The organism is Leisingera sp. JC11 (assembly GCF_040704725.1).
Classification (GTDB): domain Bacteria; phylum Pseudomonadota; class Alphaproteobacteria; order Rhodobacterales; family Rhodobacteraceae; genus Leisingera.
In genome coordinates this window covers 106,542-161,456 of sequence record NZ_JBFCVS010000011.1, presented here as the reverse complement: position 1 = coordinate 161,456, position 54,915 = coordinate 106,542, and the positions used below count along the sequence as shown (strand labels likewise).

Genomic DNA, 54,915 nt, shown 5'->3' with positions numbered 1-54,915 from the left:
CTATCACTTGGCCTATTCCAAGGCGATCTCCGCCATTGCTGCCGCTTGCAACAGCGATGACATCCGCAAGAACCCCGGCATTTCGGTCAAGCTGTCTGCGCTGCATCCGCGCTATGAGCTGGCGCATGAGCACAGCGTGATGGAAGCGCTGGTGCCGCGCCTGAAGGCACTGGCGCTGCTGGCGAAAGCTGCCAAGATGGGCCTGAATGTCGATGCCGAGGAAGCCGACCGCCTGTCGCTGTCGCTGGAGGTGATCGAGGCGGTGGTCTCTGACCCAGCGCTGGCCGGCTGGGACGGCTTTGGCGTGGTGGTGCAGGCCTATGGCCCCCGCACCGGCCTGGCGATTGATGCGCTGCATGAGATGGCGGAGAAATACGACCGCCGCTTCATGGTGCGGCTGGTCAAGGGCGCCTATTGGGACACCGAGATCAAACGCGCCCAGGTCGAGGGTGTGGACGGCTTCCCGGTCTTCACCTCCAAGCCGCTGACCGATGTTTCCTACATTTCCAACGCCCGCAAGCTGCTGGGCATGACGGACCGGATCTATCCGCAGTTCGCCACCCACAACGCCCATACCGTCGCCGCCATCCTGCATATGGCCGAAGACGTCGGCAATGAACGCTATGAATTCCAGCGCCTGCACGGCATGGGCGAAACCTTGCACCAGATGGTGCTGGAGCAGAACAAGACCAACTGCCGGATCTACGCGCCCGTCGGCGCCCACCGCGACCTGTTGGCCTATCTGGTGCGCCGGCTGCTGGAAAACGGCGCCAACTCCTCCTTCGTGAACCAGATCGTTGATGAAAACGTGCCGCCGGAAGTGGTGGCCGCGGACCCGTTTGCTGCCATCACGGATGTGACCCGCAAGATCCCGACCGGACCTGAGCTGTATGCGCCGGAGCGCCCGAACTCCAAGGGCTTCGATCTGGGCCACGCGCCGACCCTGGCAAGGATCGAAGAGGCCCGCGCGCCCTGGCGCAATCACCAGTGGCAGGCCGCACCGCTGCTGGCGGGCGACGCCCAGCCGGAGGCCGCCAAGGATGTGACCAGCCCCACCGACCAGAGCGTCGTTGGCACCGTCAGCCAGTGCAGCCCGGAGGATATCGAACTGGCGCTGGCGCTGGCCGATCCCTGGGACGCCCCGGCAGCGGAGCGGGCTGCTGTGCTGAACAAAGCCGCCGACCTCTACGAGGAAAATTTTGGCGAGCTGTTTGTGATCCTCGCCCGCGAGGCCGGCAAGACCATTCCCGACGCAGTGGCCGAACTGCGCGAGGCGGTGGATTTCCTGCGCTACTATGCAGCCCGCATTCCCGATGCGCCGCCCGCAGGCATCTTCTCCTGCATCTCGCCCTGGAACTTCCCGCTGGCGATCTTCACCGGCCAGGTCTCAGCCGCATTGGCCGCGGGCAACGCCGTGCTGGCGAAACCCGCCGACCAGACGCCGCTGATTGCCCACCGCGCCGTGCAGCTGATGCATGAGGCCGGTGTGCCGCGCAGCGCCCTGCAGCTGGTGCCGGGCCGCGGCAGCGTGGTCGGGGCCGCCATTACCTCTGATCCGCGTGTGAACGGCGTCGCCTTCACCGGCTCCACCGCCACCGCCCTGCGCATCCGCAAGGCGATGGCCGAAAACCTGCAGCCGGGCGCGCCGCTGATTGCGGAAACCGGCGGCCTGAACGCGATGATCGTCGACTCCACCGCGCTGCCGGAACAGGCGGTGCAGGCCGTGATCGAAAGCGCCTTCCAGTCGGCCGGCCAGCGCTGCTCGGCGCTGCGCTGCCTCTACCTGCAGGACGACGTTGCCGGCAACGTGCTGAAAATGCTGAAGGGCGCGATGGACTGCCTGCAGCTGGACGACCCCTGGCACCTGTCCACCGACAGCGGCCCGGTGATCGACGAGGGCGCCCGCGCAGGCATCCTCGCGCATATCGACAAGGCCCGCGCCGAGGGCCGGGTGCTGAAGGAGATGCGCGCGCCGCAGGGCGGCACCTTCGTGGCGCCGACGATGATCGAGGTTCCCGGCATCAGTGCGCTGGAAGAGGAAATCTTCGGCCCGGTGCTGCATGTTGCGCGGTTCAAGTCGCAGGATCTCGACAAGGTGATCTCCGACATCAACGCCACCGGCTATGGTCTCACCTTCGGGCTGCACACCCGCATCGACGACCGGGTGCAGCATGTCTGCGACCGGGTGCATGCGGGCAACATCTATGTGAACCGCAACCAGATCGGCGCCATCGTCGGCAGCCAGCCGTTCGGCGGCGAAGGCCTGTCGGGCACCGGCCCCAAGGCAGGCGGCCCGCTTTACCTCAGCCGGTTCTGCGCACCGGACCGCCAGTCCAGCGCCAGCGGCTGGGAGCAGAATATCACTGAGCTGAAAGCGCCCAGCGGCGTGCCCAGCCAGCCGGTCACCACCTCCCTGCCCGGCCCGACCGGTGAATCGAACCGCCTGACCGTCTCTGCCCGCCCGCCGCTGCTGTGCATGGGTCCGGGGGCCGAGGCCGCTGCTGCGCAGGCCAAGGAGGTGATCAGCCTCGGCGGCACAGCGATTGAGGCGCATGGCCTGCTGGACCTCAGCCAGCTGGAGAGCATCCACGGCATCGCAGGCGTCCTGTGGTGGGGCGACGAGGCGACCGGCCGCGAGATCGAACAGAGCCTGGCCAAGCGCGACGGTGCAATCGTGCCGCTGATCCCGGGCAAGCCGGACCGCGCCCGGGTGCTGGCGGAGCGGCACGTCTGCGTCGACACCACCGCCTCCGGCGGCAACGCCCAATTGCTGGGCGGCATGGCCTGAGCTTTCCGCGCTAAGCACTTGACGCTGGGCCGTTTCCGGCCCAGCGTTCCCACATGTTTCCGATCCGCGACCACAACCCGTCCGGCCGCAGGCCCTATGTCGTCTATGCGCTGATTGCCGTAAATGTCCTGGCCTATATCTATTACACGGCCAGCTACGCCTCCCCCCGGGCGCTGGCCTATTTCTATGACGCCTATGCGGTGGTGCCTGCCGAGATCAGCCACGATTACGGGTACGGGACGCTGTTCACCTCCCTGTTCATCCACGGCGGGCTGATGCACCTGGGCGGCAACATGCTGTTCCTGTGGATTTTCGGCGACAACCTGGAGGAGGAGATGGGCCACCTCCTCTTCCTCCTGTTCTACCTCCTCAGCGGATTTGGCGCCGGGCTGATCCATGTGATGTCGGCGCCGGGTTCGATGGTGCCCACCGTCGGTGCCTCCGGCGCCATCGCCGGTGTGATGGGCGGCTACCTGCTGATGTACCCCAAGGCGCGGGTCGATATCCTGCTGGTGCTGATCATCTACTTCCGCATCTTCACCATCCCCGCCTTTGTCATGCTGGGTGTGTGGCTGGCGATGCAGTTCTTCGGCGGGCTTGGCTCTGACCCAAACCAGGGCGGCGTCGCCTATTGGGCCCATGCCGGCGGCTTTGCGGTGGGGCTGATCCTGTGCCTGCCCCTGTGGCTGCGCCGCGGCGGCCCTTCGTTCTGGAACCGCACCCACGGCACCCCGCCGCATCCGGAGAACGAGTATGAGTATTCTGCCAGCCGCATCCCTAAGCTGCCGCGCAAGAAGCGGAATCCGGGGCCTTGGGGGAAGTGAGCGGGCTTGCGGAGGGGTGTTTCGGTTTCAGTTTTGGAGAGCAAAGACGGCCTGCGGAACCATGGGAACAGGCTACTGATTAACACGCAGGCCGCCGCCCCGACGGGCATCGGGGTAAGGGAATGGTAGATCCGCTCCGGAGAAGGTTACGGGGAATTATCGAAGGTTTTACTCAATGTTTGCCAAGCAAGGGGAATAGCCGTGACACTTTTGAAAGCCACCTGCCATTGCGGCGCTGTTGAGATCGAGGCGGAGTTCCCCGAGGGCCTCGCCTCTGCCGCGCGCTGCGACTGTTCCTTCTGCCGCCGCCGCGGGGCGGCGGCTGTCACCGCCCTGACCGCCAGCCTGAAAGTGCTGAAGGGGGCGGAGAACCTCAGCCTCTACACCTGGGGCACCCATACGGCGAAACATTACTTCTGCAAAACCTGCGGCATCTACACCCACCACCAGCGCCGCTCCGACCCGAAGGAATGCGGCGTCAACCTGGGCTGCATCGAGGGCGCCAATCCGCGGACGCATCCGGAAACCTATGGCGAAATCCCCTGGAACGACGGGGTGAACCATCCGTCGGATCAGTGATCCTGCCGACAGCCCTCACTATGCGACACCACCCATAAAATCAAAAAACGCGGCTCAATGGCCGCGTTTCCGATGCTCAAAGTTCCGCGCCGGTTCAGCCGCGGATGACCTTGGCGAAGTTCTCGAAGATCGGCTCGTTCGAGCAGACCACCGACCCGCTGTCGATAATGCCCGCTTCCGGGTCGATTGCCTCGGCCAGCCCGCCGGCCTCTTTCACGATGATGATGCCTGCGGCCAGATCCCACGGGTTCAGGCGGCGTTCCCAGAAGCCCTCGTAGCGGCCTGCGGCCACATAGGCCATGTCCAGCGCGGCAGAGCCCCAGCGGCGCACGCCTGCGCAGGCCGGCATCAGGCGGGCGAGGTCCTGCAGCGTCAGGGGCAGGTCGGCACGGCCGCCGAACGGCACGCCGGTGGCAAAGATCGACTCGATCATCCGGTGGCGGCCCGACACGCGGATACGGGTGTCGTTCATCCAGGCGCCCGCGCCCTTCTCGGCAAAGAACATCTCATCCTTGGCGGCGTCATAGACCACGCCGGCAACGATCTTGCCCTTGTGCTCCAGCGCGATGGAGATCGCCCAGTGCGGCAGCCCGTGCAGGAAGTTGGTGGTGCCGTCCAGCGGGTCGACAATCCAGCGGCGGGTGGGGTCTTCGCCCTCGATCTCGCCGCCCTCTTCCGCGATCCAGCCATAGGTCGGGCGGGCGTTGCGCAGCTCTTCCTTGATGATCTTCTCGGCGGCGATGTCGGCCTTGGAGACGAAGTCGCCTGCACCTTTCATCGAGACCTGCAGGTTTTCCACCTCGCGGAAGTCCTTCACCAGGGAACGGCCTGCCTTGCGGGCGGCCTTGATCATCACATTGAGGTTTGCGCTGCCAATCATGTCTGCAGAATCCTGTCACGTCGGGGAGATGCCGGGTCAATGCGTGCCTATACGCGCCCTGCCCCCGAATGCCAAGGGCTTATGCCGTAAACCGCAGATCCGGACTGACGCCGCGGCGCCGGGCACGCGGGCGGTTGAAATCCGCCGCCGCCGCGCCCAGTGTTTGCTGCAAACAGAACAAGGAGTGACCCCATGCCCGACCAGATGCAGCGTATCGTGCTGGCCAGCCGCCCCGAAGGCCAGGCCAGCGAGCAAAACTTCCGCCTGGAGAGCGTGGACCTGCCTCAGCCCGACGACGGAGAAGTGGTTGTAAAGGTTCACTATATGTCGCTGGACCCCTATATGCGCGGGCGCATGAACGCAGGCAAATCCTATGCGCCGCCGGTGGAGATCGGCGAGACCATGACCGCAGGCGGGGTTGGTGAGGTGATCGCCTCGGGCAGCCCGGACTACCAGCCCGGCGACTTCGCCCTGGGCATGTTCGGCTGGGCCAGCCATGCCTGCGCCAAGGCGTCCGAGATCCGCAAGCTGGACCCGGATATGGCGCCGCTCACCACCGCGCTTGGCGTTCTCGGCATGCCGGGGTTTACCGCATGGCATGGCTTGGACGCCTATGGCCGCCCGCAGGCGGGCGAAACCCTGGTGGTTGCCGCGGCCACGGGCCCGGTCGGGTCCATGGTGGGGCAACTTGCCAAGCAGAAGGGCCTGCGCGTCGTCGGCATCGCGGGCGGTGCGGACAAGTGCAAGCTGGCGGTGGAGACATTCGGCTTTGACGCCTGCCTCGACCACCGCGCCTATGCCAGCGCCGACGCGCTGAGCGAGGCCCTGGCCGCAGAATGCCCGGACGGCATCGACATCTATTACGAAAATGTCGGCGGCAAGGTGCTGGAGGCGGTGCTGCCGCTGATGAACAATTTCGGCCGCATCCCGGTCTGCGGCATGATTGCCTGGTACAACAGCGCCGAAACCGGGCTGACGGCTCCGGCGATCTGGCGCTCGGTGCTGACCAAGTTCCTGTCGGTCAATGGCTTCATCATCTTCAACCACTACGACCGCTATGGCGACTTCCTGCAGGAGGTCGCGCCCAAGATCGCCAGCGGGGACATCAACTACCTGGAAGATATCGCTGAGGGGCTTGAAAACGCCCCCAAGACCTTCCTGTCGATGATGCAGGGCGGCAATACCGGCAAGCAGATCGTCAAGCTGGTCTGAGCCGCGCGCCGGCCCCGCCGGATCACGGAACCGCGCGGAGCGGGCACAGGCGCCGGAACGGCGCAGGCCGCTCCGCGCCGCTTCAGGCGGCGGTATCTATTGATGCTGCAGCTTGCGCGCCTCGACCTTGGCCAGCCGGATCAGTTCCTGCATGAAGGGCTTTTCACGGTCCTCAGTGCGGATTGCCGCATAGAGGCTGCGGGTGATGCCGGATTTGGTCAGCGGCCGGGTCACATAGTCCGAGGAATATTTCACCTCCCGCACCACCCAGTCCGGCAGCACCGACACACCGCGGTTGGAGGCCACCAGCAGCAGGATCACCGCTGTCAGTTCCACCTGCCGGATCGAGGCCGGCTCCACCCCCGCAGGAATCAGCAGCTGGCTGAACACATCCAGCCGGACCTTATCCACCGGGTAAGTGATCAGGTTCTGACCGATGAAATCCTCTGCTTCCACATAGGGTTTTTCTGCCAGCGGATGCTGCGCCGAGGCAACGAAGACGGCGTTGTAGTCAAACAGCTCGATGAAATCGACGCCGTTGATGTCTTCCGGATCGGAGGAGACCACCAGATCCACCTCTTCCTTCAGCAGCGCGGGCAGCGCGTCAAAGGCCAGGCCCGGACGGATATCCACATCCACATCACCCCAGTTCTTGCGGAACCCCTCCAGCACCGGGAAGAGCCACTCGAAACAGGCGTGGCATTCGATGGCAATGTGCATCCGGCCCGTATTGCCATCGCGCAGAGAGGAAAATTCCGCTTGCGCGGCTTCCACTTGCGGCAACACCTGTTCCGCCAGACGTAAGAGCCGCAGACCTGCGGGCGACAGTTTCATCGGCTTGGACCGGCGGATGAACAGCTCCACTCCAGCCTGGTCCTCCAGCCCCTTCACCTGGTGGCTCAGCGCACTTTGGGTGATGTTCAGCTGCTCGGCAGCGCGGGCCAGACCGCCAGCCTCATGGATGGCCTTGATGGTACGGAGGTGGCGGAATTCGATATGCATTCTATCAGATCGCTCATGTTAATCTTGAGTATTATGAAATTGTCTCACATTACTGCGCATGCAACAAGAGCTGACATCAACCTAGCGAGAGACCTGAGATGACGACGCCCAAGATTTCCTTCGAATTCTTCCCGCCGCAAAATCTCGAAGCCTCCTTCCGGCTTTGGGACACCGTGCAGGTCCTCGCCCCGATGGACCCGCGCTTTGTTTCGGTGACCTATGGTGCCGGCGGCACCACCCGCACCCTGACCCGCGACGCAGTGTCGACGCTGCACAATTCCTCCGGCCTGAACGTGGCCGCGCATCTGACCTGCGTGAACGCCTCCAAGGCGGAAACACTGGAGATCGCAGACCAGTTCGCCGAGGCCGGCGTCACCGAGATCGTCGCCCTGCGCGGCGACCCGCCCAAGGGCGAAGGCAGGTTCACGCCGCACCCGGACGGCTTTGCCAATTCCGTCGAGCTGATCAAGGGCTTGTCGGCGCGCGGCGACTTCAACATCAAGGTCGGCGCCTATCCGGACCGCCACCCGGATGCTGCCGATCAGGCTGCGGATGTGGAATGGCTGAAGCGCAAGCTGGATGCCGGTGCCGATGAGGCGCTGACGCAGTTCTTCTTCGAGGCTGAGACCTTCTTCCGCTTCCGCGATGCCTGCGAGAAGGCCGGGATCGACGGAGCCAAGCTGACACCGGGCATCCTGCCGATCGAAAACTGGAAAGGCGCCCGCAATTTTGCCAAGCGCTGCGGCACCGTCATTCCCGATTGGGTCGAGCATGCCTTTGAGAAGGCGCTGCGCGACGGCCGCGAGGAGCTGCTTGCAACCGCGCTCTGCACTGAACTCTGCTCAGACCTGCTGGAGGGCGGCGTGGACAAGCTGCACTTCTACACGCTGAACCGGCCGGAACTGACCCGCGACGTCTGTTTTGCCCTGGGTGTCACCCCCAAGGTGTCGCTTCAGAACGTGGCGTAAGCGTTGCGCAAAACGGCGCGCGGTTTCTAATGGCGGCATCTGCCCGCCAAGGACCCGCGCGCCATGTTCTATGCCAAACAGCCCTCTGATCTGCTGACAATCGATCAGATATCCCAGGTTTCCGGCCTCGATTTCATGCAGGGCATTCTCGACGGCCGTCTGCCCGGCCCGCCGATTGCCGAGACACTGGGCTATCGCCTGCACAGTGTCGAAGACGGCCAGGTGGTGTTCCGCGGCACGCCGGACTTCCATGTCTGCAACCCGATGGGCACCGTGCATGGCGGCTGGTACGGCACGCTCCTGGACAGCGCGATGGCCTGCGCGGTGATGACCAAGGTGCCGCTGGGCGCGGTCTACACAACGCTGGAATACAAGATCAACATCCTGCGGCCGATCCCGCTGGGCACCACGATCGACTGCACCGGCAGCATCGACCATGTCGGCCGCTCCACCGGTGTGGCCCATGGCGAGATCCGCGGGCTGGAGGACGGAAAGCTCTACGCCACCGGCTCCACCACCTGTATCGTGATGCAGATCGCACCGCGCTGAGCCCTAGGCCGCCAGGTGCGGCCTTGTCTGCTGCGGCTTTCCACCTAAGTATGTGCAAGCATATGAAAAACAGCAGAAAGGCTGGTCATGCCGCCAAACAGCCTCGCCCGGGCCGCAACCGCCCGCATCCAGGTTCTGGCGCCTGTCAGCGAGCTGGACTTCCTGGACACCCAATCACTGGTTCTGCCGGTTCAGGTCACGCCGCTGGAGGCCTGGAACATCATGCATTCCCGGCCCCTGCCCGGCCTGAAGCTGGCCTTCCGCCTTCGCGACGCCATCTCCGCCCTGTTCGGGGTCAAGCGGATCGGCAGCTTCTCCGGCCGGCGGCACGAGGATGTGGCAGTTGGCAGCAAGCTCGACTTTTTTCTGGTGGAGGCCGTATCGGACGAGGTTCTGACCCTGACGGTCCGGGACCGGCATCTGGATGTGATGACCTGCGTCACCAGCAGCAGCGGGGTGCTGAGCATCACCTCGTCCGTGAAAACCCGTAACCTGTTCGGCCGCCTCTACATGCTGCCGGTCCGCCCGGCGCACAAGCTGATCGTGTCGCGGTCGCTGAAACGGCTGCAAAAAGAATTGCAGCAGCGCATAGCGGCCGGTCAGTAACGCCGCCGCTTCCCGAAACTGAAAACCGGATCGGGGGGTTCCGGACTGCCAGCGTCTGTACCCGTCAGGTTTTTGAGAATCTGGCCAGCCAGCCGCCAGCCGCCGGCGTCCCCTGGCGGCCGCTATCGACACTGCTGTGCAGCCGTTCGCTGGCATCCAGCCCGACCCGGCGGCGGCTGCGCAGCAGGAAAATCTTGGCCCACCCCTGCCAAGTGCCGACCGAGGGCGCCTTGGGGTCCACCGGAAAACGCATGCGCCAGTCGCTGGGCAGCGGCAGGCCGCGCTCCTCTGCCTTCTCCAGCATCCAGATCAGCGAGACATTGGCCAGCGGCCGCGCGTCTTCGAACCCACCCAACTGGCCGCCCACATCGCCATGCGCGCCACGGAACCAGACCTGCTCGACATGGCCGTTCCAGCCCTTGGGGCAGTCCCACAGAACCGGCTTGTACACGTCGCGCGTCTCATCCAGCGCCAAGGCGTGGTAGCCGCTCTTGATATGCGGACCCAGCGTATGGTTGTGGAAATTATGCTGCCGTTCCGCCCAGCGCCACAGCAGCGGCAGGCGCAGGCCCAGCGCCTTCACCGTATCCCAGACGCCGACCATCTCGATTTCCACCTCATCATGGCAGTGAGCGGTGGTAAAGGCCGCCCCGGACTTGGAGCGCCCGTTCAGCCGGTAGTGCCGGTAGGCGGTACGGATGTGGCGGACGGTGGCATGTTCGGGCTTCAGCAATCCGACCCGGTCGATCACCCCTGCCAGCGAGCGCACCGCATAGGCGCCGCGGGAGTATCCGAACAGGTAGATCCTGTCGCCGGGCCGGTAGCGCGACGCCAGATAGCCATAGGCGCGGCGGATCTGCCGGTTGATGCCGCGCCCCATCATCACATCCGGGGCGCTGCCCCAGCCCTTCCATTGCACACCGGATTCGTAGAAGACCGACACCTGGCCACTCATTTTCCGGCACAGGCGGAACAGCTGGCCGGGGTGGGTTTCGTGGCCCCTTTCCAGTGTCGACATGGTGCCGTCCAGAATGATCACATGGGCTTGCGGCCCGCGCAGCTTGGTTTCACCGGAATGCTCCGATCGCAGCGGCCGCCCAAGCCACCCTAAAACCCTCTTACTCAGCTGCTTCAGAAACATCCCTAAGCACTTCCCAAATCCTCAGCGGGGTGAACGGCATGTCCACCTGCCGCACGCCGCGGTCCCAGACCGCGTCCTGCACCGCGTTTGCCACTGCTGCCAGCGCACCGACGGTGCCCGCCTCGCCGCAGCCCTTCATCCCCATCGGGTTCTGTGTCGAAGGCACCGGCTCGGAGGTAAACCCAATCATGGGGACGCCGCTGGCCCGCGGCAAGGCATAGTCCATGAACGAAGCCGTGAGCAGCTGTCCATCCTCATCGTAAACAACGCGCTCCAGCATGGCCTGTCCCAGCCCCTGCGCCACCCCGCCATGCACTTGGCCTTCGGCCAGCATCGGGTTGATCAGATTACCGAAATCGTCAACTACAGTGTAGCGCTCCACATCGGCTTGCCCAGTCTCCGGGTCGATAACAATTTCGGCAATATGTGCGCCGTTCGGAAACGAACGCCCCGGCAGCCGTGCCCGCGCCGCGTGGCGCTGCAGGTCAGCGCGGCCTTTCGCGCGGGCCATCTCTGCCGCTTCCAGCATGGTCGGGGTCAGGTTTGATCCCGGTGCCCGGAAGGTTTCGCCGTCGAACTCCACGGCGTCTTCTTCCGCCCCCATCTCTTCCGCCAGGAAGGGGGTAAAGGCGGCAATCATGGTCTCCACCGCGGCCAGCGTCGCGTTGGCCTGGGTGGTGACAGAGCGCGAGCCGCCGGTGCCGCCGCCCTGGGCAATGCGGTCGCTGTCGCCCTGGATCACCTGGATGTTTTCGGACGGGATGCCGCTCTGGTCGGCCAGGAACTGGGCATAGACGGTTTCATGCCCCTGCCCGTTGCTTTGCGTGCCGACATAGATGTTCACCCGGCCATCCTCCAGAAACTCCACTTCCGCGCCTTCTGAAGGATCGCCCAAAATGCTTTCGATATAGTAACAGACCCCGACGCCCCGGTACTTGCCCCGTTTACCATTTTCCGCGCGGCGGGCGGCGAATCCCTTCAGATCCGCCTCCTCGGCAGCCCGACTCAGCACTTTATCGAAGTCGCCAACGTCATAGGTCTCCCCGGTCACGGTGCCATAGGGAAACGCCGCAGGCTTGATGAAATTCCGCCGCCGCAGCTCCAGCGGATCAACCCCCAGCTCCCGCGCAGCGCGGTCCATCACCCGTTCCAGCACATAGATCGCTTCGGGCCGCCCGGCGCCCCGGTAGGCGTCGACCTGGGTGGTGTTGGTATAGATCCCCTCCACCTGCAGCCAGGCGGTCTGAATGTCATAGACACCGGCCAGCACCCGGCTGAACAGCTGGGTCTGGATCGGCTGCCCGAAATGCGCGTTGTAAGCGCCAAGGTTGCATCGGGTGCTGACGCGGTAGGCGGTGATCTTCAAGTCCGCATCAAAGGCCAGCTCCGCCAGCGAGGTCAGATCGCGCCCGCCATTATCGCTCAGCATTGCCTCGCTGCGGTCCGACATCCAGAACACCGGGCGGCTCAGCACGGTGGCGGCATGGGCCACCGCAAAATACTCCGGATAGGCAAAGGCCTTCATTCCGAAGCCGCCGCCGACATCCGGCGTGGTGACCCTGATGTCCTCCTCGTTCAGCCCCAGCTTGGCGGCCAGTTGGGATTTTATGCCCCAGACCCCCTGACCGCCAAAGGTGAAATGCAGCCGCCCCTCCTGCCATTCGGCAAAGCAGCCGCGCGGCTCCATGGTGCTGACCATGATCCGGTTGTCCTCAACCTGCAGCGCGACGGTATGGGCGGCTGCACTGAAGGCCTCGGCCGTGGCGGCCTCATCCCCCATGCCCCAGTCGAAGGCCTTGTTGTCCGGCACGCCGTCATGCAGCGGCTCGCCGCCGGGCATCAGGTCCAGCTTGACCGGCAGGTCGTCGACTTCCAGCTCGATCAGTTCACCCGCATCGCGCGCCTGCTCCAGCGTTTCGGCGACAACAACAGCCACGGGTTCGCCGACATAGCGCACCCGGTCGCGTGTCAGCATCGGCCGTTCCGGCGAGGCACCGTCTGAGCCGTCGCGGTTCCTCACCGTGGTGCTGTCCATCGAGACGTCGATACCCGCCGCCTCCAGCTCTGCCAGTGTGATCACCGCATGGACGCCGTCGGCTTCCAGCGCGTCTTCGGTGTGCAGCGCCGTGATCATCCCATGCGCCACCGGGCTGCGCAGCACCCAGGCGCGCAAGGCGCCTGCCGGGGCAGCGTCTTCGATGTAGTTGCCCTGCCCGGTCAGGAACCTGACATCCTCGACCCGTTTTACCGGCTGGCTCTTCCCGAATTTGTCCATGCTTGCCCCCTGTCCGCGCTGACTGGCTGTTCGGGGGCGAGACTACCCTTAGCTGGCCGGTTGTCCAGCCAGCTCTATCACCGTCGCCACGTCACTGAGGCCGTAGCCGTTGAACTGCGTGCTCATGGCGGAGGAATAGGCGCCCAGCCCCGGGAACAGAACATAGTCGCCTGTCGCCGCATCACAAGGCAGCGGCAGCCCGTCCGGCAGCCGGTCGAGACTGTCGCAAGTTGGGCCGAACACCACCCGCGGCTTGCGCTCGCCCCCGCGATGCTTGCCATCGGAGCCGACGACCTCGACGCGGCCCGGCAGGCCCATGTCGCGGATGTCGACCAGCCCGCCATAGATGCCGTCATTGAGGAACACCACCTCGCCTTCCTTGCGCATCCCCTTGATGCGGGCGGCCAGGGTAAAGCTCTCAGAGACCATCGCCCGCCCCGGCTCGCAGATCAGCCTGGGCTTCTCTATGCCAAAAGCCGCATCGGAGGCCTCGCCGATGGCGGCAAAGACCTTCTCCAGATCCGGTGCCACGCCGTCGCGGTTGGCTGCAAAGCCACCGCCGACGTTCAGCCGGGCAATCTTCACACCGGCCTGATCAATGATCCGCTTGGCGGCGTGGACATATTCGACCCAGGCGCTTTCGTCCTCGCACTGAGTGCCGGGGTGGAAGCACAGCGCCGGGGTCCAGCCGCGGGCAGCAACCTGTTTCAGCAGGTCTACTGCCTCCTCCGGTGCGGCACCGAACTTGCTGCCGAAATCATAGGCCGCGCCCGCCACCGGCAGGGCAAAGCGCACCGCGATCTCGCAGTCGCGCGGCACCGCGTCCAGCTTCTCAAGCTCGCTCAGCTCATCCACAGACCAGCTGGCGACGCCGTGTTCGATGCCGGCTTCGATCTCCGCCTCTGAGCGCATCGGGTTGTTGTAGTGCATGACCGCATCAGGGCTGGCGGCGCGCACCGCCTCCATTTCCGCGGGCGAGGCCACGTCAAACGCCGTGATCCCAGCAGCCACCAAGTTGGACAGAACCGCCGGATGCGGGTTTGCCTTCACCGCGTAGGTCACCAGCCCCGGAAACCCCTCGCGGAACCGCCGCGCCACCTCATGCAGGACCCGCGGCGAGAAATACAGGATCGGATGATCCGGCGTGCTGCGGGCCAGGTGGGACTCAGGCGAAAGCCAAAGCGGGGGAATCTGCTGCATCGGGTAATCCTCATTCGTTTTGCATATTTTCCGCGCATTCTTCGTCGATTCCGGTTGGCACTTTGCCTATAGTGACGAAAACAACCGTCACATCGCAGGCAATTCATGCAAACCGACGACACAGATCAGCGCCTTGTCACCCTGCTGCGGGAAAACGCCCGCCGCCCGGTGGCTGAACTTGCCCGCCATCTGGGCCTCGCCCGCACCACCGTGCAGGCCAGGATTGAGCGGCTCGAAACCTCCGGCGTCATTACCGGCTACACGCTCAAGTCCTCCGCCGCTGCCCGCCCGCCGCTGCAGGCCACGGTGCTGATGTCGATTGAACCGCGGTCAGGGCCTGAGGTGCTGGCCCGCCTGCGCAGCCTGCCGGGGGTGGAGGTGGTGCACACGACCTCCGGCCGGTTCGACCTGCTGGCGCAGGTGGTTGCGCAAAGCACGGCGGAACTGGACGACACCATCGACAGGATCGCAGAGGCCCGCGGCGTGCGATCTTCCGAGAGCCTGATCCATCTGGCCACCAAGCTGGACCGGACCGGGCAATAAGGGTCAGACCGTTTTCACGTAATCCAGCAGCCAGTCCCGGAACAGTTTTGCTGCGGGACGCATGGCGCCGCGGTCGGGATAGATCAGGTGATAAGCCTCCTGCCCCGGCACGTCGACGTCCGGCAGGCAGCGCACCAGCCCGCTGGCCCTGACCACCGCATCCGACGCCGGCGCCCGCGCCAATGCAATCCCCATGCCCTGCGCCGACAGTTCCGCCGCCATCAGCGAGTTGTCGGCAAAAAAATAGCGCGCTTGCCCATGGGACAGGCGCAGGTTCTCAAACAGCTGCACCCAGCTGGCCCGGTGGGTCGAGACTTCGATCAGGGGAAAGCGGAAAATGTCCTGCGGAGACTGGATTTGCGCAGCAATCTCCAGCGGCGCAACCGGATAGAGCACCTCCCGCAGCAGTTCGTCGCCTTCGGTGCCGAACAGCGACGGGTTGCCAAATACGATCTGCAAGTCGGTGAACTGGTTGGCGAAGTCCGCCGCCATATTGCCGGTGCTGAGCGCCAGGCTGACCTGCGGATGCGCGGCTTGGAACTGCGGCAGCCCCCGCGCCAGCACCCCGTGGGCAAACAGCAATACAGACTGCACAAACAGCCGCTGTTCCCGGCTCTCCCCGAACAGGCCGGTGGTGGCGGTTTCCAGCATCAGCAGCGACTGCTGCACAGAGGGCAGATAGGCCCGCCCGGCCTCTGTCAGCGTCACCGCGTGGGCGTGGCGGTGAAACAGCGGTGTGCCGAGCTGCGTTTCCAGCGCCTTCACCTGCTGGCTGACGGCGGCCGCCGACATGTTCAGCTGCGCCGCGGCACGGGCAAAGCTTTCGGTGCGTGCCGCGGCCTCAAACACGCGCAGCCAGTTCAGGGAGGGGATCCGGGTCGCCATGGAAGCAGGCTAAGCAGAACTTAGCCTAACCGGCAAGACATACCGTGCTGGGAATTCCAGCCCCTCACCTAGGGTTCTCTGCAGCGAACACCCGCTGCTTCGGCGGCAAATTCACCAGCCATATGAGACACGAGACATGACAAGTCCCGCCAACGCCCCGCGCCCCAAGCGGAAGATTTGGAACTTCACCCCCCAGCTTCCAATCCAGACCTCCCCCTATTGGGATTGGCCGATGAAACCGCTGGCTTCGATCAGATACCTGCTGCAAAGCTGGAACCCGCTCGCACTCAGGGCGCTGCTGCTGGTTTTTGCGATCATCACCTGGACCTTCTTCACCCCCTCGCTGGACCGCATCGCCACCTTCAGCTGGGACTGGGTGTTCGAGATCTGGTTCCGCAACTTCTGCATCCTGATGGTGGTGGCCGGCGGGCTGCATCTGGCGCTGTGGAAGTTCCGGACGCAAGCGGATGAGTACCGCTATGACATGCGCCCGATGATGAAGGGCGCCAAGGTCTTCACCTTCAAGAACCAGGTCTGGGACAACATGTTCTGGACCCTTGGCCCCGCACTCACCTTCTGGACCTTCTGGGAGAGCTTCATCCTTTATGCCTATGCCAACGGCTGGGTGACGATGATCACGCTGGAGAGCAATCCGGTCTGGTTCACGGTCATGACCGTCTTCATCCCGATCTGGGCGGGCTTCCACTTCTACTGGCTGCACCGGCTGCTGCATGTGGGCGTGCTCTATACCAAGGTGCACGCGTGGCATCACCGCAACATCAACACCGGCCCCTGGTCCGGCCTGGCGATGCACCCGGTGGAGAGCTTCTTCCTGATGTTCGACACGATGATTTTCTTCCTGCTGCCCTCGCACCCGGTGCACGCGGTTTTCCTGCTGTTCCACCACGGGATCGGCGCCCCGACCTCGCACGCGGGCTTTGAGCATCTGAAGTTCGGCGACAAGGCCAAGTTCCTGGTCGGGGATTTCTTCCACCAGCTGCACCACCGGTTCTTCGACTGCAACTACGGCACCTGGGAGACCCCCTGGGACGAGTGGTTCAACACCTTCCACGATGGCACCGACGAAGGCAACGAGATGGTCAAGGAGCGCCGCCGCAAAATCTGGGCAGCCGAGTAACCAGAAATCAAAATAAACCGCCGGGCCCGCAGCGGCCCGGCTTTCCCATTTGAACGACAGGGGAAACCCATGAAGAACATCTACACCTTCGGCCGCCGCCCGGCGCAACGCAACTACACGGTCAAGGATCTGATCGACCTGAAGAAAACCGGCGAGCGCCTGACCATGTGCAACCCGGCCAACGAGGCCGAGATTCAAGCCTGCGTTGACGCGGGCATCGACCTGCTGACGCTGTGGGACGTGCATCTGGAGATGGCGCGCGAAATCGCCCCCACCCATTTCGCAGGCACCGCGATGAACTGGGGCCAGTTCGCCACCAATGACGAGATCATGCGCCATGCCATCACCTGCATGGAGAACGGCGCCGACATGTATTTCACCAACCGCTCCTATGACGTTGTGGAAATGCTGGCCAGGGAAGGCATCCCGGTGCAGGTGCACATGGGGTTGGTGCCCTCGCTCAGCCACTGGTGCGGCGGCCTGCGCGCATTCGGGCGCACCGCGGACGAAGCGATGCAGATCCACGATACCTTCAAACGCTACGAGAATGCCGGCGCCTTTGCCTGCGAGATTGAATGCGTGGCCGAGGACACCCTGCGGCTTTTGAACGGCCGCACATCCATCGTGACCATATCCCTGGGCTCCGGCAATGCAGGCGATGTGATCTTCCTGTTCATGGCCGATATCTGCGGCGAAGCGGAAAGCCCGCCGCGCCACGCCCATGCCTTCGGCGACCTCGGGCGCCTGCACAAGCAGATGTACCAGGAACGGGTCGAGGCGCTGCAAAAGTTCCAGTCGGAAGTGCGCGCCAGGAACTTCCCCTACAAGGCGCAGGCGATCTCCATGCATGAGGGCGAACTGGAAAAACTGCACGAGGCACTGGACAAGCTTTAACGGCCGCTGCGCGAACAGCGCCGGGCAAACCTTTGCCCAGCAGGAAAAATCGTGCGCCCGGCCCGTACCGCGGAATGCGCGTCAGCAGGGGCCGGGCGTCTTTGTCTGCGCGCCGCAGCGGGACGCCTGAAAGCCTGATGCGTCCCGCGGTGCCGCGCGGCGCATGGTGACGGTAAAACGCATCCGCCCGCCTCAGGTTCCCGGAAAATTTCGCTTTGGCACGCAGCCTGCCTGCAGCTGCACGGCTGGGACTTTCCCTTTGCCGCCCCTTTCGGTAAGGGATAGCGCGACCCGAAATAACACGCACGCAGGATCGAGCGCATGGCGATGGAAAAGACATTCAACGCGGCCGAAGCCGAGAGCCGCCTTTACAAGGCCTGGGAAGAAGCAGGCTGTTTCAAGGCAGGCGCAAATGCCAAGCCGGAGGCCTCCACCTACTGCATCATGATCCCGCCGCCGAACGTCACCGGCGTGCTGCACATGGGCCATGCCTTCAACAACACCCTGCAAGACATCCTGATCCGCTGGAAGCGGATGCAGGGCTACGACACCCTGTGGCAGCCGGGCACCGACCACGCGGGCATCGCTACCCAGATGGTGGTGGAGCGCGAGCTGGCCAAATCCCAGCAGCCGTCGCGCCGCGAGCTGGGCCGCGAGAAATTCCTGGAGAAAGTCTGGGAGTGGAAGGAGAAATCCGGCGGCACCATCGTCGAGCAGCTGAAACGCCTTGGCGCCTCCTGCGATTTCTCCCGCACCGCCTTCACCATGGCGGGCGCCCATGGCGACACCCGTGTGGGCCACGAGAACTCCCCCAATTTTCACGACGCCGTGATCAAGGTGTTTGTGGAGATGTACAACAAGGGCCTGATCTACCGCGGCAAGCGGCTGGTCAACTGGGACCCGCATTTCGAGACCGCGATCTCCGACCTGGAGGTGGAGAACATCGAGGTTGCAGGCCACATGTGGCACTTCAAGTACCCGCTCGCGAACGGTGCCACCTACACCTATGTGGAGAAGGACGAAGACGGCAACGTGATCCTCGAGGAGGAGCGCGACTATATCTCCATCGCCACCACAAGGCCCGAGACCATGCTGGGCGACGGCGCGGTGGCTGTGCACCCCTCGGATGAACGCTATGCCCCCATCGTGGGCAAGCTGTGTGAAATCCCGGTCGGCCCCAAGGAGCACCGCCGCCTGATCCCGATCATCACCGATGAATACCCGGACAAGGATTTCGGCTCCGGCGCCGTGAAGATCACCGGCGCGCATGACTTCAACGACTACCAGGTTGCCAAGCGCGGCGGCATTCCGATGTACCGCCTGATGGACACCAAGGGCCAGATGCGGGCCGACGGCGCGCCTTATGACGAGGCCGCAGGCATTGCCATGGCGGTGGCCAAGGGCGAGAAGACCCTGAGTGAGAACGAGGCCGATGCCGTCAACCTGGTGCCGGACGACCTGCGCGGTCTGGACCGGTTCGAGGCGCGTAAACTGGTGGTCGAGCAGATCACCAGCGAAGGCCTGGCGGTGATGCACAGCGTCACTAGGACCGACCCGGAGAGCGGCGAAGACGTCCAGGTGCTGGAGCCCTACGTCGAGAACAAGCCGATCATGCAGCCCTTTGGCGACCGCTCCAAGGTTGTGATCGAGCCGATGCTGACCGACCAGTGGTTCGTGGACGCGGAAAAGGTTGTCGGCCCGGCGCTGGATGCAGTGCGCAACGGTGATGTGAAGATCCTGCCGGAATCCGGTGAGAAGACCTATTACCACTGGCTGGAGAACATCGAGCCCTGGTGCATCTCGCGCCAGCTGTGGTGGGGCCATCAGATCCCGGTTTGGTATGGACCTGGAAACATAAACAAAAATGACGACGGCACGCTCATGTTGTCGTATCAACCAGATGATCTGGTCATCTTTTGCGCTTCGTCTTCTGAAGAAGCCATCGCAAAGGCATCCGATTACTACGGTTTCCCAGTTACCGAGGTCGCAGACTGGAAGGAGGCTGATGGTGTCCTGGGTGGTGACTTCGCAACAGGTATCTGGCGCGATCCCGACGTGCTGGACACCTGGTTCTCTTCCGGCCTCTGGCCGATCGGCACCCTGGGCTGGCCGGACGCCACTCCGGAAATGCAGAAATACTTCCCGACCTCGACCCTGGTCACCGGTCAGGACATCCTGTTCTTCTGGGTTGCCCGGATGATGATGATGCAGCTGGCGGTGCTGGACGAAAACCTGCCGGTCAAGGAGCGTATCCCCTTCGACACCGTCTACCTGCATGGCCTGGTGCGCGACGCCAAAGGCAAGAAGATGTCGAAATCCACCGGCAACGTCGTCGACCCGCTGGAGATCATCGAAGAATTCGGCGCCGACGCGCTGCGCTTTTCCTCCGCCGCGATGGCGGCGCTTGGCGGCGTGCTGAAGCTGGATATGGAGCGGCTCAAGGGCTACCGGAACTTTGGCACCAAGCTGTGGAATGCGGTGAACTTTGCCCATTTCAACAACGTCTATGACGAAACCGTCCCCGCCTACGCCTGCCCGGATGCCAAGGCGGCGGTGAACCAGTGGATCATCGGTGAAACCGCCAAGGTGCGGGTCGAGGTGGACGCGGCGCTTGAGGCCTACCGCTTCAACGATGCGGCCAATGCGCTGTATGCCTTTGTCTGGGGCAAGGTCTGCGACTGGTACATCGAGCTGTCGAAGCCCCTGTTCAACTCCGATGATGAGGCGGTGATCGCAGAGACCCGCCAGACCCTGGGCTGGGTGCTGGACCAGTGCATGATCCTGCTGCATCCGATCATGCCCTTCATCACCGAGGAGCTGTGGGGCAACACCGCCAAGCGCGAGAAGATGCTGGTGCATGCCGATTGGCCGACCTACGGCACCGAGCTGGTCAATGCGGATGCCGACGCCGAGATGAACTGGGTGATCACCGCGATTGAGAACATCCGCTCCACCCGCGCGCAGATGCATGTGCCGGCCGGCGCCAAGATCCCGATGGTGGTGACCGAGTTCTCGGATCAGGCCCGCACGGCCTGGGAGAAGAACGAGGCGATGATCCAGAAGCTCGCCCGCATCACCTCGCTGGAGCAGGTGGAGAGCTTCCCCAAGGGCTGCGCTTCGGTCGCCGCCCCCGGTGCGTCCTTCGGCCTGCCGCTGGCGGATGTGATCGACGTGGACGCCGAAAAGGCACGGCTGGAGAAGACCCTGGGCAAGCTGGCCAAGGAACTGGGGGGCCTGCGCGGGCGGCTGAACAACCCGAAATTCGCGGCCTCCGCGCCGGAAGAGGTTGTGGCGGAAGCCCGCGAGAACCTCGCCGCGCGCGAGGAGGAAGAAGCCATGGTCAAGGAAGCGCTGGCGCGCCTGGCCGAGATCGCCTGACCCTGCCTGCAAGCAGCCTTGAAACGCCCGCCCCTCCGGCGGGCGTTTTGCTTTCTGCCGCAGCGCTTTGAAACCATTACATTTTCCGGCAATACGGGGAATTTCCTGGTAACCGCCCCATTGTCTTTGCCGCGCTTTTGTATCAGCCTGCCCTCAACCATAAGAACAAGGGAGGCTGCAGCCCATGCCCGATGGAAACAAGCCCAAAGGATACTGGGTCGCCCACGTGGATGTGCGCGACATGGAACGCTATCAGGCCTATATCGAAGCCGCGCGCCCGGTGCTGGCGGAATACGATGCAAAGTTCCTGATCCGCGGCGGCGAGCGGGAAGTCCGCGAAGGCGCCTTCCGGTCCCGCACCGTGGTCCTTGAATTCAAGGATTTCGAAACCGCAAAAGCCTGCTATGATTCCGTGGCTTATCAAAACGCCAAGGCCTTTCGCGATCTGGTCTCGACGGGTGATATGCACATCATCGAAGGATACGGCGGCTGACCCCGCCTGCCCTGCTGCTCTGCCTGAGGTCTGCTGATGCCCTTGCTCAAGAAATTCTTCCAAGCTTTCCGCCCCTCCGAACCGCCTGCACTGCCGGACCCGGATGCCGAGCTGGCGCTGGGGGCGTTGCTGGTGCGGGTGGCGAAATCCGACCGCGAATACCAGCTGGAGGAAATCAGCCTGATCGATCGGATCCTGGCGCGCCTCTACCAGCACAATGCGATCGAAGCCGCCAAGGTCCGCGCCACATGCGAGAAACTGCATGCCGCCGCGCCGGAGACCGACACCTTCGGCCGCCTGATCCGCGAGACCACCGGTCTTGAGGAACGGCTGGCGGCGCTGGATGCGCTGTGGGAGGTGGTGCTGGCCGATGGTAACGAGCACGAGGGCGAAGTCACCATCATCGAGGATGCGCGCAAGGCCATGGGCCTGTCCTATGCCGACAGCGAAAAAGCCCGCGCCCGCGCGATGAAGAAATTCAGCCCCACGGCGGAGGACAGCTGATGTTCAAGGAACTGCTGAACCGGCTGCTCGTGCCGGCACCGGCGCAGCTGGATAACGAAGGCGCCCGGCTGGCGCTGACGGCCCTGCTGGTGCGGATTGCCCGCTCCGACCACAACTATTCCGAAGTGGAGAAGGACCGCATCGACCGCATCCTGACCACCCGCTACGGGCTGGACACCGGCGGCGCGCTGATCCTGCGCGAACAGGCAGAGGCGATGGAGGCCGAGGCCCCCGACACCGTGCGCTTTACCCGCGCGATCAAGGACGCGGTGGCCTATGAGGACCGCACCGGTGTGATCGAGGCGCTGTGGCAGGTGGCGCTGGCCGATGGCCGCCGGGACGCCAACGAGGACGCTTTGCTGCGGCTGTCCTCCAGCCTGCTTGGGGTTTCGGACGTGGACAGCGCCATGGCGCGCAAACGGGCAGAGGCTGCGAAATGATTGCACATCTAGGCATGTACGACCGCCCGGAAACCGAGGCGGCCAATGACACGTTCTGGGCAGGGATCCGAAAAAACCTGAGCGGCGGGCCGGATCAGCTGACCCGCGGCGCCGATTTCTGGGAAGTGTGGAAATCCCCGGACCTCTTGCTGTCGCAAACCTGCGGTTGCCCCTACCGCACCCGGCTGTATGGCGAAGTGGAGCTGGTGGGCACCCCCGATTACGGCCTGCCCGGCTGCGAGCCCGGCTACTACAACAGCGTATTTGTCGCCCGCAAGGAGGACACGGGCCAGCCGCTCTCTGCCTTTACCGGCCGCCGCTTTGCCTACAACGAAGCGCTGTCGCAGTCGGGCTGGGCCGCGCCGATGGTGCATCTGCATGAACGCTCCATCCTGCCTGGCGCACTGGTGGAAAGCGGCGGTCACCGGCTGTCTGCCGAGGCCGTCGCAGAGGGCCGCGCCGACTTTGCCTCCCTCGACGCGCTGACCTGGGAAATGATCAAGCAGTATGATGGTTTCGCGACCGGATTGTGCGAAATCGAGCGCACCGTGCCGACCCCCACCCTGCCCTACATCACCGCCCTCGGCAGGGATGCGGATGAGCTTTTCACAGCCATTGAGGCGGCCATCCGCAGCCTGGATGAGGACACCAGAGCCCGCCTGCACCTGAAGGGACTGGTACGGTTCACCCCCAGTGATTATCTGGCGGTGCCGACCCCGCCCGGCCCGGTGCTGACCGAACAACGCATCCGCGCAACGGAGCTGACGTAACGCCCCCTTCCGATTTGGGCCTCTTACCCCGCCATTTTGACGCCTGAGGTGCCAGCTTGTGCGGTTTGAACGTTGCATTCGTTCTTTTTTTCGGTCCAATAAGAACGAATTTCCACTCACAGGGACAAAGACACCTTGACCGATACTACGCCCGTTCTGCAAATCCGCGGCCTGCATAAATCCTATGGCGAGCTGGAAGTGATCAAAGGCGTCGACATCACCGCCAAGAAGGGCGATGTGGTGTCGCTGATCGGATCTTCGGGATCGGGCAAGTCCACGCTGCTGCGCTGCTGCAACCTTCTGGAGGACAGCCAGCAGGGGGAAATCCTGTTCAAGGGCGAGCCCATCACCTGGACCGGACAGGGGCTGGCGCGCCGCCCTGCCGACGCCAAGCAGGTGCTGCGCATCCGCACCAATCTGTCGATGGTGTTCCAGCAGTTCAACCTGTGGGCCCATATGACCATTCTGCAGAATGTGATGGAGGCGCCGGTCACCGTGCTGGGCCGCGACAAGGCTGAGGTCGAGGAGAAGGCCCGCTATTACCTGACCAAGGTCGGCATCGGCGACAAATGCGATGTCTACCCGGCGCAGCTGTCCGGCGGCCAGCAGCAGCGCGCGGCGATCGCCCGCGGCCTGTGCATGGAGCCCGAGGCGCTGCTGTTCGACGAGCCCACCTCCGCGCTGGACCCCGAGTTGGAGCAGGAAGTGGTCAAGGTGATCAAGGATCTGGCCGCCGAAGGCCGCACCATGCTGATCGTGACGCACGACATGAAAATGGCGGCCGATGTGTCCAGCCATGTGGTCTTCCTGCACCAGGGTCTGATCGAGGAAGAGGGCACACCGGACGAAGTCTTTGGCGGCACCCGCTCCGAACGGCTGCGGGCGTTCTTGTCATCGACCCGCCACGAGCAATAATAATGAAATCAATAACCAACCAAAATGGGAGTAACTTGATGAAATCACTGATCCTTGGCACCGCCGCCCTGGCGCTGACCGCGGGCATGGGCCTGGCGGACACCGTGCGCCTGGGCACCGAGGGCGCCTATGCGCCGTGGAACTTCGTCAACGACGCCGGCGAGATCGACGGCTTCGAGCGCGAGTTGGGCGATGAGCTGTGCAAGCGCGCCGAACTGACCTGCGAGTGGGTCAAGAACGACTGGGATTCGATCATTCCGAACCTGGTTTCCGGCAACTACGACACCATCATCGCCGGCATGTCGATCACCGACGAGCGTGACGAAGTCATCGACTTCACCCAGCCCTACACGCCGCCGGATCCGTCGGCCTATGTGGCGCAGTCCGCTGACGTCGACCTGGAAGGCGGCGTGATCGCAGCCCAGGCCACCACCATCCAGGCGGCCTTCATCGCTGAGCAGGGCTGGACCCTGGTCGAATTCGCCACCCCGGAAGAAACCGTCGCGGCCGTGCGCAACGGCGAAGCCGACGCGGTTCTGGCCGACAAGAGCTTCCTCGACACTGTGATCGGCGACGGCCTGGTGATGCTGGAAAAATCCGAATCCCTGGGCGGCGGCGTTGGCATGGGCTTCCGGGAATCGGACGCTGAGCTGCGCGGTAAGTTCGATGCGGCGATCCAGTCGATGAAAGACGACGGCTCGCTGAACGAACTGATCGCCAAGTGGGAAGTGTCCTCCCAGTGGTAATCTGATCCTGTTTCAGGATCTTGCAGGCCCGCCGCTGCGGCGCGCGGGCCTCATTCATTCTCTTCCGGTGCGAATTGCGCCGGGCACGACCGGAGAAAGACAGGCTCAAACATGTTTTCCTACTGCACGGACCCATCAACGCTTGAGGGGCTGAGCTGGCTCAGCTGCTACCTGACCACCGGCAAGCATGTGAACCTCTACATCTCGGTCTTCGTGGTTCTGACCCTGCTGGCCATCACCGCCCCTGTTGCGCTCTTGTTCGGCTTCGGCGCCGCCAGCGCCGCGCGGTCCAAATTCCTGCCGCTGCGCTGGTTCGGCAAGGGCTACACCAGCATCGTGCGCGGCGTGCCGGACATTGCCTTCTTCCTGTTTTTCGTCATCGCGCTGGACCAGGCGTTTGAGTGGATGCGCCACAAGGTGAAATGCCCGGACTGGGACCAGCCGATCCGCCAGGGCATTGACTTCGTGGTCTGCGACGCGGCCAAGCTGCCGCTTTCCACTGCGCCGCAATGGGTGCATGAAACTTACGGGTTCTTCCTGGCGGTGCTGACCTTCTCCATCGTCTTTGGCGCCTTTGCTGCCAATGTCCTTTACGGCGCCATGCGCGCGGTGCCGCGCGCCCAGATCGAAACCGCTGAGGCATACGGCATGACCCACCGCCAGGCGTTCTGGCGCATCCTGGTTCCGCAGATGTGGGTCTATGCGCTGCCGGGCCTGTCGAACCTGTGGATGGTGCTGATCAAATCCACGCCGCTGCTGTTCCTGCTGGGGGTTGAGGACATTGTCTATTGGGCGCGCGAGCTCGGCGGCACCAAGACCGCACGCTTCACCGATTACCCGCACCCGAACTGGCACGTCTGGTACTTTGCCGCGCTTCTGGTGTTCTACCTCTGCTTCACCAAAGTCTCCGAGGTTGTGCTGGACCGGGTCATGACCCGTCTGACCAGGGGCCAGGCCACCGCAGCGGGTGAAGCACAACGAAAGGCAGCGGCATGAGTTGCGTTGAAACCATCCAGGCCTATGCCTTCCGCTCCCTCGGCTTTGGCGAGCGGCTGCTGCCGCGCGGCGAATATACCCTGTGCGAGCATTTCACCCTGATCGGCTCCGGCCTGCTCTGGAATGTCTACTTCGGCGCGCTGGCGCTGATGACCGGCTTCTTTCTGGCGGTCGCCCTGGCAGTCGGAAAGTCAAGCCCGAACCCTATGTTCCGCAAGCCCGCGGAGTGGTTCATCTTCGTGTTCCGCGGCAGCCCGCTGTTCATCCAGTTCTTCTTCGCCTACGCCTGCTTCCTGAGCCTTAAGGGCGTGTCCGGCTTCTTCGATCCCTTCACCTCCGCCTGGCTGGGGGCGCTGATCGTGCTGTTCTGCAATACCGCGGCCTACTCGGGCGAGATCTTCTACGGCGCGCTGCTGTCGATCCCCAAGGGCGACATTGAGGCCGCCGATGCCTATGGCATGACCGGCTGGAACCGGTTCCGCCGCATCACCTTCCCGACCATGCTGCGGCTGGCCTGGCCCGCCTACACCAACGAGGCGATCTTCCTGTTCCACGCCACCACGCTGGTGTTCTTCTCCGGTTTCCCGGCCTGGCGCCAGCAGGGCGACGCCCTGTATTACGCCAGCTATTTCGCGGACAAGACCTTCAACCCGTTTGTTCCCTACCCGATCCTGGCCTTCTACTTCATCCTGCTGACGCTGGTGATCATTTCCCTGTTCGGCTTTGTGAACCGGCGGCTGAACAGGCACCTGCCGCAGGAACGGCGCAAGAAATTCCGCTGGCGCCCCAACCTGATCCGCTAAAGGCAGAATGGCTCCTTCGGGAGCCATTTTCTTTGAGGGGGCGGACTGCCAGCAAGTGTGCCGCGCCGTGATGCCCCCTGAGTTTACCTCGGAAAACCTCCCTCGCAGCCTTCACTTCAAACTTTTGATCAAATTATCTTGGCGAATGGATTTCCTTAGGCTAGGGTTGGCGCAACGAATTCATGGAGCCCCCTATGGACCTGCCCGGACTGAAGACAATCCGCATTGCCGCCTGTGACATGAACGGCCAGATGCGCGGCAAGCGGCTGCCCGCGAGCCAGGCCGGGAAGCTGGACAGCGGCGGCGCGCGGATGCCGGTGTCTGCCCTCAACGTTGATCTGTGGGGCCGCGACGTCGAAGACAGCCCGCTGGTCTTTGAAACCGGCGATGCCGACGGCGTGATGCTGCCCACCGAACGCGGCCCGGTGCCGATGCCCTGGCTCAAGACCGCCTCGGCGCTGGTGCCGATGGCGATGTACTGGGAAGACGGGTCCCCGTTCCTGGGCGATCCGCGCCATGTGCTGGCCGACGTGCTGTCGCGCTACACCGCGCGCGGCTGGACCGTTGTCGCCGCGACCGAGATGGAGTTCAGCCTGCTGGATGACAGCGGCGCCCGCCCGGCCCCGCCGATCGACCCGCTCACGGGGCGCGAACTGGATCAGCAATCGGTGCTGTCGATTGCCGAACTGGACGCCTTTGACGAGTTCTTCTCCGATCTGTACGACGGCGCCGAGGCGATGGGCATTCCCGCCCAGGACGCCATTTCCGAAGCCGGCCTTGGCCAGTTCGAAATCAACCTCCACCACCAGGAGGCGATGCGCGCCGCGGATGATGCCTGGCTGTTCAAGGCCTTGGTAAAAGGGCTTGCGCGCAAACACGGATTTGCCGCGACCTTCATGGCCAAACCCTATGCCGAAGAGGCCGGGAACGGCATGCATGTGCATTTCTCGGTCGAGGATCAGGACGGCAACAACGTCTTCAATGACGGCAGCGAACAGGGCTCCGACCTGCTGCTGCACGCGGTGGCAGGCTGTCTGGCGGCGATGCCTGCCAGCTCGCTGATCTTTGCCCCGCATGGCAATTCCTATGACCGGCTGGTGCCGGGCGCCCATGCCCCGGTCAGTGCGGCCTGGGCGTATGAAAACCGTACTGCCGCCATCCGCATTCCCGGCGGCAGCCCCAAGGCGCGCCGGATCGAGCACCGGGTCGCAGGCGGCGACATCAACCCCTATCTGATGCTGGCCACGGTGCTGGGTGCGGCCTTGGCCGGGATCGAGGACAAGATGCAGCCGCCCGCCCCCTCTGACGGCAACATCTACGAGATCGAGGGCCTGCCGCAACTGGCCTCCGACTGGGAGACCGCGATCAACTGGTTCGACACCGACCCGCTGATCGCCCGCATTCTGCCCGATCTGGCCATCCGGAACCTGGTGATGACCAAGCGGCAGGAGCTGAAAGGCTTTGCGGAGCGCCCCCCGGAGAGCCATTGGCTGTCCTGGCTGGAAGCGGTATAAAACCGCTTTGCCCGAGGCGCCAGGCAAGGCTCTTGCCCGCTCAGGCGTCCTCGGCTAGGCTTAATTTGATCAAATTTGGTGACTCATGAAAATCGGCATCCTGCAAACCGGCCATTCCCCCGAAGACCTGTTCGGCCCGTTCGGCGACTACGACGCCATGTTCCGCGACATGCTGGACGGCCACGGGTTCGAGTTTCAGACCTGGGCGGTGGTGGACGGCATCCTGCCCGGCGGGCCCCAGGAAGCCGACGCCTGGCTGATCACCGGCTCCAAGCACGGCGCCTATGAGGACCACGCCTGGATCCCGCCGCTGGAGGAGCTGATCCGCGCCATCCATGCGCGCAAGCAGCCGCTGGCCGGGATCTGCTTCGGCCACCAGATCATCGCGCAGGCGCTCGGCGGCAAGGTCGAGAAGTTCGAGGGCGGCTGGGCAGTGGGTCCCGTCACCTATCAGGTGGGCGGCAAGGACCTGACGCTGAACGCCTGGCACCAGGACCAGGTTGTTAAGCTGCCCGAAGACGCACGGGTGCTGGGCGGCAATGACTTCTGCCAGAACGGCGTCCTCGCCTATGGCGACCACATCATCTCCTGGCAGCCCCACCCGGAATTCCCCAATGCCTTCGTTGGCGGCCTGATTGAAAAACGCGGCCGCGGCGTGGTGCCCGACGACCTGCTGGACCGTGCAGCCGAACAGCTGGATGCCCCCGTGGACAACCAAGAAATCGCAACCTTCCTCGCAGAGTTTTACAGGAAAGAGAGGACCTAATGTCAGCCTGGCTCGACACCCTTCCCGAAGCAGCACAAGCCTATCTGGAGGGGCGTCGTCTCGACGAAGTCGAATGCGTTATCTCGGACCTTCCCGGTATCGCCCGTGGCAAGGCGGTACCGGCATCCAAATTCGCAAAGACCGACTATTTTCACCTGCCCGACAGCATCTTCTACCAGACCATCACCGGGGACTGGGCTGATGCGGCGGACGAGGACGGCTGGATCGAAAAGGACATGACCCTGAGGCCGGACATGTCGACGGCAACCGCTGCGCCCTGGACGGGCGACTGGACCCTGCAGGTGATCCACGATGCCTATGACCGGCACGATCAGCCGATCCCCTACAGCCCGCGCAACGTGCTGAAGCGCGTGGTGCAGCTGTACCGCGACAGAGGCTGGAAGCCGGTTGTGGCGCCGGAAATGGAATTCTTTCTGGTCGCCCGCAATATCGACCCGGCCAAGGAAATCGAGCCGATGATGGGCCGCTCCGGCCGCCCGGCCGCAGCCCGCCAGGCCTATTCGATGACCGCGGTGGACGAATTCGGCCCGGTGATCGACGACATCTACGATTTTGCAGAGCATCAGGGCTTTGAGATCGACGGCATCACCCAGGAGGGCGGCGCCGGCCAGCTGGAGATCAACCTGCGCCACGGCGACCCGGTCAAGCTGGCGGATGAGGTGTTCTACTTCAAACGGCTGATCCGCGAGGCGGCGCTGCGCCACGACTGCTTTGCCACCTTCATGGCCAAGCCGATCGAGGATGAGCCGGGTTCGGCCATGCACATCCACCATTCGATCCTGGATGTTGAGACCGGCCAGAATATCTTCTCCGGCCCGCAGGGCGGCGAGACGGACGCGTTCTACAACTTCATCGCCGGTTTGCAGAACCACCTGCCCGCGGGCATTGCAGTGATGGCGCCCTATGTGAACTCCTACCGCCGCTACGTGAAGGACCACGCCGCGCCGATCAACCTGGAATGGGCGCGCGACAACCGCACCACCGGCATCCGCATTCCGCTGTCGGGGCCTGAGGCCCGGCGGGTGGAAAACCGCATCGCCGGCATGGATTGCAATCCCTACCTAGGCATCGCCTTGTCGCTGGCCTGCGGCTATCTCGGCCTGATCAACGAGGAGCGCCCGCGCAAGCAGTTCAAGGGCGACGCCTATGAGGGCGAAGGCGATATCCCGCAAGTGATGGGTCAGGCGCTGGACCTGTTCGACGAGGCCAAGGAACTGCACGAGGTGCTGGGCCCGGACTTCGCGCGCGTCTACTCGATCGTGAAGCGCGCAGAGTATGAGGAGTTCCTGCAGGTTATCTCCCCCTGGGAGCGCGAACACCTGCTGATGAACGTCTAAAGCCTCTGGCGCTGCGCCCCGGTGCAGCGCCAGTGCAATTGAGTATTTGGGCAAAGAAGAACAGCGGGACTCTGAGCGAGCCTCCCGCCAACAGGTGAGGTGCGGGATGGCGATGAACCTGCTCTATTCCAATGACCGCAAGGGCGAGTATCCAAACAGCTGGTATGCGGCGACCGCCGCGCCGCTGGAGCGGTTTCCGGCGCTGAAAGGCGATGTAAAGGTGGACGTCTGCATCGTTGGCGGCGGCTACACGGGCCTGTCTGCCGCCCTGCATCTGGCGGAGGCCGGCCTGTCCGTCGTTCTGCTGGAAGCGCAGCGGGTGGGCTTTGGCGCCTCTGGCCGCAACGGCGGCCAGCTGGGCAGCGGCCAGCGGATGGAGCAGGACGGGCTTGAGAAACTGGTCGGCCAGGATGATGCCCGCAAGCTTTGGGACCTCGCCGAAGGCGCCAAGGACCTGGTGAAGGACCTTGTTGCCCGCCACGAGATCGACTGCCACCTGAAGCCCGGCATCGCCCACGCCTGTTTCTCCAAGGGCGAAACAGCGCATGAGCACGCCTATGCGGAACATCTGCAAAACCGTTACGGTTATAGCCAGATCGAACCACTGAACGAGGAGCAAATGCAAGCCCTCTGCCCGTCGCCGGCCTATATGGGGGGCTCCTTGGACATGGGCGCGGGGCATCTTCACCCGCTCGCCTATGTGCTGGGCCTAGCCCGCGCGGCTGCGGCTGCCGGAACCGTCATCCACGAGGGCAGCGAGGTTCTGGATATCCAGGAAGGCAGCCAGCTGCGCATCCGTACTGCAGGCGGCACCGTCACCGCGGATCACCTGATCCTTGCCTGCAACGGCTACCTCGGCGGGCTCAACGGCAAGGTCGCTGCGCGGGTGATGCCGATCAACAACTTCGTTGTGGCCACCGAACCGCTGGGAGAGGACGCTGCCCGGGTGCTGACCCGCGACGTCGCTGTTGCGGATACCAAATTCGTGGTCAACTACTTCCGCCTCAGCCACGACAAGCGGCTGCTGTTCGGCGGCGGCGAAAGCTATGGCTACCGGTTCCCGGCAGACATCTCCGCCACCGTGCGCAAGCCGATGACGGAGATCTTCCCGCACTTGAAAGACGTGAAGATCGACTACGCCTGGGGCGGCACCCTAGGCATCACCATGAAGCGGATGCCGTACCTGGCGCGGCTGGCGCCCAATGTGCTGACCGCCTCCGGCTACTCCGGCCACGGCGTCGGCACCGCCACCCATGCGGGCCAGCTGATGGCGCAGGCCATTCAGGGGCAGGCCGAAGGGTTTGATACTATGGCCCGCGTCCCCGCCCCGCGCTTCCCCGGCGGGCCGCGGATGCGTTCGCCGCTTCTGGTGCTGGCCATGACCTGGTTTGCCATGCGCGACCGGCTGGGGGTCTGACACCCCCGCCAGGCCGGCTGATTTACGCGCAACTCCGCAACAGTTCTGTGAAATTTCGCCGGGCGCGGCAAATTCCGCCGCGTCCGGGCTTGGCATCCCGGAAACTTAGTTTTAAATTTCCCAAAGAAACTATTCAGGATTTTGAAATATGGCCCTGCCGCCCAACGTTCATGACGCTGAACCCATCCCCGCAGCCGCCCGCGATGCCATCGACGCCCTGATGCAATCGGGCGACCTGTTCCGCTATACCGCGCCGGAAGATGCGCCAGTGACGCTGCTGGAACAGGAATACGCGGCGCTTCTGGGCAGCAAATACGCGCTGGCGGTCTCCTCCTGCTCGGCGGCGCTGTTCCTGTCGCTGAAGGCGCTTGGCCTGCCCCGCGACGCGCGGGTTCTGATCCCGGCCTTCACCTTTGCCGCAGTGCCTTCTTCGGTGGTGCATGCGGACTGCGTGCCGGTGCTGTGCGAAGTGGGCGAGAATTACCGCATCGACTTGGGCGATTTCGAAGCCAAGCTGGACAGCGTGCAGGCTGTGATCATCAGCCATATGCGCGGCCATACCTCCGACATGGACGCGATCATGGCGCTGTGCGACGCCCGCGGCATCCCGGTGGTCGAAGACGCGGCCCATTCGCTGGGCACCACGTGGCACGGCCGGAACATCGGCACCATCGGCAAGGTGGGCTGCTTCTCCTTCCAGTCCTACAAGATGGTCAACGCCGGTGAGGGCGGCATCCTGATCACCGACGACGCCGACCTGATCGCCCGCGCCGTGATCATGTCCGGCGCTTATGAGCACAACTGGAAAAAGCACAGGGGCCCGCACGGGGAAAACACCCCGGACCTGGAGCAGGCCTTTGCCAAGTGGCAGAACCAGCTGCCGCTGTATAACTTGCGGATGAGCAACCTGTCCGCCGCCGTGATCCGCCCGCAGCTGCCGGAGCTGGCGCGCCGGGTGCGCGACGGGCTCGCCAACCACGACTATGTGGCCGAACGGCTGAACGCCTCGCCCTACTTTGACGTTCCGGCACCGCTGGCCCCGGAACACCGGGCGCCGGATTCGATCCAGTTCAACCTGGTGGATCTCAGCGAGGCGCAGACCCGTGCTTTTGCCGCCGCGGCTGAGGCCAAGGGCGTCAAGGTGCAGGTCTTCGGCCTCTCCACCGACAACGCCCGCGCCTTCTGGAACTGGCAGTTCCTGCGCGATCAGCCCGACCTGCCGCAGACCCGCGCGATGCTGATGAAAGCCTGCGACGTGCGCCTGCCGGTGCGCCTGACCCGGGCTGAGCTGGATGTGATTGCGGACATCCTGCTGGCCGCGGCCGAGGAAACCATGGGCAGGGCTGCTGCCTGAGAACACCTGGCGCTTCAGCGCGTTACTGCCCCGGCCCTGCGCCGGGGCTTTTCGTGATTGCAATCCTGGCTTGTGCCGTCCACGGTGCCGCCCATGAAAGGCCCACTGAAATTCAAGCGGCGCCCGGCAACCGCGCTGGTTGCCATGGCAAACTCCCTGAGCATGGGGGATGCCGTCCCCGGGGACGAACTGAGCCAGATCATTGGCGCAGTGGTGACGAACCGGGCGGAACGGGCCGCGCTGCTGGCCGCCATCCGCGCCTCCAACGACCCGGACTGCGGCCTGGCCGTGGCCGATCTGCTGACCGCCTTTGCCACCGAGGCGGCAGAGGCTGAGGCCCAGGCCCGCGACGCGGATCAGGTCATTGGCCAATGGGCGCAGCGGCTGGCGGCCGGCGCGCTGCTGGCAAGCTTTGGCGCGGCCATTGCCGGCACGGTGACCGGCGGTCTCGCCTTCGGTCTCACCCTGCTGTCATTTTCAGGTTTTGTCTTTGCCACTGCCTCGCGGATCGGCGGCCGGGCGAAAATGCGCCGCCGGGCGCAGGAGCGTGAAAGCGCCGATTCCCTGGCCCGCCACGTCCTGGAAGCCGGCAAACTCAGCGCAGACGGGAAGTGATATGGAATTTTCAGCTTTCCTCCCCTATATTGGCAGTGCAACCGGAGCAACGCATGTTTGAAGCCATGGGACTTGAGACTGTCATCGTCAGCACGATCGTCGGCGCCTGCGCCCTGTCTTTTGGCGCCAGCGCCTATCTGTTCATGCGCGCGCGCCCCGCAGCGGAGGCGAAGGATCTGGACAAGATCGTCAAGAACGCCCCCTACCACCGGCTGCACAACGTGCTGAAGGTCGAGGCCGGATCCTGATCTTTACCCGCATCTGACTGCGCATCAAAAAAGCCCCCGCCGAACCGGACAGGGGGCTTATCTGGGGCTTTGCTGTCAGCGCCGGGCGCTGGGCCTTATTTCATCTTGGACAATTTTTCCTGCAGCGCCGCCAGCTGTTTCTTGATGTCGTCCAGGTCCTCGCCGCCGTTCTCGGATTTCTCGTCCTCCTGCGCGCCGCCGGTCCAGCCTGCCGTGCCAAAGCCGCCGGTCATCGCCTTCAGGAAAGCCTCCTGCTGCGCCTTCATCGCCTCGAACCCCGGCATCTTGGACATCGGGTTCATCGCGTTCATGTTTTCCATCATCTTCGACTGGCTCTCGCGCAGCATGTCGAAGGAGGTCTGCAGGAACTGCGGCATCACCCCGCCGCCCGGCACCATATAGCTGCGCACCAGGTCGTTCAGCACATTCACCGGCAGCACATTCTCGCCGCGGCTCTCGTGCTCAGCAATGATCTGCAGCAGGTACTGGCGGGTCAGGTCGTCACCGGTCTTCAGGTCGACAATCTGCACCTCGCGGCCTTCCCGGATGAACCCCGCGATATCCTCCAGCGTGACATAATCGCTGGTCTCGGTGTTATAGAGCCGCCGGCTCGCATACCGTTTGATCAGCAAGGGTTTGTCCTGATCTGCCATGTGTTCCCTCCCCGGTCATGACGCATTGCAGCGAAGCCTATGCCAGTGCAGAACAAAAGGGAAGCCTTGGCGTGTTTTCCGCAACAATTGTTCTGTACAGACCTGCTGCATCTGCATCGAAAGCGCTTGACCTGAACCTGGCTTGAGCTTTTATCAGTACCCCCGCACCAGAATTTGAAGCGGGAGCACACAGCTATGAACATCCTGATCCTGGGCGGAACCGGCTCCATCGGCACCGCAGTCACCCAAGAACTGATCCGCCACGGCCACGGCGTCACCGGCGTCAGCCGGTCGCAGGCTTCGGACCGCAAGCTGGAAGCGATGGGCGCCCGCCCCCTGCGCGGCGATCTGCGCTGCCCCGGCGCCTGGGTCCGCGAAGCGGCCCGCGCGGACGGGCTGATCCAGCTCGCCGCAACCTTCGATGATGACATGGCCGAGGCCGATACCACGGCCATTGCCGCGATCCTGCAGCAAGCCGCCCTGCGCCCGGAACCGCTGCGGATGATCTACACCGGCGGCTGCTGGCTATATGGCGCGACCGGCAGCCGCATCGCGGATGAGGCCAGCCCGATGCGGCCGATCAAACCCTTTGCCTGGATGGAGCGGAACGCCCGCACGGTTCTGTCCTCGCCCGCCGTCTCAGCCGCGGTGATCCACCCGGCGATGGTCTACCACGCCGGGGGCGGCGCGTTTTCAAGCTACCTCGACGCCGCCCGCAACGGCCAGCCGTTCGAGATCTGGGGCAGCATCTCTACCCGCTGGCCGCTGATCCAGCGCGATGACCTGGCCCGCGCCTACCGTCTACTGCTGGAAGACCCGGACCTCACCGGCCATTTCAACGTCAGCTCCGAAGACGGCGTGCCGGTGGCGGAAATCACCGGCGAAATCGCCCGCCGCCACGGTCACGACGGCGGCTATGTGGTGCGCAGCCTGAAGCACGTGCTGATCAAATACGGAGCCTGGGCCGAAGGGCCTGCACTGGACCAGCAGATGGGCTCCTCGAAACTGCGGCGCCTGACCGGCTGGCAGCCGCAATATGCCAGCTTCCGCGATGCGCAGTTCTGAAGGAAAGTCATAAACTGCTGAAAAAACGTGCGCTTTCCCACACCATAAAACCACCAAAAAATCCTCAATATGATATAATAAGGGTCAGGTCTTTGAGTCTGTGGTGCAGGGAAAATGGCTGACCAAGGGGACAGACAAAGACAAGCTGCCATATTGATCGCTGACGTGGCCGGGTTCTCAGCGCTGGTCGAAACCGGAGAGACCGAGGCCGTTGCCGCGGTCCGCAATCTGGCTGACCAGATCATTGCACCCGCGGCGCAGCTGTATTCGGGCGAGCTTGTAAAAACACTCGGGGACGGCTTTCTGCTGGAGTTCCCAACCTCTCTGCAAGCTGTGAAAGCTGCTTTGCTGATTTCAAAGAAAACCGCTGCCAGCAGCGCCAGCCGGGCCGGGCCGCACCTGAGCCTGCGGATGGGCATCCACTCAGGCAACGTCATCGCGTCCGGCGGCGATCTGTTCGGCAATTGTGTCAATATTGCCGCCCGCCTCGAGAGTCTTGCCGGGCCTGGCGAAATCTGCGTCTCCGGCAAGGTGCAGGCGCAGGTGCGCGGCCGCATCAATGCCTCCTTTGACGACCTTGGGCTGCAGGTCATCCGCAACATATCCGACCCGGTACGGATCTTCCGGATCTGCGAAAACACCATGCCGCGGCTGGAACCGGAAGGGCCGGCCTACGAGATCTCCGTCGCGGTCCTGCCCTTCCTGAACAAATCTCCCGGGTCGGCAGCAGCTGACAGTCTGGCAGACGCACTTACCGAGGATGTCACCATCGGTCTCTCCCGCTTCCGCGATTTGCGCGTGATTTCCCGCACCACCGCGCTCCGCTTTGCCGCCAGCGCATCGGAAACATCTCTCGCGGCGGTGGAACTGGGGGTCAGGTATCTTGTCGAGGGCACGGTGCGGCAGCTGGCCGGCAAGACGCGGGTCACCGTGTCCCTGGCCGATGGCGTCAAGGGGACGTCAATGCTCAGCGAACAATACGACCGTGCCGAGGCCGCCAGCTTCAGCCAGGAGGACGCACTGGCCGCACAGATCACGCAAACTCTGGCCGGGCAGCTTCAGGCCACCGCCAAACGCAACTCCGCCAAGTTGAGCGCCCGCGGCGAACCTTTGACTTCGCGGGAGCTTGTGCTGCAAGCCAAGGCCCTGCTGCTGGACACGCGGGAGGCACTGCTTGAGTGCCGGGCGCTCTATCAGCAGGCCTGTGACAGCGACCCTGGAAACGCTTCCGCCTGCTGCGGCCTGGCACTGACCTATTTGGTGGAATGGATGAGCGGCTGGGGCCTGTCCCCGGAAGCAACCCTGGACAAGGCGTTTCCACTGCTGCGCCGCGCAGCGCGCATCGACCCCTTGGACAGCGTCGCCCAGCGGCGCCTGGCTGTGATGCATCTGTTCAAGGGGGAGTTCGCCCTGGCAGAGGATCATTTCCAGCGCGCTCTGGCATTGAATCCCAACGATACCGACGCCATCGCTTTCCGCGGCCTGTCCTATGTCTACCAGGGTGAACATCAGAAGGCGCTGGCCGAACTGGACCAGGCCACATCCCGCAACCCGTTCCACCCGACATATTTTCACTGGTTCAAGGGCCTGGCGCTTTACATGTGCCGGGAATACCAGCCCGGCGCCGAAGAAGTGAACAAGGCCGTCGGGCTGTTTCCCGGTTTCCCGGCCCCGCGCCGCCATCTGGCCGCCTGCTACGGGCAGCTGGGCGATGAAGAGGCCGCCGCGCAGGAGGCGGGGCGCATACTGGAACTGGAGCCCGGGTTTTCCGTGTCCCGGATCAGCGAGACCCTGCCCTTTGCCCGCACCGAGGATCTGGAGCATTACTGCGACGGTTTGCGCCGCGCCGGGCTGCCGGACTGACCCCCGAAATGCAAAAGGACAGGCCTTGCGGCCTGCCCTTCTTCACGTTCCGGCTCCGTCAGGGAGGAGAGCGAGGGCCGGATCGTGGACGTTCTTACTTGGCAGCTGCCGAAGCTTTCTTCGCTGCGGAGGTCACCTCTTCGGTGGCCTTTTTCACGGCAGCGGTTGCTTCTTCGGTTGCGTCTTTGCCAGCAGCCATCAGCAGCTCAACGGTGTCCATCTGGACTTTCTTCGCCACTTCGGCAAAGGCAGCCATGTTTTCGGCAGCCACTTCAGCGGAAGCGGAAGCGAAGTCGGTTGCGGCTTTGGCGTAGTCGGCCGGCTCTGCTTTGACTTTGGAAACGTCGCCCAGCTTGGCGATGGTTTCTTTGGTCCACTTGTTGGAGATCTCGGCGGATTTGCCGGCAGCGTCCAGCGCAACGGCGGACAGCTTCTCGTTCAGGGCTGCGGTGTTCTTGAATGCGTCTTCCATCGCTTTGGTGTCGACCGGGAAGGCGCCCATGAAGTCTTTCATCATCGCGGTGAAGTCTTGGGTCTTTGCCATAGTTCTAATTCCTCAGAAAGCTGCAGCAGGACCATCCTGCGCTCTTAGCATGAGAGGAATATGCTTTCTGCACCGCAGCATTTCAAGGGTTTTCTGCTGCAGTGCAGAAAAATTCTTTCTGCACCTGCAAAATCAACGGTTTGCCTTCACCTTCACATAGGATCCGGGCGCCGGCATCAAAGAGGGATAGCCCGAATCCCCCACCTCGCGGGCGGGAACCTGCTTGCCGGAGCGCTTCTTCAGCCAGTCGTTCCAGCGCGGCCACCAGGAACCCTCGTGGTATTCTGCGCCCTCCATCCAGGCCTCGCAGTCGCCCTTCAGGTCCTCGTTGGTGTAATGGCCGTACTTCTTCTTGCTCGGCGGGTTGACGATGCCGGCGATATGGCCGGACTCCGACACGATGAAGCTCTTGCTGCGCGACCCCATCTGCTGCACGCCGTGGTAGCAATCCTTCCAGCGGGCAATGTGATCGGTCTCGCAAGTGATCGCCATCAGCGGCACATCCACTTCCTTGATATGCAGCTTGTGGCCCATCAGCTCGAACCCGTCGCCGACAAACTCGTTGTTCTGGCACAGGCCGCGCAGATACTGCACCGCCATCCGGCCCGGCAGGTTGGCGCCGTCGCCGTTCCAGTAGAGCAGATCGAAGGCCGGCGGCGTCTCGCCCATCATGTAGCTTTTGACGGCGGGGCCATAAATCAGGTCCTTGGAGCGCAGGAATGACATGGTCCGCGCAATCACCCAGGACCGCAGCAGCCCCTCTTCTTCCACCTGCGCCTCGATGCCGTCGACGAAATCGTTCTGCAGGAACGGCGTGAACTCGCCCTGGTCGCCGAAATCCGTCAGCGTGGTAAAGAAAGTCGCCGATTTCACCGATTTGTCGCCGCGCTGCTTCAAGAGCGACAGGGTCAGGCTCAGCGTGGTGCCGGCGATGCAATAGCCGACCGCATTGACCTGATCCACCTTGCAGATCTCCTTGGCGGTCTCGATCGCAGTCAGGAAGCCCTCCTGGATGTAGTCCTCCATCCCCACGTCGGCGTGGCTGGCATCGGCATTGACCCAGGACACCACAAACAGGGTGTAGCCCTGCTCGGTCACCCATTTGATCAGGCTGTTCTGCGCCTTGAGGTCCAGGATGTAGAACTTGTTGATCCAGGGCGGGAACAGCACGATCGGGGTCTCATGCACGGTGTCCGTCACCGGCTTGTACTGGATCAGCTCCATCATCCGGTTGCGGTAGACCACGTCGCCCGGCGTGGTGGCAATGTTGCCGCCCAGCTCAAAGGCGCTCTCATCCGCCAGCCGCACCACCAGCTCACCGTTGTTGGCCTCCAGATCGGTGACCAGGTTCTCCAGCCCGTCGATCAGCGACTGGCCCTCGGTCTCCACCGCCTTCTCCAGCGCGTCCGGATTGGTTGGCAGGAAGTTGGTCGGCGCCATCATCTCGATGATCTGATCGGCAAAGTAGGTCAGCCGCTGCTTGTCCTTGCGGTCCAGGTCCACCGCCTCATGCACCGCCTTGCGGATCGCATCCGCGTTGGTCATGTACTGCTGCTTCACGAAGTTGAAGTAGGGGTTGCTCTCCCACAGCGGATTCGAAAAACGGCGGTCCTTCGGGCCGCCGTCATCCGTGCTCTCCTGTTTTCCAGCCAGGGCTTTCTGCGCTTCGGCGAAATTCAGCACAGACTTGCTCCAGTATTCGACCTGTTGCTCCAGGATCTTGGCCGGGTTCTGCATCGCCTCCGCCCAATAGGCGGTTGCTGCGCGCGCATAAAGCTCTTGATTCGGACCGTCCAAAGCCGGGTTGTGCGGCACCTTCCGGGACATGACATCGGCCAGACGCTTGCTTAACTCCTCCACGCGAGTCATGTTTTCCTTAAGCTTTTCAATGCTCTCGGAATTGGCCGCTGCGGATAATTCGTCACTAGTTGTCATAAAAAAGAATCCCTCATAGGCTTTCTGCTGTGCAGAATACTATTCTGCAAAAATTAGGGCAAAGCGGCGATTGGTCCAATGTTCCGGAATTTCCGGTGACGTTACGCCGGGACGGATCGCGAAGGAGGCAGGCATGCGTTACATGATGACCTACGATCTGATGGAGACCGTCCGGAACACCAACCAATGGTTGGGCGCCACCGCCCTCTCCATGGCATCTTACCCGGTCTTTTCCGCCTTGCCAAATCCTGCGCTCAGCTGGATGGCCGCCTGGGGCGAAGTGACGGAACGTACTTACCAGCGCATGGTGGTGAAACCGGCCTGGGGCATCCGCACCTTCACCTGCGAGGACGGCAAGGACCACCTGGTGGACATCACCACCGTGGTGGAGCGCCCGTTCGGCGACCTCATCCATTTCAAGGTCAACGGACGCGAGGAACAGCCGCGCAAGGTGCTGCTGGTTGCCCCGATGTCCGGCCATTACGCCACCCTTCTCCGCTCTACCGTCAAGAGCTTGCTGGTGAACTGTGAAGTCTATGTGACGGACTGGCACAACGCCCGCGACATTCCTGTTTCCGCGGGAAAATTCGACGTCGAGGACTACACGCTCTACCTCGTCGATTTCATGCGCGAGCTGGGCCCCGACACCCATGTGGTCGCGGTTTGCCAGCCGGTGCCGCTGACGCTGGCCGCCACCGCCTATCTGGCGGAACAGGACCCAAAGGCGCAACCGTCCTCGCTGACTCTGATCGGCGGCCCGGTGGACCCCGATGCCACCCCGACCGAAGTCACCGACTTCGGCCGCCGCGTCACCATGGGCCAGCTGGAGGAAACCATGATCCAGCGCGTCGGCTTCAAGTACCCCGGCGTGGGCCGCAAGGTCTACCCGGGCCTGCTGCAGCTCGCCTCCTTCATGTCGATGAACGGCGAACGCCACTCCAAGGCCTTCATGGACCAGATCCAGCGGATTTCCCGCGGCGAAGCCTCGGACCACGATGCGCACAACCGCTTTTATGACGAATACCTGGCGGTTATGGACATGACCGCGGAATTCTACCTGTCCACGGTCGAACGCATCTTCAAGAAGCGCGAGATCGCCCGCAACGAGTTCGTGGTGAACGGCCACAAGGTCGATTTCTCCAAGATCACCGACGTGGCGGTCAAAACCGTCGAAGGCGCCAAGGATGACATCTCTGCCCCCGGCCAATGCATCGCCGCGCTGGATCTCTGCACCGGCCTGCCGGAAGAGAAGAAGGCCAGCCATGTGGAGCCCGGCGCCGGTCACTACGGCATCTTTGCGGGCCGCAGCTGGCGCAACAACATCCGGCCGCTGGTGATCGACTTCATGAACGCCAACAGCCGCAAGAAACCGGCGGCCCGCAAACCCGCCAACAAAAACACGGCTGCCTGACCGCATGGCGGACGGGCTGGCGTTTTCCTGCAATTGCGGGGCCTTGCGCGGCGAAGTTGCCGTGCAAGGCATCAAGACCGGCACACGTGTCGTCTGCCATTGCGCGGACTGCCGCGCCAACGAACTGTACCACGGCCAGCCCGACCCGGCCCCCGATCCGGTTGACCTGTTCCAGCTGTCGCCCGATACCATCACCATCACACAGGGCGCGGAACATCTGAAAGCGCTCCGCCTCGGCCCCCGCGGCCCGTTGCGCTGGTATGCATCCTGCTGCGGAACCCCGTTAGCCAATACGCTGGCCAAGCCCGGCCTGCCCTTTGCCGGGATGCGCTCCGATCTGTTTCAGGACAAATCCGCCCTGGGCAAGATCCGCGCCAGGGCCTTCATCCCCGCCCCGGGCAAGCAAGCCCGCACCAAGGGCGGCGGCGCCATGGCCTGGGGCATCGTCACCCGGATGATCACCGCGCGGCTGTCAGGCCGCTGGAAGGACACCCCGTTCTTTGATCCTGAAACCGGCAAGCCGGTGGCGGAGCCTCATCTGATCAGCAAAGCAGAGCGCGCCCAGCTTTACCCCTGAGCGCACATCGCAGGCGAAGGAGCAGGTTCAGCATCAGGCGCTGCCAGCCAGTGCAGCAGCGCGCGGTTCACTGCGTCCGGCTGTTCCAGCACGGGAAAATGCCCGGCATCCGGCAAGATTTCCAGCCGCGCCTCCGGAATCAGCTGCGCCAGCAGGTCCAGCTTTGCCGGCGGCACGATCGTGTCATGCTCACCGCCCAGAACCAGCGCGGGCACATGCACCCGCCGCATCGTCGCCTGCTGATCCGGCCGCCGCTGCAGCGCGCGCGCCTGCGCCACATACATCTCCGGGCCCAGTTCCATCCCCATCCGGCAGAACAGCTTGTGCACCTCCAGCCGCAAGGGGCCGGGTGCGAGCGCTTCCATCGGCAGCGTCTCGCGCAAAATGTCCTCCAGCCGCCCGGCGCGCGCCGCGACGATCTGCGGCTCCCGGCTGGCGGCCTGGTCCGGTGTCTCGGCCAGCGGGCCGGCCCCGATGATGCACAGCCGGCTGATCCGCTCCGGCGCCCGGCGCATCAGCTCCATCGCCAGAATGCCGCCCATCGAGAACCCCGCCAGGGCAAAGCGCGGCGGCAGATGGCTCAGCATCCGGGCGGCGATCTTCTCCACCGTGTCGCCGCCTGCCAGCGGCAGCACCATCACCGGCATGCTGCCGGAAAACGTCCTGACCTGAGCGTAGAATATCCGGCCGTCGCACATCATGCCCGGCAGCAGAACCAGGGGTTCGCGGCACGGTTGCTGATCATAAGGCATGTCATGCCCTCGCGGTTTGCCTCCCACCCGTTTTTCAACTCTGCGGACGGCAAACCGTTGGATCAAGAAAAACCTCAGGGTGGCGGCAATTTACAGAAAACCTGCCGCCGCCCTGCCACGCTCAGTAACCGTTCCAGCGGAACGCACCATCCTCCGCCAGGGGCGAAAACGGGTTGAAGGCGACCTCCCACACATGTCCGTCCGGGCTGCGGAAATAGCCGTGATGGCCGCCCCAGAACACATCCTGCGCAGGCTTCAGCACCTGTGCCCCGGCGGCCTCGGCCGCGGCCAGCAGCTCCGCCACCTCTTCCTTGGTCCGGGTGTTGTGGCTCAGCGTCATGGCACCGGTTCCCAGCGTCTCCGGCGGCAGGCCGATATCCTCTGCCAGCGCCGCCAGCGGATAGAGACCCAGCGTTTGCGAAATAAGGTCGAAAGCGATCACCCCATCGGGGCTTTCCGCCCGCTCCCAGCCCAGGGCCTCATAAAAAGCCGCGGCCTTCTCCATGTCCGGCACGCCCAGCGTAATCAGGCTCACCCTTTGTTCCATCACTCAAATCCTTGTGCCCTCAACCACTTTAATATGCCATCCACCGTTGCCTTCGTCTGGCTGGGCGACACCACGTCACCGGCCAGAATGTGGCCATGCTCGTCATCGGCCAGCCCCGGCGGCACCAGGTTCACCGCCACCGGGCCGCCCCATCGCGCGGCGATCCCGGCAGTGATGTCCGGCCGCACCACCTTATCGCCTTCCGAATACCAGAACAATACAGGAACATTGGCAAGACTGAAATCCATACCCCGGACCGTTTGCAGCATCGCAGCCATCGGCAGCACGGCCATCGACGGGTATCGCGTGGTCCAGAACCGGCCATAAGCCTCGCTGCGCACCGGCAGCTCGATCTCCTGCCCGGCCAGCGGCGGCAGCCAGTAGCGCGCGGCAGGCCAGGTCAGCAGCGGCGCAAAAGCCGTGTTCAGCCCGTAGTTCGGCGACATCAGCACCATCGCATCGATGGCCGGCGCCAGGTCCGCATCCAGCGCCGCCGCCGTGGCCAGGGTGGCACCGGTGGAATTGGCGATCACCACGACCCGCTCCCCCACCTGCGCCGCCGCCGCCAGCGCCTCGGCCGTGTCCTGCATCCAGGCCTTGGGCGAGCCCTCCAGCATCGCCGCGCCAGTGCGCCCGTGGCCGGTCAGCCGGGTGAAGACCAGATTGGCCCCCAGGGCCTGCGCCACCAAGTCCGGCACCGGGCGGATTTCTTCGGAGGTCGCGGAAAAGCCGTGGATGTAAAGGACGGAAACCGCCGTCCGCGTTTCCGCCTGCCCCGCCCAGACCACACGCTTCTCTGCACCCGGAGTAATGTCGTTAAACCGGCTCTCGACGCTTTCGAAGTAGACCTGCACGCCTTCGCCGAACTTGCGAGTGTCAAAGCTGGCGCTCAGGTCCACATCTTCATAGGGGCCAAAGGCCCACAGCGCCGCCACCGGCACCGCCAGCGCCAGCAGGCCCCGCCCCAGGGCGCGTCCGAACCTGCGCATCAGGCGCCGCCCAGAACGTCCAGCACCGCGTCTTCGATCATCATCAGGCAGGCCTCATCCGAAAACCGGTGATCGGCATCTTTAACAAGGTTCAGCCGCATGTCCGGGCAGGTCGCATGGTCCATCAGCCGCAGCGCGGTCTCCGTGGACACCGCCGTATCCGCCGTCCCCTGCAGGCAGCGCACCTTGAACGGCAGGAACAGCGGGGTGCGCAGCACCAGCCGCTTGCGCCCGTCCTCGATCATCCGCCTGGAGATATGGTAGGGCTCCATGTAATCGCTCGGCAGCTCCACATAGCCCTTGGCTTCCAGCTCCGCCTTCTGCACGTCCGAGAAATTGGCCCAATAGCCGTCCTCGGTGAAATCCGGCGCCGCGGCGATGGTCACCAGGCCCTTGATCCGCTCCGGCATCTCCCGTGCCAGCAGCAATGCCTGCCAGCCGCCCATGGACGACCCCACTGGCACGATCTCCCCTTCGGTCAGCTGCGCCACCGCCTCCAGCGTGTCCTCATGCCAGTCGCCGATGCAGCCTTCCTCGAAGGTGCCGGAGCTTTCGCCGTGGCCGGAATAGTCGAACCGCAGAAACGCCTGGCCGCGCGCCTTGGCCCAGGCCTCCAGATGCACCGCCTTGGTGCCTTCCATGTCCGACTTCAGTCCGCCCAGGAACACCACGCACGGCCCTTGCCCCTCGCTCTTGTGATAGGCAATCCGGCGGCCCTGGGCGGTCTCAAGGTAAGATGCGGCTGGCATGTCTTTGCTCTCCTGTGCTTTTCCCAAGATGTGGCACGGCTCCGCCCGCCCCGCAAGCGGCAGCACTGCCTGCTTGCAACACCCCCGCCGCCTTCCTTATGGTCCGCGAAAATTTTTTGAAGGACGCGGGGCATGTTCAGACTCATCAAGGGCATTTTCACAGGCGCCGCCATTCTCGCGGTGGCGCTGGCCACGGCCTGGGCCGTGCTCGCCCTGTGGTACCGGCTGCCGTTCGAGGCGCTGGGGCGCAATGCGCTGGCCGGCGGCTTTGCCCTTCTGGGCCTTGCAGTCAGCGCCGGACTGTTCCGCCGCCGGGCCTTGCGTGCTCTTACCACCTTCACCCTGGCCCTGGCCGCGGTCATCCTGTGGTGGTCCACCCTCACCCCGCCTGCGGACCGCAACTGGGCGCCCGACGTGGCCCGCCAGGTGACCGGCAAGGTCGAGGGCGACATCCTCACCCTTAGGGACGTGCGCAATTTCGCCTGGGAAACGCCGGAAGACTTCACCGAAAACTGGGAAACCCGCAGCTACGACCTGACCAAGCTCCAATCCACCGACCTGTTCCTGTCCTACTGGGCCGGGCCGCAGATGGCGCACATGATCGTCAGTTTCGGCTTTGAAGGCGGCGAACATATCGCCTGGTCGGTCGAGGTTCGGCGCCAGCTGGGCGGCGGCTTCTCCCCGATTGCCGACCTGTTCAAGTCCAACACGCTGGTGCTGGTCGCTGCGGATGAGCGCGACGTGGTCGGCACCCGCACCAACGCCCGCGGCGAGGACGTGCAGCTGTTCCGCATCGGTGTCAGCCCCGACACCGGCCGGGAACTGCTGCTGAAATATGTCGATACCGCCAACAGCCTGGCGGCCCGGCCTGAATGGTACAATTCGCTGACCACCAATTGCACCACCGTGGTTATGGACCTGATCCGCAGTTTCGCGGATGAGGTGCCGCTGGACTGGCGGGTGCTGGCCAACGGCTATCTGCCGGAATTTGCCTGGGAACAGGGCGTTCTGGACCAGAGCCGCAGCGTGGGCGAATTGCGCGCGCTTGGCAGCATCACCCCGATTGCACAGGCGCATGGCGTGACACCGGACTACTCCGCAATGATCCGCGAAGGCGTGCCGTCACCCGCTCTGGACTGATCCGGCTTCTTTCTGCTTGCAAATACCCCGGGGAGCGTGAGGGGCCGCCCCCTCGCCCGCCCGGCTCCGGGTCAGGACAGGCCGGCAGCTGGTGTCCCGCCGGCCTTCTGCATCTGCAGGCGGCGCAGCAGGCTCTGGATCCGGCCCAGGGCCTCCCCGGTCCGCACTGCCTTCTCCTGGCTCGCCCCGCCTTCGATATGCGCGCAATGCTCATAGGACAGATGGCGCTGCGACAGGATCTTTTGCGACTGGCACAGCGCGGTTTCAATCAGATCCACATCTTCAACCGTCAGGTCAAAGCTCGGGTTCGGGCGGGTCATCGGAACACTCCTGGTATGTCCTTGGGTCTCAGGTTTCGGCCACCCTGCCCCGGATCGCCATCCATGGCAACAATTTTTTTGTTATTTTTCAAATGCTTAGCGGTATACAAATATGTGCAATCGCATGCGCAGGCACACAATCGGATTTTCCGGCGCAATAACAATCACATGCAAAGCCGCCTTGACTTGGCCCGGCTTTGACCGCAAAACGCGCGGACCAAACACATACCCGCAACCGGGCGTTCTGTGGGCGCCAAACCGACGAGGAGCAGCCAGACCATGGCCCAAATCTCTCTCACCTTCCCTGATGGCAATGCACGATCCTATGACGCAGGCGTCACGCCCGCGCAGGTGGCTTCCAGCATTTCCACCTCGCTGGCCAAGAAGGCCATCTCCGCCACCGTCAACGATCAGCACTGGGACCTGCAGTGGCCGATCGACGGCGACGCCACCATCGCCATCCACACCATGAAGGACGAGGTTCAGGCCAACGAGCTGATCCGCCACGACCTGGCGCATGTCATGGCGCGCGCGGTGCAGGAGATCTGGCCCGACACCAAGGTCACCATCGGCCCGGTGATCGAAAACGGCTGGTATTACGACTTCGACCGGGCTGAGCCCTTCACCCCGGAGGACCTCGGCGCCATCGAGAAAAAGATGAAGGAAATCATCAACAAGCGTGATGAGGTCCGCACCGAGGTGTGGGAACGCGACCGCGCGATCCAGCATTACACCGACAACAATGAGCCCTATAAGGTCGAGCTGATCGAGAGCATCCCCGGCGATGAGCCGCTGCGCATGTACTGGCACGGCGACTGGCAGGACCTTTGCCGCGGCCCGCACCTGCAGCACACCGGTCAGCTGCCCGGCGATGCGTTCAAGCTGATGTCGATTGCCGGCGCCTACTGGCGCGGCGACAGCTCCCGCGCGATGCTGCAGCGGATTTACGGCGTTGCCTTCACCGGCAAGGAAAAGCTGAAGGCGCATCTCACCATGCTGGAAGAGGCCGCCAAGCGCGACCACCGCAAGCTGGGCCGCGAGATGGACCTGTTCCACATGCAGGAAGAGGCGCCCGGCCAGATCTTCTGGCATCCGAACGGCTGGACCGTCTACACCCAGCTGCAGGACTACATGCGCCGCCAGCAGCGCAAGGGCGGCTATGTCGAGGTGAACACCCCGCAGGTCGTGGACCGCAAGCTGTGGGAGGCCTCGGGCCACTGGGACAAGTACCAGGAGAACATGTTCATCGTCGAAGTCGACGAGGAGCACGCCCGCGAAAAGGCTGTGAACGCTCTGAAGCCGATGAACTGCCCCTGCCACGTGCAGATCTTCAATCAGGGCCTCAAGTCCTACCGCGACCTGCCGCTGCGCATGGCCGAGTTCGGGTCCTGCAACCGCTACGAGCCCTCCGGCGCGCTGCACGGCATCATGCGGGTGCGCGGCTTTACCCAGGACGACGGCCACATCTTCTGTGCCGAGGATCAGATCGAGTCCGAGACCGCGGAGTTCATCGACTTCCTGTCCAAGATCTACAAGGATCTGGGCTTTGAGAAGTTCTCGGTGAAATTCTCCGACCGTCCGGAAACCCGCGCCGGTTCCGATGAGGTCTGGGACAAGGCAGAGGCCGCGCTTCTGTCCGCCACCCGCGCCGCCGGGATCGAGCCGGAGCTGAACCCGGGCGAAGGCGCCTTCTACGGCCCCAAGCTGGAGTTCGTGCTGACCGATGCCATCGGCCGGGACTGGCAGTGCGGCACCCACCAGGTCGACTTCGTGCTGCCGGAACGCCTGGACGCCACCTATATCGGCGCCGACGGCGCCAAGCACCGCCCGGTCATGCTGCACCGTGCCACCCTCGGCTCCTTCGAGCGCTTCATCGGCATCCTGATCGAGGAACACGCCGGCAAGCTGCCGTTCTGGCTGGCACCGCGCCAGGTGGTGGTCGCATCGATCACCTCTGATGCGGATGCCTACGTGCAGGAGGTCGTCACCGAGCTGAAGAAGGCAGGCGTGCGCGCCGAGGCCGACATCCGCAACGAGAAGATCAACTACAAGGTCCGCGAGCACTCGGTGGGCAAGGTTCCGGTCATTCTCGCCGTCGGCCACCGCGAGGTGGAGGAGCGCACCGTCTCCGTCCGCCGTCTTGGCGAAAAGCAGACCAAGGTGGAAAGCCTCGAAAATGTTACAAAGGCCCTGGCGGTGGAAGCCACCCCGCCGGACCTTCTGTAACATTCCGCCCCGAAAACAGCTTCAGCGGCCCCCATTTGGGGGCCGCTTTGTTTCATGAACAGGTTAAATCCCATTATTTCAGGGCTTTGCGCGGCTTTCCGCTCTCACATACACTGACGCGGGCGTGAGACACGGCCTCGTGACTTAATTTCCCGAAAACCTCGGGTTAGTGTTTTCCTGTCAACACGACACCGCACGTTTAACCGAAAGGAATTTACGAGATGTCGACCACCGCAAAATCCCTGGCCGTTGCCAGCGCCGTTGCCGCCGCCCTGACCGCAGCATCGACCATCCCCGCTGCTGCTGCCACCAAGGAAAAATGCTACGGCGTTTCGCTGGCAGGCCAGAACGACTGCGCCGCCGGCCCCGGCACCACCTGCGCAGGCACCTCGACCACCGACTACCAGGGCAACGCCTGGACTCTGGTTGATGCAGGCACCTGCGAAGGCATGGAACTGCCCGCGATGGCAGACGGCACCGAGCGCAAGGGCTCGCTGGAGCCGCTGGAACGCGACCTGCCGGCATAAGATCGGCCTGATTTCCGGGGCGGGAGTGTGAATTCCCGCCCCTTTTGCACCCGGATCACAGGACCCGCCATGCTTGACTCTGCTGCACATGACAGGCTGCCCGCCGCTCCCGGCGTTGGCTACAAGCCGCAGCATTTCGCCCAGATCACCGCGGACCCTGGCGCTGTCAAATGGCTGGAAATCCATGCGGAAAACTACATGGGCGACGGCGGGCGGCCGCTTGCGCAGCTGCGCCACCTGTCCGAACGCTTTGCCATGTCGGTGCATGGCGTCGGCCTCTCCATCGGCGGTGAAGGGCCGCTGGACGCAGACCACCTCGCCCGGCTCAAACATCTGGTGGGCTGGCTGAACCCCGCCAGCTTCTCCGAGCATCTGGCCTGGTCCACCCATGACAGCCATTTCTACAACGACCTGCTGCCGTTGCCTTACACGGACGCCAGCCTGCAGCGGATCTGCGACCATATTGACGAACTGCAGGACACCATCGGCCGCCGGATGCTGCTGGAAAACCCCTCCAGCTACCTCGCCTTTGCCGAGAGCACCTGGTCCGAGCCGGAGTTCCTTGCGGAAATCTCCCGCCGCACCGGCTGCGGCTTGCTCTTGGACGTGAACAACGTCTTTGTCTCCGCCACCAACCTCGATTTCTCGCCGCAGGGCTACATCGACGCCTTCCCGCTGGACGAGGTGGGGGAGATCCACCTGGGCGGCCACGACGAGGATGAAGACGGCCACGGCCGCCCCCTGCTGATCGACAGCCACGGACACGCGGTGGTGGACCCGGTCTGGGCGCTCTTGGACTATACCCTCGCCAAATCCGGCCCCAGGCCGGTGCTGATCGAATGGGACAACGACGTGCCGGACTGGCCTGTGCTGGAAGCCGAGGCCGCCCGCGCCGCAGCCGCGCTGGAGCGCGTTCCGGCATGAGTGTGACCCAGACAGAATTCACCCGCGCCATGATGGATGCGGGCCAGCCGGTGCCGGACGGGCTCACCGATCACCTCGGCCGGCCCGCGGGCCGCCGCTTCAGCGTCTACCGCAACAATGTCGCCGTCTCCCTGTCCGAGGCGATGAACAGCGCCTTTCCGGTGATTTCCAAGCTTCTGGGCAAGCAGAACATGGACGGGCTGGCAGGCATCTACCTGCGCCAGCACCCGCCATCCACGCCCCTGATGATGTTCTACGGCGCGCATTTCCCGGCTTTTCTGGAAGGCATGGAGCAGCTCAGGCATCTGGGCTACCTCGGCGATGTTGCGCGGCTGGAACTGGCCCTGCGCCGCGCCTACCACGCTGCAGATGCCGCTCCGATCGCGCCGGAGGCGCTTGGCACCCTGTCGCCGGACCAGCTGATGAACACCCGGCTGACGCTGGCGCCCGCGGTGGACGTGCTGTGCTCGTCCTGGCCCATACATGCCATCTGGCGCTACAACACCGAAGACGGCGCGCCCAAGCCTGAGGCACAGGCCCAGGACGTGCTGATCACCCGCCCCGAATTCGACCCCATTCCCCAGGTTCTGCCGCCCGCGGGCGCGCACTGGATCCGCGCCCTGATGGGGGGCGCCACCATCGGCGAAGCGCTGGAACAGGCCGCCGCCGCAGACGAAACCTTCGACCTGGGTGCCACGCTGGCCCTGCTGTTGCAGGGCGGCGCGATCACCGGATTGGACAGCAAAGGGTAAGACCATGCACGCACTTGTCTCCATTCACGACGCCGTTTTCCGCCAGGTGGAAAGGGCCGGCAACTGGCTGCTGCCGCTGGCGGCGCGCTTTGTCTTTGCCTCCACGCTGCTGCTGTATTTCTGGAATTCCGGCCTGACCAAGCTGGGTGACGGCATCCTTGGCCTGTTCAGCCCTTCGATCGGCGCCTACAGCCAGATCTTCCCGAAACAGCTGGAGGCCGCAGGCTATGACGTCTCGCAATTCGGCCTGTTCCAGAAACTTGTGGTGCTGGCCGGCACCTACGCCGAATTCATCCTGCCGCTGATGATCGTGGTTGGACTGCTGACCCGCCTGGCCTCGCTTGGCATGATCGGCTTTGTCATCGTGCAGTCGCTGACCGACATTTACGGCCACGGCGCCACCGATGACAAAACCCTCGGTGCGCTGTTCGACCGCTTCCCCGATGCGGTGATCCTGGACCAGCGGCTGTTCTGGATCTTCCTGCTGGCGGTTCTGGTGATCAAAGGCGCAGGCGCCCTGTCGGTCGATGCTCTGCTGCGCCACCGGATGGAGCCCGTCACGGCCTGACCCTGCAAACTGCCCAACAAAAAAGGCGCCCTGCTCCGGCAGCGGCGCCTTTTTAAATTCGGACCGGGATTGCGTCAGAAATGCGCCTTGGGCTCATCCGGCTTGCCGGCCGCCAGCGCCATCAGCCCGCCCACCGCAGCAAAGCTCAGCGGGAAGATGGTAAAGACGTTGAGGCCGAAGCCCGCATACATCCCGGCCGCCGAACCCAAGAGCAGGATCCCGCCCCACAAGGCCCGCGCCCGCGCCATTGCACCGCCGGCAATGGCCAGAAGCGGCGACAGAACCGCCAGCAGCCGCAGCTGCTCGACGTTCTCGACCTGCTCGGCCAGCCCCTCGACCTCACCGAAATGCTCTACTGCGGCGGTGTAGCCATAGCCGAAAAAGCCCACCACCATGCCGAAAATCCCGGCGATGATCCCCAGAACAAGGGCTGCATTGCGCATTATCCGTCTCCTAAAATCTGCGGTAACGACATAGGCGCGGCCTCAGCCAGCGCCAAGGGCCGCTTTCGTGTTCTGATCCCACCCCAGGAATAATTCCCCGTCACGCTCGATCAGCGGCCGCTTCATCAGCGCCGGATGCGCGCGCAGCAGCGCCAGCGGCTCGCCGGCGCGTTCCTCCTCGCTTAACCCCCGCCAGGTGGTGGAGCGCGTATTGACCAGCTTGGCGCCGAATTGCGTATGGGCGGCCTCCAGCAGCCCGTCCGGCATGCCATCCGCGCGGATATCGACCAACTCCGAATCCGTAAGCTGCTTCAACGCCTTGCGGCAGGTGTCGCAGTTCTTGAGCCCGTAGATTTTCCTCATGTCTTCATGCTCCCCACACGGAATTCACACAATTTATGGTGGAATTTTCCGGTTTCTCTTGATTTTCAGCCAGCCCATGCAAAACTCTAGGTTGTTCGGCTTCACCTGCCCCTCGCGGACGGGAAACAGGCCGGATGCCCCGGGACGCCCCTGGGCGACGTGCAAAGTAGAAGGAGACACGGGAAATGCCAAGCGGCACCGTGAAGTGGTTCAACACCACCAAAGGGTACGGGTTTATTGAACCCGATGAAGGCGGCAAGGATGTGTTTGTGCACATTTCAGCGGTGGAGCGGTCGGGCATGACCGGTCTCGCCGACAATATGAAAATCGGCTACGAGCTGACCGAGGGCCGCGACGGCCGGAAAATGGCGGCAGAGCTCAAGGCGATCTGACATTTAATTATGCACTGCGCCCAGGTCCAGCTGGGCGCAGGCAAAGGCGCAGGCTTCAGCGCCGCCGCAGATACTCCACCATCACGCAGGCCGGATCGCTGTCGCGAAGCACCGTTTCTCCGGCCCTGGTCCAGTCGTCTGCCTGAAACTCCGGGAAATAGGCGTCCGCATCCTCGATGGTCAGGTCGACCTCGGTCACCAGAAGCCGGTCCGCCATCCCCAGCATCCCGCCATAGATCCGCTCTCCGCCGATGCCATAGACGCGCCGGTACCCCTGCGCATAGGCCGTCTCCACCGCTGCCTCGATCGACGGCAGCACGGTCTCCGCCGCCTGCGGGTTGGAGGACACCACCAGATTGAGCCGGTTCTTCAGCGGCTTCACCGGCAGGCTGTCCCAGGTGTGCCGGCCCATGATGAGGGCGCCGCCCAAGGTTTCGCGCTGGAACGCCTTCAGATCTTCCGGCGCGAACCACGGAATTTCGTTGTCCTTGCCGATGGCGCCGTTGCGCGCCCGCGCAGCGATCAGGGTAATCATGCCTGTTGTCCTTGTTTCTTAGACCGCAACCGGCGCCTTGATCACCGGGTCCGGGTCATAGTTCAGGATCTCGAAATCCTCGAACCTGAAGTCGAAAATCGAATTCACCTGCCGCTTGATCCGCAGCTGCGGCAGCGGCTTGGGGGTGCGCGACAGCTGCAGCTGCACCTGCTCCACATGGTTCGAATAGATATGCGCGTCGCCCATCGTGTGCACGAAATCCCCGGCCTCATACCCGGTCACATGCGCCAGCATCGCCAGCAGCAGCGAGTAGGAGGCGATATTGAACGGAACGCCCAGGAACATGTCTGCCGAGCGCTGATACAGCTGCATATGCATTTTGCCGCCCGCAACCCGCACCTGCCACAGCGTATGGCAGGGCGGCAGCGCCATGTCCGGAACATCCGCAGGGTTCCAGGCCGACACGATCAGGCGGCGGCTGTCGGGGCTGCTGCGGATCATCTCCACCAGACCGGCGATCTGGTCGACGCTGCCCGCACGGTACAGCGGCTCATCCCCGATGGTGCCCTCGGCCGGCTCCAGCTTGGGGAACCGGCGCCACTGATGGCCGTAGACCGGGCCCAGGTCGCCGTTCTCATCGGCCCATTCGTCCCAGATCGACACCCCGTTTTCCTTCAGGTAGCGGATGTTGGTGTCGCCGGACAGGAACCACAAAAGCTCATGAATGATCGAGCGCAGATGCAGCTTCTTGGTGGTCACCAGCGGGAACCCGTCCGCCAGCGGATACCGCGCCTGCATCCCGAAACACGACAGCGTTCCGGTGCCGGTCCGGTCGTCCGACGGTTCCCCGTGATCCAGAATATATTTTAGCTGATCGTGATACTGCTGCACCGCCGCCCCCTGCCGCTGCCCGGAATGTTACACCGGCATACCCAATGGCACGCCGCGCGCCAAGGCAGAAAAATACCACCCGCCGCACCCCGGTATCATACCATATCTGCCACTCAGCGCGATACAAGAAACTACATGCAGGTAGCGCATCCGCCACGGTTGCGCCCAAAACCGCGCTGTTCAATTGACAACTGCAACGCCGCAGCCGAAGGTGGCGCAAAACGAAAAAAACATATTGAGGTAGAGGCAGATGAGGCGCTTTTGGCTAGGACTCGCGGCAGCGTCCGTGGTGTCCGCATGCGGCGGGGGGAATCCCTTCACCGAAACGACAGATGACGATACGGATTCTGGGACGGATACCGGATCAGCAATTCCCGAGTCGATAGCAAACGACCTTGACAGCGTCAGCTATGATGCAACCAATCAGACGCTGACTGTGACCGGTGTCGGGCTGGATGAAACGCCCTTCACTGCCACATATGTACGCAAGCCTGCGCTCGACCGGGCCGGATATGAAGCCTATACGGTTCAGGACAACGAGCTGACAGAACACTCCACCGCATACGTTCGCCAATCCGGAGGCGGCTATGCTGCCGTGGTCGTAACGGGCGGGCAATTCGGGTACTTTCAGGGCGGTGCCACTTATGCCCGAACCGGTTCCTTTACCGAACCGGACACGGAATCGGGGCCAGGCGGCATCGTCAGCTATGCCGGCACCTATGTGGGGCTCCTGAATGTCGATGGAGACACAGGCGACCTGATTGTTCCGTCCGGCAGCCCTGACACCGTTATTCTGCCAGGCCAGGCTGCGGAGGTCACCGGCGATGTATTCATCAATGCCGACTTCTCCGACCAGGAGATCAAGGGCACGATCTACAACCGTGAAATCACCGATTTCCCCGGAACCTCGGTTGAAGACCTGATCCTCGTTCCGACAGAGATTGCCGCAGATGGGACTTTCGACGGCACAGTTAACACCGGCAGCAA

The 54,915-nt window shown here is 63.7% G+C and carries 56 protein-coding genes (2 of these 56 running past the window's edge); 38 read left to right on the top strand and 18 right to left on the bottom strand.

The features are described from left to right. The 3 genes from putA to AB1A62_RS14115 form a co-directional block, all read left to right on the top strand. Positions 1-2,788, top strand: partial view of a bifunctional proline dehydrogenase/L-glutamate gamma-semialdehyde dehydrogenase PutA gene (putA, locus tag AB1A62_RS14125; protein ID WP_366662094.1) — the 3' portion only. It extends 626 nt beyond the left edge of the window; the window shows 2,788 of its 3,414 coding nt (coding positions 627-3,414); the start codon falls outside the window, past its left edge; it ends in the stop codon at positions 2,786-2,788. A 53-nt stretch (positions 2,789-2,841) separates the two neighbouring features. Beyond that, on the top strand, positions 2,842-3,612 hold the full coding sequence (locus AB1A62_RS14120; RefSeq protein WP_366662093.1) for a rhomboid family intramembrane serine protease: 771 nt from the start codon (positions 2,842-2,844) through the stop codon (positions 3,610-3,612). 210 nt (positions 3,613-3,822) lie between these two features. Beyond that, entirely contained in the window at positions 3,823-4,191 is a 369-nt protein-coding gene (locus AB1A62_RS14115; protein WP_366662110.1) for a GFA family protein, read from the top strand. A gap of 94 nt (positions 4,192-4,285) precedes the next feature. On the opposite strand, the gene AB1A62_RS14110 is transcribed toward AB1A62_RS14115, so the two are convergent. Further along, positions 4,286-5,071, bottom strand: coding sequence for an inositol monophosphatase family protein (locus AB1A62_RS14110; RefSeq protein ID WP_019295568.1), 786 nt, complete (start codon positions 5,069-5,071; stop codon positions 4,286-4,288). Between the two features lie 192 nt (positions 5,072-5,263). Between AB1A62_RS14110 and AB1A62_RS14105 the strand changes: the two genes are divergently transcribed. After that, on the top strand, positions 5,264-6,283 hold the full coding sequence (locus AB1A62_RS14105; RefSeq protein WP_366662091.1) for an NADP-dependent oxidoreductase: 1,020 nt from the start codon (positions 5,264-5,266) through the stop codon (positions 6,281-6,283). A 96-nt stretch (positions 6,284-6,379) separates the two neighbouring features. On the opposite strand, the gene AB1A62_RS14100 is transcribed toward AB1A62_RS14105, so the two are convergent. Further along, complete coding sequence (locus tag AB1A62_RS14100; protein WP_019295570.1) at positions 6,380-7,285, bottom strand: LysR family transcriptional regulator; 906 nt, start codon at positions 7,283-7,285, stop codon at positions 6,380-6,382. A gap of 98 nt (positions 7,286-7,383) precedes the next feature. On the opposite strand from AB1A62_RS14100, the gene metF reads away from it, so the two are divergent. From metF to AB1A62_RS14085, 3 genes are all read left to right on the top strand, one after another. Next, positions 7,384-8,253: a methylenetetrahydrofolate reductase [NAD(P)H] gene (gene metF, locus AB1A62_RS14095; protein ID WP_366662090.1), complete on the top strand. Its 870-nt coding sequence runs from the start codon at positions 7,384-7,386 to the stop codon at positions 8,251-8,253. 63 nt (positions 8,254-8,316) lie between these two features. Further along, positions 8,317-8,802 carry a PaaI family thioesterase gene (locus AB1A62_RS14090; protein WP_366662089.1) on the top strand — a complete coding sequence of 162 codons (486 nt, stop codon included), beginning with the start codon at positions 8,317-8,319 and terminating at the stop codon, positions 8,800-8,802. A gap of 87 nt (positions 8,803-8,889) precedes the next feature. Continuing rightward, positions 8,890-9,408: a DUF2867 domain-containing protein gene (locus AB1A62_RS14085; RefSeq protein WP_366662088.1), complete on the top strand. Its 519-nt coding sequence runs from the start codon at positions 8,890-8,892 to the stop codon at positions 9,406-9,408. 64 nt (positions 9,409-9,472) lie between these two features. On the opposite strand, the gene AB1A62_RS14080 is transcribed toward AB1A62_RS14085, so the two are convergent. The 3 genes from AB1A62_RS14080 to AB1A62_RS14070 are packed head-to-tail and all read right to left on the bottom strand — an operon-like array spanning position 9,473 to position 14,024. Beyond that, positions 9,473-10,549 carry a DUF2235 domain-containing protein gene (locus AB1A62_RS14080; RefSeq protein WP_366662087.1) on the bottom strand — a complete coding sequence of 359 codons (1,077 nt, stop codon included), beginning with the start codon at positions 10,547-10,549 and terminating at the stop codon, positions 9,473-9,475. After that, a complete protein-coding gene (locus AB1A62_RS14075; protein WP_366662086.1) occupies positions 10,527-12,824 on the bottom strand; it encodes a xanthine dehydrogenase family protein molybdopterin-binding subunit in 2,298 nt (765 codons plus the stop codon). Before AB1A62_RS14075 ends, AB1A62_RS14080 begins: the two co-directional genes overlap by 23 nt. 48 nt (positions 12,825-12,872) lie before the next feature. Continuing rightward, positions 12,873-14,024, bottom strand: a complete 1,152-nt coding sequence (locus AB1A62_RS14070) for a type III PLP-dependent enzyme (protein ID WP_366662085.1) — start codon at positions 14,022-14,024, stop codon at positions 12,873-12,875. Positions 14,025-14,129: 105 nt separating this feature from the next. Between AB1A62_RS14070 and AB1A62_RS14065 the strand changes: the two genes are divergently transcribed. Beyond that, positions 14,130-14,567: an Lrp/AsnC family transcriptional regulator gene (locus AB1A62_RS14065; protein ID WP_366662084.1), complete on the top strand. Its 438-nt coding sequence runs from the start codon at positions 14,130-14,132 to the stop codon at positions 14,565-14,567. A gap of 3 nt (positions 14,568-14,570) precedes the next feature. Here AB1A62_RS14065 and AB1A62_RS14060 read toward each other — a convergent pair whose 3' ends face one another. Continuing rightward, entirely contained in the window at positions 14,571-15,452 is an 882-nt protein-coding gene (locus AB1A62_RS14060; RefSeq protein WP_366662083.1) for a LysR family transcriptional regulator, read from the bottom strand. A 136-nt stretch (positions 15,453-15,588) separates the two neighbouring features. Between AB1A62_RS14060 and AB1A62_RS14055 the strand changes: the two genes are divergently transcribed. The 18 genes from AB1A62_RS14055 (at position 15,589) to AB1A62_RS13970 (ending at position 33,801) form a co-directional block, all read left to right on the top strand. Further along, on the top strand, positions 15,589-16,590 hold the full coding sequence (locus AB1A62_RS14055; RefSeq protein WP_366662082.1) for a sterol desaturase family protein: 1,002 nt from the start codon (positions 15,589-15,591) through the stop codon (positions 16,588-16,590). Positions 16,591-16,659: 69 nt separating this feature from the next. Next, positions 16,660-17,484, top strand: coding sequence for a 3-methyl-2-oxobutanoate hydroxymethyltransferase (locus AB1A62_RS14050; RefSeq protein WP_366662081.1), 825 nt, complete (start codon positions 16,660-16,662; stop codon positions 17,482-17,484). Between the two features lie 321 nt (positions 17,485-17,805). Continuing rightward, positions 17,806-20,862 (top strand): valine--tRNA ligase, encoded by a 3,057-nt coding sequence (locus AB1A62_RS14045; RefSeq protein ID WP_366662080.1) that lies wholly within the window; start codon positions 17,806-17,808, stop codon positions 20,860-20,862. A 184-nt stretch (positions 20,863-21,046) separates the two neighbouring features. Further along, positions 21,047-21,355, top strand: coding sequence for a DUF1330 domain-containing protein (locus AB1A62_RS14040; RefSeq protein WP_366662079.1), 309 nt, complete (start codon positions 21,047-21,049; stop codon positions 21,353-21,355). Between the two features lie 42 nt (positions 21,356-21,397). Continuing rightward, positions 21,398-21,859 carry a TerB family tellurite resistance protein gene (locus tag AB1A62_RS14035; RefSeq protein WP_366662109.1) on the top strand — a complete coding sequence of 154 codons (462 nt, stop codon included), beginning with the start codon at positions 21,398-21,400 and terminating at the stop codon, positions 21,857-21,859. Then, positions 21,859-22,299: a TerB family tellurite resistance protein gene (locus AB1A62_RS14030; protein WP_366662078.1), complete on the top strand. Its 441-nt coding sequence runs from the start codon at positions 21,859-21,861 to the stop codon at positions 22,297-22,299. The genes AB1A62_RS14035 and AB1A62_RS14030 overlap by 1 nt, the downstream gene beginning before the upstream one ends. Then, entirely contained in the window at positions 22,296-23,069 is a 774-nt protein-coding gene (locus AB1A62_RS14025) for a PhnD/SsuA/transferrin family substrate-binding protein (RefSeq protein WP_366662077.1), read from the top strand. The genes AB1A62_RS14030 and AB1A62_RS14025 overlap by 4 nt, the downstream gene beginning before the upstream one ends. Positions 23,070-23,204: 135 nt before the next feature. Next, the gene (locus tag AB1A62_RS14020) at positions 23,205-23,984 is read left to right on the top strand and encodes an ATP-binding cassette domain-containing protein (RefSeq protein WP_174146657.1); all 780 of its coding nucleotides are present in this window, start codon (positions 23,205-23,207) and stop codon (positions 23,982-23,984) included. A 38-nt stretch (positions 23,985-24,022) separates the two neighbouring features. Continuing rightward, positions 24,023-24,730, top strand: a complete 708-nt coding sequence (locus tag AB1A62_RS14015; protein ID WP_366662076.1) for a transporter substrate-binding domain-containing protein — start codon at positions 24,023-24,025, stop codon at positions 24,728-24,730. A gap of 111 nt (positions 24,731-24,841) precedes the next feature. Beyond that, positions 24,842-25,726, top strand: a complete 885-nt coding sequence (locus tag AB1A62_RS14010; protein WP_366662075.1) for an ABC transporter permease subunit — start codon at positions 24,842-24,844, stop codon at positions 25,724-25,726. Next, positions 25,723-26,529 (top strand): ABC transporter permease subunit, encoded by an 807-nt coding sequence (locus AB1A62_RS14005; protein ID WP_366662074.1) that lies wholly within the window; start codon positions 25,723-25,725, stop codon positions 26,527-26,529. Before AB1A62_RS14010 ends, AB1A62_RS14005 begins: the two co-directional genes overlap by 4 nt. 194 nt (positions 26,530-26,723) lie before the next feature. After that, on the top strand, positions 26,724-28,043 hold the full coding sequence (locus tag AB1A62_RS14000; protein ID WP_366662073.1) for a glutamine synthetase family protein: 1,320 nt from the start codon (positions 26,724-26,726) through the stop codon (positions 28,041-28,043). 85 nt (positions 28,044-28,128) lie between these two features. Then, on the top strand, positions 28,129-28,809 hold the full coding sequence (locus AB1A62_RS13995; protein ID WP_366662072.1) for a type 1 glutamine amidotransferase: 681 nt from the start codon (positions 28,129-28,131) through the stop codon (positions 28,807-28,809). Then, on the top strand, positions 28,809-30,167 hold the full coding sequence (locus tag AB1A62_RS13990) for a glutamine synthetase family protein (protein WP_366662071.1): 1,359 nt from the start codon (positions 28,809-28,811) through the stop codon (positions 30,165-30,167). Before AB1A62_RS13995 ends, AB1A62_RS13990 begins: the two co-directional genes overlap by 1 nt. A 106-nt stretch (positions 30,168-30,273) precedes the next feature. Next, positions 30,274-31,584 carry an FAD-binding oxidoreductase gene (locus AB1A62_RS13985; RefSeq protein ID WP_366662070.1) on the top strand — a complete coding sequence of 437 codons (1,311 nt, stop codon included), beginning with the start codon at positions 30,274-30,276 and terminating at the stop codon, positions 31,582-31,584. Between the two features lie 148 nt (positions 31,585-31,732). Beyond that, positions 31,733-32,938: an aminotransferase class I/II-fold pyridoxal phosphate-dependent enzyme gene (locus AB1A62_RS13980; RefSeq protein ID WP_366662069.1), complete on the top strand. Its 1,206-nt coding sequence runs from the start codon at positions 31,733-31,735 to the stop codon at positions 32,936-32,938. A gap of 93 nt (positions 32,939-33,031) precedes the next feature. Next, entirely contained in the window at positions 33,032-33,553 is a 522-nt protein-coding gene (locus tag AB1A62_RS13975; protein ID WP_366662068.1) for a hypothetical protein, read from the top strand. Between the two features lie 65 nt (positions 33,554-33,618). Next, on the top strand, positions 33,619-33,801 hold the full coding sequence (locus AB1A62_RS13970; RefSeq protein ID WP_366662067.1) for a hypothetical protein: 183 nt from the start codon (positions 33,619-33,621) through the stop codon (positions 33,799-33,801). Positions 33,802-33,896: 95 nt separating this feature from the next. Here AB1A62_RS13970 and phaR read toward each other — a convergent pair whose 3' ends face one another. Beyond that, on the bottom strand, positions 33,897-34,454 hold the full coding sequence (gene phaR / locus AB1A62_RS13965) for a polyhydroxyalkanoate synthesis repressor PhaR (protein ID WP_366662066.1): 558 nt from the start codon (positions 34,452-34,454) through the stop codon (positions 33,897-33,899). 195 nt (positions 34,455-34,649) lie between these two features. Between phaR and AB1A62_RS13960 the strand changes: the two genes are divergently transcribed. Both AB1A62_RS13960 and AB1A62_RS13955 read left to right on the top strand, forming a co-directional pair. Continuing rightward, positions 34,650-35,519 carry an NAD-dependent epimerase/dehydratase family protein gene (locus tag AB1A62_RS13960; RefSeq protein ID WP_366662065.1) on the top strand — a complete coding sequence of 290 codons (870 nt, stop codon included), beginning with the start codon at positions 34,650-34,652 and terminating at the stop codon, positions 35,517-35,519. A 114-nt stretch (positions 35,520-35,633) separates the two neighbouring features. Further along, on the top strand, positions 35,634-37,382 hold the full coding sequence (locus AB1A62_RS13955) for an adenylate/guanylate cyclase domain-containing protein (RefSeq protein WP_366662064.1): 1,749 nt from the start codon (positions 35,634-35,636) through the stop codon (positions 37,380-37,382). A 94-nt stretch (positions 37,383-37,476) separates the two neighbouring features. On the opposite strand, the gene AB1A62_RS13950 is transcribed toward AB1A62_RS13955, so the two are convergent. Together AB1A62_RS13950 and phaC are read right to left on the bottom strand one after the other, a co-directional pair. After that, complete coding sequence (locus AB1A62_RS13950) at positions 37,477-37,926, bottom strand: phasin family protein (RefSeq protein WP_039190717.1); 450 nt, start codon at positions 37,924-37,926, stop codon at positions 37,477-37,479. A gap of 132 nt (positions 37,927-38,058) precedes the next feature. Beyond that, positions 38,059-39,861 carry a class I poly(R)-hydroxyalkanoic acid synthase gene (gene phaC, locus AB1A62_RS13945; protein ID WP_366662063.1) on the bottom strand — a complete coding sequence of 601 codons (1,803 nt, stop codon included), beginning with the start codon at positions 39,859-39,861 and terminating at the stop codon, positions 38,059-38,061. A gap of 133 nt (positions 39,862-39,994) precedes the next feature. Here phaC and phaZ point away from each other — a divergent pair, with 133 nt between their 5' ends. Together phaZ and AB1A62_RS13935 are read left to right on the top strand one after the other, a co-directional pair. After that, positions 39,995-41,272, top strand: coding sequence for a polyhydroxyalkanoate depolymerase (gene phaZ / locus AB1A62_RS13940; protein ID WP_366662062.1), 1,278 nt, complete (start codon positions 39,995-39,997; stop codon positions 41,270-41,272). 4 nt (positions 41,273-41,276) lie between these two features. Further along, positions 41,277-41,849, top strand: coding sequence for a DUF6151 family protein (locus tag AB1A62_RS13935; protein WP_366662060.1), 573 nt, complete (start codon positions 41,277-41,279; stop codon positions 41,847-41,849). On the opposite strand, the gene AB1A62_RS13930 is transcribed toward AB1A62_RS13935, so the two are convergent. From AB1A62_RS13930 to AB1A62_RS13915, 4 genes are all read right to left on the bottom strand, one after another. Next, a complete protein-coding gene (locus tag AB1A62_RS13930) occupies positions 41,840-42,601 on the bottom strand; it encodes an alpha/beta fold hydrolase (RefSeq protein WP_366662059.1) in 762 nt (253 codons plus the stop codon). The two genes, AB1A62_RS13935 and AB1A62_RS13930, sit on opposite strands and share 10 nt — an antisense overlap. Positions 42,602-42,722: 121 nt before the next feature. After that, on the bottom strand, positions 42,723-43,148 hold the full coding sequence (locus AB1A62_RS13925; protein ID WP_366662058.1) for a VOC family protein: 426 nt from the start codon (positions 43,146-43,148) through the stop codon (positions 42,723-42,725). Beyond that, positions 43,148-44,137 carry an alpha/beta fold hydrolase gene (locus AB1A62_RS13920; RefSeq protein WP_366662057.1) on the bottom strand — a complete coding sequence of 330 codons (990 nt, stop codon included), beginning with the start codon at positions 44,135-44,137 and terminating at the stop codon, positions 43,148-43,150. Before AB1A62_RS13920 ends, AB1A62_RS13925 begins: the two co-directional genes overlap by 1 nt. Next, positions 44,137-44,886 carry an alpha/beta hydrolase gene (locus AB1A62_RS13915; RefSeq protein ID WP_366662056.1) on the bottom strand — a complete coding sequence of 250 codons (750 nt, stop codon included), beginning with the start codon at positions 44,884-44,886 and terminating at the stop codon, positions 44,137-44,139. The genes AB1A62_RS13920 and AB1A62_RS13915 overlap by 1 nt, the downstream gene beginning before the upstream one ends. A 132-nt stretch (positions 44,887-45,018) precedes the next feature. Between AB1A62_RS13915 and AB1A62_RS13910 the strand changes: the two genes are divergently transcribed. After that, a complete protein-coding gene (locus AB1A62_RS13910; protein WP_366662055.1) occupies positions 45,019-46,026 on the top strand; it encodes a DUF4105 domain-containing protein in 1,008 nt (335 codons plus the stop codon). A gap of 71 nt (positions 46,027-46,097) precedes the next feature. Here AB1A62_RS13910 and AB1A62_RS13905 read toward each other — a convergent pair whose 3' ends face one another. Continuing rightward, complete coding sequence (locus AB1A62_RS13905) at positions 46,098-46,346, bottom strand: hypothetical protein (RefSeq protein WP_366662054.1); 249 nt, start codon at positions 46,344-46,346, stop codon at positions 46,098-46,100. Positions 46,347-46,625: 279 nt separating this feature from the next. Here AB1A62_RS13905 and thrS point away from each other — a divergent pair, with 279 nt between their 5' ends. The 5 genes from thrS (at position 46,626) to AB1A62_RS13880 (ending at position 51,343) form a co-directional block, all read left to right on the top strand. Further along, the gene (gene thrS, locus AB1A62_RS13900) at positions 46,626-48,572 is read left to right on the top strand and encodes a threonine--tRNA ligase (RefSeq protein ID WP_366662053.1); all 1,947 of its coding nucleotides are present in this window, start codon (positions 46,626-46,628) and stop codon (positions 48,570-48,572) included. Between the two features lie 221 nt (positions 48,573-48,793). Beyond that, a complete protein-coding gene (locus tag AB1A62_RS13895; protein ID WP_019295611.1) occupies positions 48,794-49,099 on the top strand; it encodes a DUF2282 domain-containing protein in 306 nt (101 codons plus the stop codon). Between the two features lie 69 nt (positions 49,100-49,168). After that, a complete protein-coding gene (locus AB1A62_RS13890) occupies positions 49,169-50,023 on the top strand; it encodes a DUF692 domain-containing protein (protein ID WP_366662052.1) in 855 nt (284 codons plus the stop codon). Next, positions 50,020-50,775: a DNA-binding domain-containing protein gene (locus tag AB1A62_RS13885; RefSeq protein WP_366662051.1), complete on the top strand. Its 756-nt coding sequence runs from the start codon at positions 50,020-50,022 to the stop codon at positions 50,773-50,775. Before AB1A62_RS13890 ends, AB1A62_RS13885 begins: the two co-directional genes overlap by 4 nt. A 4-nt stretch (positions 50,776-50,779) precedes the next feature. Further along, complete coding sequence (locus AB1A62_RS13880) at positions 50,780-51,343, top strand: DoxX family protein (RefSeq protein ID WP_366662050.1); 564 nt, start codon at positions 50,780-50,782, stop codon at positions 51,341-51,343. A 74-nt stretch (positions 51,344-51,417) separates the two neighbouring features. Here AB1A62_RS13880 and AB1A62_RS13875 read toward each other — a convergent pair whose 3' ends face one another. Further along, positions 51,418-51,786, bottom strand: a complete 369-nt coding sequence (locus tag AB1A62_RS13875; protein ID WP_366662049.1) for a hypothetical protein — start codon at positions 51,784-51,786, stop codon at positions 51,418-51,420. 42 nt (positions 51,787-51,828) lie between these two features. Beyond that, positions 51,829-52,149, bottom strand: coding sequence for an ArsC/Spx/MgsR family protein (locus AB1A62_RS13870; RefSeq protein WP_366662048.1), 321 nt, complete (start codon positions 52,147-52,149; stop codon positions 51,829-51,831). 185 nt (positions 52,150-52,334) lie between these two features. Between AB1A62_RS13870 and AB1A62_RS13865 the strand changes: the two genes are divergently transcribed. Next, positions 52,335-52,541: a cold-shock protein gene (locus AB1A62_RS13865; protein WP_366662047.1), complete on the top strand. Its 207-nt coding sequence runs from the start codon at positions 52,335-52,337 to the stop codon at positions 52,539-52,541. 55 nt (positions 52,542-52,596) lie between these two features. Here the strand turns inward: AB1A62_RS13865 and AB1A62_RS13860 are convergent, their stop codons facing one another. Both AB1A62_RS13860 and AB1A62_RS13855 read right to left on the bottom strand, forming a co-directional pair. Beyond that, positions 52,597-53,076: a dihydrofolate reductase gene (locus tag AB1A62_RS13860; RefSeq protein ID WP_366662046.1), complete on the bottom strand. Its 480-nt coding sequence runs from the start codon at positions 53,074-53,076 to the stop codon at positions 52,597-52,599. Between the two features lie 18 nt (positions 53,077-53,094). Then, entirely contained in the window at positions 53,095-53,928 is an 834-nt protein-coding gene (locus AB1A62_RS13855; protein ID WP_366662045.1) for a thymidylate synthase, read from the bottom strand. Positions 53,929-54,178: 250 nt separating this feature from the next. Between AB1A62_RS13855 and AB1A62_RS13850 the strand changes: the two genes are divergently transcribed. Beyond that, positions 54,179-54,915, top strand: partial view of a thymidylate synthase gene (locus tag AB1A62_RS13850; RefSeq protein ID WP_366662044.1) — the 5' portion only. The gene runs 178 nt beyond the window's last position; the window shows 737 of its 915 coding nt (coding positions 1-737); it begins with the start codon at positions 54,179-54,181; its stop codon lies beyond the right edge, outside the window.

What these genes read in the sequence shown, in the direction of transcription:
- AB1A62_RS13915 (WP_366662056.1), bottom strand. Translation starts at nt 44,886, where the DNA reads ATGCCAGCCGCATCTTACCTTGAGACCGCCCAGGGCCGCCGGATTGCC.
- AB1A62_RS13935 (WP_366662060.1), top strand. Translation starts at nt 41,277, where the DNA reads ATGGCGGACGGGCTGGCGTTTTCCTGCAATTGCGGGGCCTTGCGCGGC.
- AB1A62_RS14015 (WP_366662076.1), top strand. Translation starts at nt 24,023, where the DNA reads ATGAAATCACTGATCCTTGGCACCGCCGCCCTGGCGCTGACCGCGGGC.
- phaZ (WP_366662062.1), top strand. Translation starts at nt 39,995, where the DNA reads ATGCGTTACATGATGACCTACGATCTGATGGAGACCGTCCGGAACACC.
- AB1A62_RS13905 (WP_366662054.1), bottom strand. Translation starts at nt 46,346, where the DNA reads ATGACCCGCCCGAACCCGAGCTTTGACCTGACGGTTGAAGATGTGGAT.
- AB1A62_RS13920 (WP_366662057.1), bottom strand. Translation starts at nt 44,137, where the DNA reads ATGCGCAGGTTCGGACGCGCCCTGGGGCGGGGCCTGCTGGCGCTGGCG.
- AB1A62_RS14055 (WP_366662082.1), top strand. Translation starts at nt 15,589, where the DNA reads ATGACAAGTCCCGCCAACGCCCCGCGCCCCAAGCGGAAGATTTGGAAC.
- AB1A62_RS14080 (WP_366662087.1), bottom strand. Translation starts at nt 10,549, where the DNA reads ATGTTTCTGAAGCAGCTGAGTAAGAGGGTTTTAGGGTGGCTTGGGCGG.
- AB1A62_RS14070 (WP_366662085.1), bottom strand. Translation starts at nt 14,024, where the DNA reads ATGCAGCAGATTCCCCCGCTTTGGCTTTCGCCTGAGTCCCACCTGGCC.
- AB1A62_RS14105 (WP_366662091.1), top strand. Translation starts at nt 5,264, where the DNA reads ATGCCCGACCAGATGCAGCGTATCGTGCTGGCCAGCCGCCCCGAAGGC.
- AB1A62_RS13975 (WP_366662068.1), top strand. Translation starts at nt 33,032, where the DNA reads ATGAAAGGCCCACTGAAATTCAAGCGGCGCCCGGCAACCGCGCTGGTT.
- AB1A62_RS14060 (WP_366662083.1), bottom strand. Translation starts at nt 15,452, where the DNA reads ATGGCGACCCGGATCCCCTCCCTGAACTGGCTGCGCGTGTTTGAGGCC.
- AB1A62_RS13860 (WP_366662046.1), bottom strand. Translation starts at nt 53,076, where the DNA reads ATGATTACCCTGATCGCTGCGCGGGCGCGCAACGGCGCCATCGGCAAG.
- AB1A62_RS14100 (WP_019295570.1), bottom strand. Translation starts at nt 7,285, where the DNA reads ATGCATATCGAATTCCGCCACCTCCGTACCATCAAGGCCATCCATGAG.
- AB1A62_RS14065 (WP_366662084.1), top strand. Translation starts at nt 14,130, where the DNA reads ATGCAAACCGACGACACAGATCAGCGCCTTGTCACCCTGCTGCGGGAA.
- AB1A62_RS14045 (WP_366662080.1), top strand. Translation starts at nt 17,806, where the DNA reads ATGGCGATGGAAAAGACATTCAACGCGGCCGAAGCCGAGAGCCGCCTT.
- AB1A62_RS13865 (WP_366662047.1), top strand. Translation starts at nt 52,335, where the DNA reads ATGCCAAGCGGCACCGTGAAGTGGTTCAACACCACCAAAGGGTACGGG.
- AB1A62_RS14110 (WP_019295568.1), bottom strand. Translation starts at nt 5,071, where the DNA reads ATGATTGGCAGCGCAAACCTCAATGTGATGATCAAGGCCGCCCGCAAG.
- AB1A62_RS14005 (WP_366662074.1), top strand. Translation starts at nt 25,723, where the DNA reads ATGAGTTGCGTTGAAACCATCCAGGCCTATGCCTTCCGCTCCCTCGGC.
- AB1A62_RS13930 (WP_366662059.1), bottom strand. Translation starts at nt 42,601, where the DNA reads ATGCCTTATGATCAGCAACCGTGCCGCGAACCCCTGGTTCTGCTGCCG.
- phaC (WP_366662063.1), bottom strand. Translation starts at nt 39,861, where the DNA reads ATGACAACTAGTGACGAATTATCCGCAGCGGCCAATTCCGAGAGCATT.
- AB1A62_RS13870 (WP_366662048.1), bottom strand. Translation starts at nt 52,149, where the DNA reads ATGAGGAAAATCTACGGGCTCAAGAACTGCGACACCTGCCGCAAGGCG.
- AB1A62_RS13950 (WP_039190717.1), bottom strand. Translation starts at nt 37,926, where the DNA reads ATGGCAAAGACCCAAGACTTCACCGCGATGATGAAAGACTTCATGGGC.
- AB1A62_RS13890 (WP_366662052.1), top strand. Translation starts at nt 49,169, where the DNA reads ATGCTTGACTCTGCTGCACATGACAGGCTGCCCGCCGCTCCCGGCGTT.
- AB1A62_RS13955 (WP_366662064.1), top strand. Translation starts at nt 35,634, where the DNA reads ATGGCTGACCAAGGGGACAGACAAAGACAAGCTGCCATATTGATCGCT.
- AB1A62_RS13985 (WP_366662070.1), top strand. Translation starts at nt 30,274, where the DNA reads ATGGCGATGAACCTGCTCTATTCCAATGACCGCAAGGGCGAGTATCCA.
- AB1A62_RS13885 (WP_366662051.1), top strand. Translation starts at nt 50,020, where the DNA reads ATGAGTGTGACCCAGACAGAATTCACCCGCGCCATGATGGATGCGGGC.
- AB1A62_RS13895 (WP_019295611.1), top strand. Translation starts at nt 48,794, where the DNA reads ATGTCGACCACCGCAAAATCCCTGGCCGTTGCCAGCGCCGTTGCCGCC.
- AB1A62_RS14040 (WP_366662079.1), top strand. Translation starts at nt 21,047, where the DNA reads ATGCCCGATGGAAACAAGCCCAAAGGATACTGGGTCGCCCACGTGGAT.
- AB1A62_RS13910 (WP_366662055.1), top strand. Translation starts at nt 45,019, where the DNA reads ATGTTCAGACTCATCAAGGGCATTTTCACAGGCGCCGCCATTCTCGCG.
- AB1A62_RS14050 (WP_366662081.1), top strand. Translation starts at nt 16,660, where the DNA reads ATGAAGAACATCTACACCTTCGGCCGCCGCCCGGCGCAACGCAACTAC.
- metF (WP_366662090.1), top strand. Translation starts at nt 7,384, where the DNA reads ATGACGACGCCCAAGATTTCCTTCGAATTCTTCCCGCCGCAAAATCTC.
- AB1A62_RS14120 (WP_366662093.1), top strand. Translation starts at nt 2,842, where the DNA reads ATGTTTCCGATCCGCGACCACAACCCGTCCGGCCGCAGGCCCTATGTC.
- AB1A62_RS14075 (WP_366662086.1), bottom strand. Translation starts at nt 12,824, where the DNA reads ATGGACAAATTCGGGAAGAGCCAGCCGGTAAAACGGGTCGAGGATGTC.
- AB1A62_RS14030 (WP_366662078.1), top strand. Translation starts at nt 21,859, where the DNA reads ATGTTCAAGGAACTGCTGAACCGGCTGCTCGTGCCGGCACCGGCGCAG.
- AB1A62_RS13925 (WP_366662058.1), bottom strand. Translation starts at nt 43,148, where the DNA reads ATGGAACAAAGGGTGAGCCTGATTACGCTGGGCGTGCCGGACATGGAG.
- AB1A62_RS13960 (WP_366662065.1), top strand. Translation starts at nt 34,650, where the DNA reads ATGAACATCCTGATCCTGGGCGGAACCGGCTCCATCGGCACCGCAGTC.
- AB1A62_RS14025 (WP_366662077.1), top strand. Translation starts at nt 22,296, where the DNA reads ATGATTGCACATCTAGGCATGTACGACCGCCCGGAAACCGAGGCGGCC.
- AB1A62_RS14090 (WP_366662089.1), top strand. Translation starts at nt 8,317, where the DNA reads ATGTTCTATGCCAAACAGCCCTCTGATCTGCTGACAATCGATCAGATA.
- AB1A62_RS13995 (WP_366662072.1), top strand. Translation starts at nt 28,129, where the DNA reads ATGAAAATCGGCATCCTGCAAACCGGCCATTCCCCCGAAGACCTGTTC.
- AB1A62_RS13980 (WP_366662069.1), top strand. Translation starts at nt 31,733, where the DNA reads ATGGCCCTGCCGCCCAACGTTCATGACGCTGAACCCATCCCCGCAGCC.
- AB1A62_RS13880 (WP_366662050.1), top strand. Translation starts at nt 50,780, where the DNA reads ATGCACGCACTTGTCTCCATTCACGACGCCGTTTTCCGCCAGGTGGAA.
- AB1A62_RS13970 (WP_366662067.1), top strand. Translation starts at nt 33,619, where the DNA reads ATGGGACTTGAGACTGTCATCGTCAGCACGATCGTCGGCGCCTGCGCC.
- AB1A62_RS13875 (WP_366662049.1), bottom strand. Translation starts at nt 51,786, where the DNA reads ATGCGCAATGCAGCCCTTGTTCTGGGGATCATCGCCGGGATTTTCGGC.
- AB1A62_RS14000 (WP_366662073.1), top strand. Translation starts at nt 26,724, where the DNA reads ATGGACCTGCCCGGACTGAAGACAATCCGCATTGCCGCCTGTGACATG.
- thrS (WP_366662053.1), top strand. Translation starts at nt 46,626, where the DNA reads ATGGCCCAAATCTCTCTCACCTTCCCTGATGGCAATGCACGATCCTAT.
- AB1A62_RS13990 (WP_366662071.1), top strand. Translation starts at nt 28,809, where the DNA reads ATGTCAGCCTGGCTCGACACCCTTCCCGAAGCAGCACAAGCCTATCTG.
- AB1A62_RS14010 (WP_366662075.1), top strand. Translation starts at nt 24,842, where the DNA reads ATGTTTTCCTACTGCACGGACCCATCAACGCTTGAGGGGCTGAGCTGG.
- phaR (WP_366662066.1), bottom strand. Translation starts at nt 34,454, where the DNA reads ATGGCAGATCAGGACAAACCCTTGCTGATCAAACGGTATGCGAGCCGG.
- AB1A62_RS14085 (WP_366662088.1), top strand. Translation starts at nt 8,890, where the DNA reads ATGCCGCCAAACAGCCTCGCCCGGGCCGCAACCGCCCGCATCCAGGTT.